The following is a 55,256-nucleotide window of genomic DNA, read 5'->3' on the forward strand; positions in this document are numbered from 1 at the left end:
CACACCACCCCCGCGACGATGCCCCCGGCCAGGTGCAGACGGCCGTCCTTCAACCGGAACCCGCGCCGGGTGTAGTTGAGGGACGGCAGTGCCTCTCGTCTGGTCTTCCACTTCGGCATCCCCGCCCGGCGCGCCATGGGCAGGCGTTCACGGATGTCCTTGTGCGCCTTGGCACGGGAGCGACCGAAGTCACGGATGACCTGCTGCTGCGGAACCGACGAGCCCTCACGCAACCACGGCGTACAGGCACGGGCCTCGGTCAGCATCCTGTCGAGGTGCGCCGGACCGCACGTCTGGCCTTCCCCGGTCGCCTTGTTGTGCAGATGCACGGCCCTGGACTTCGCAACACATTCGTTCCACACCCAGCGGCACCGGTCCCACTCCGCCGCCAGCGCAGTACGAGCGGTGGACGACACACGCAGGCGGTACGTGTAGCGGGCATGCCCGCCCTCCGCAGCCACCCCCACCTGCGCCATCTCGCTCCCTCGCCGCCCCGGCCGGGACACCGTGCCGTCCCGAACCCTGCGAAAGACCGTATGTACGACAGCCGCACAAACACATCCCAATCCCATGGCCACCACCCAAACCAGCGACCACAGGCACACGCGTTCGCATCACCTCGGCGATACCGACAGCGATACGGGCGCTCCGCGCCCTGAACCGAATGCGGCGACACTCCGCGTCGCGACACCCGGATGCGATCCCTCCCCAGCGTGAACACCGGGGCCTCCTTGCAAGCACCAGGTGAGGCGTGCGGGTGCTCCTGACGGGCTGGTTCAGGCGGTCGGCAGTTCGTAGGCGTCCGCGATGAGTTCGTAGGAGCGCAGGCGTACGTCGCCGCTGTGGGCGTTGCCCGTGATCATCAGCTCGTCGGCGCCGGTGCGTTTGTGGAGGTCGTCGAGGCCGGAGCGGACCTCGTCGGGGGTGCCGTGGATGACGTTGGCGTTCCAGGAGTCGACGAACTCGCGCTCCATCGGGCTGAACGCGTAGGCCTCGGCTTCTTCGGGAGTGGGGACGAGTCCGGGGCGGCCGGTGCGCAGCCGCACCATGTTCAGGGCGGCGGCCAGGACCTGTCGGCGGGCCTCCTTCTCGTCCTCGGTGGCGAGGGCGGAGACGCCGATGAGGGCGTACGGCTGGTCCAGGACGGCGGACGGCTGGAAGGACTCGCGGTACAGGTCCAGGGCCGGGACGGTGTTCTGGGCCGAGAAGTGGTGCGCGAAGGCGAAGGGCAGGCCGAGCTCGCCGGCCAGGCGGGCGCTGAAGCCGGAGGAGCCGAGGAGCCAGACGGGCGGGCGGTGCGGGGACTGGACGCCGCCCGGGGAGGTCGCCTGGACGGGGCCGGGGACGGCGTGGATACGGCGGTAGCGGTGGCCGTCCGGGAAGTCGTCGTCGAGGAAGCGGATGAGCTCGGCGAGCTGCTGGGGGAAGTCGTCGGCGCCTTCGTTGAGCCGGTCGGTGCGGCGCAGGGCGGCGGCGGTGGCGCCGTCCGTGCCCGGGGCGCGGCCGAGGCCGAGGTCCACACGGCCGGGGGCCATCGCCTCCAGGGTGCCGAACTGTTCCGCGATCACCAGCGGGGCGTGGTTGGGGAGCATCACTCCGCCCGAGCCGAGGCGGATGCGGGTGGTGTGGGCGGCGAGGTGGGCGAGGATCACGGCGGGGGAACTGGACGCCACGCCCGGCATGGAGTGGTGTTCGGCGACCCAGTAGCGGTGGAAGTGGCGGGACTCCGCGAGCTTGGCTATCTCGACGCTGGTGCGGAGGGCGTCGGTGGCGGTGCGGCCGGCGCCGACGGTGACCAGGTCCAGGACGGAGAGGGGGGTGGGGGCGGTGCCGTGTGGGGTTCCCCGGGTCTCGTCTGGGGTTGTGGTCACGGGGGTGCCTCCTGGGTGAGCCGGTGCGGGGTCCTCCGGAGGTAACAGGTGGGGGGCCTCGGTAATTCCGGGGTCTGAGGCTCCGCCCCAGACCCCGGGGGAGTCGCCCACCCACACTCCGCCCGTCTCGGTTGCTCAAGAAGCGGGCGTCGAAAAGACCGGGCTCCCCCGGCCCGGCCCTACGCCTGGACGATCGGTTCCCGCGTGAACAGGGCTCCCATGGACGGGGCGTTCACCCTGCGGTCTGCCAGCCTGAGGGCTTCCCAGACAGTGACCTGGTTGGCTGTGAGGACGGGTTTGCCCAGGTCCTTCTCCAGGGCGGGGATGTGGGCGGCCGTGTGCAGGGCCGTGTCGGGGAGGAGGACGGCCTCGGCGTCCGGGGTGTCGGCCTCGCGGGCCAGGGCGAACACCTCGTCCTCGCCCCACGTCCCGACCTCCGCGGCCGTGATGATTCCGGAGCCGCGGACCCCGGCAACCTCCACGCCGGCCGCGCGCAGGAACTGGGCGAAGAGGTCCGCCACGTCGTCCGGATAGGTCGCGCCGACGGCGACCCGGCTCACGCCGAGCTCCCGCACCGCGTGCACGAAGGCGAAGGAGGTGGACGAGGCCGGCATGCCGGCGGTGTGGGCGAGGGCGCGTACCTGCTCGTGGGCGCCCTCCCAGCCGTGGACGAAGCTGCCGCTGGTGCAGGCCCACACCACCGACTCGGCGCCGCCCATGCGCAGCTGCTCCACGCCCGCCGCGAGCCGGTCGGCGGACCCCATTTCGAGCAGGGCGTCGACCCGGTGGGCGTCCTCGCCGATGTCGGTGTGCACCAGGTCCAGGCGGACGTCACTGCCGAGCAACTGTTCGATGCGCGGGTAGTCGTCCTCGGCGGAGTGGCCCGGATAGAGGAATCCCAGTGCTGTCATGTCCAGCCTTCCTGCTGCTGTTCTTCGTCCGGCAGTCGCGGTACGTCCGGTAGCACCGGCACGTCCGGTAGCACCGGCACGTCCGGTAGCCCCGGCACGTCCGGCAGTACGGGGCCGAGCCTGGCCGCCGGATCGATCAGCGCCTGGTACGGTCCCACGGCTCGGGTACCCAGATGGCGTAGTGCTGCCCACATCGTCACCTGGTTGGCTGAGATCACCGGGATCCGCAGCTCCGCCTCCAGCTGGGGGATCACGTCGTAGGTCGGGAGATTGGTGCAGCTGATGAACAGCGCCTCGGCCCCGCCGAGCCCGGCGCCGCGCGCCATGTCGGCCACCTCCCGGTACGGAACCTTCCAGATGTGCCTGGTCAGGCCCATGTACGCGCAGCTGGTGACGGTGACGCCCGCCTCGGCCACGTACGCCTCCAGTGCGCGGGTGACCGACACGGTGTAGGGGGTGACCAGCGCGACCCGGCGTACCCCGAGTTCCACCAGGGCCTCCAGCAGCGCCCCGGACGTCGTCACCGAGGGCACCGCGCCCGCCCGGGTCATCGCCTCGCACATCGCGCGTTCCCCGGCGATCCCGTCGACGAAGCTGCCGGACGTGCAGGCGTAGGCCACGACCTCGGGCGCGACGGCGGTCAGTGTGCGCACCGCCTCGTGCAGGGTCTCGTGCTCGCTGATCAGGCGGGCGAGGTCGAGGCTCACCTCGACGGGGACGTAGGGCGTTCGGGTCAGATGCAGGGAGACCTCGTCGGGCACCCAGCGCCACAGCTCACGGTCGAGAGCGAAATCGAACGGGGCGACGACCCCGACACCGCGCTGGGGGACTGGGCCCCCCAGAAACGAAACGTCCATGGCAGAAACCGGCCTCACACTGAGGGACCACAGGACAACGGACCGTGTGCACGCCCGTGTTGACGAAGGTAGGTTCGGGTGCGAGCGTGGTCAATCCGCCCCCCGTGACCGACCCGTGCACCTCGGCCACCCGCCGGTGTCCGCGCACGTCAGACGGCCGTCGCCTCGTGAGAATCGGTACCCCGAATGGCTTCTTCCGCATGACCGGGCCCCGCTCCGGTCCGCCGTCCGGTCCCCCGTCCGTCCCCACCGTCCTGGTCCTGGACGCCGACCCGCCGCCCCGCCTCGGCAGCCTCACCGGCCGGGCCCGCGTCGAGCACGCGGACGAGTCGACCCTCGCCGAACGGTTGCCGTCGGCCGATGTCCTGCTGGTGTGGGACTTCACCTCGCACGCGGTCCGCGCGGCCTGGCCCGGCGGCGGCCCGCGGCCACGCTGGGTGCACACGGCGAGCGCGGGCGTGGACCACCTGATGTGTCCCGAACTCGCCGCATCCGACACGGTGGTGACGAACGCCCGGGGCGTCTTCGACCAGCCGATCGCCGAGTACGTGGCCGCGCTGGTGCTGGCAATGGCCAAGGACCTGCCGCGGACCTGGGAGCTGCAGCGGCACGGGACCTGGCGGCACCGCGAGTCGCAGCGGGTGACCGGCACCCGCGCGTGCGTCGTCGGGGCCGGGCCCATCGGGCGGGCGATCGTCGCCACCCTCACGGCGCTCGGCGTCACGGCCGCCCTGGTCGGCCGCACGGCGCGCACCGGCGTCCACGGCCCCGAGGACCTGGACCGGCTGATGGCCCGCGCGGACTGGGTGATCGCGGCGGCGCCGCTCACGGAGCAGACGCACGGCATGTTCGACGCCCGCCGCTTCGGCCTGATGCAGCCCTCGGCCCGGTTCGTCAACATCGGCCGGGGGCCGCTGGTCGTCGAGGACGCACTGGTCGAGGCGCTGTCCAAGCACTGGATCGCGGGCGCCGCGCTGGACGTCTTCGAGCACGAACCCCTGCCTCCCGACAGCCCGTTGTGGCAGGTCCCGAACCTGATCGTGTCCCCGCACATGAGCGGCGACACGGTCGGCTGGCGGGACGACCTGGGCGCGCAGTTCGTGGAGATGTACGGGCTGTGGGAGGCGGGCGGAGCGCTGCCGAACGTGGTCGACAAGCAGCGGGGGTACGTACCCGGACACTGACGTCCTACGGAGGGGCCGGATGACAGAGCTCATCGAACTGACCGCGGTACAACTCGTCGACGGCTATCGCAAGGGCGACTTCAGCCCCGTGGAGGTGACCCGTGCGGCCCTGGAGCGTGCGGAGGCGATCCAGCCCGAGGTGAACGCCTTCACGCGGCTGACCGCGGGCGAGGCGCTCGGACAGGCGGAGGCGTCGGCCGAGCGGTGGCGGCGCGGTGAGCCGGCCGGGCTGGTGGACGGCGTCCCGGTCACCGTGAAGGACATCCTGCTGTTGCGCGGGGCGCCGACCCTGAAGGGTTCCAAGGCGCTCTCGGAGCAGGGGCGTTGGGACGAGGACGCGCCGTCCGTGGCCCGCCTGCGTGAGCACGGCGCGGTCTTCCTCGGCAAGACCACCACCCCGGAGTTCGGCTGGAAGGGCGTCACGGACTCCCCGCTGACCGGCGTGACCCGCAACCCGCACGATCCGACCCGCACCGCGGGCGGCTCCAGCGGCGGCGCGGCAGCGGCGGTGGCCCGGGGTGCGGGCCCCCTCGCGCTGGGCACCGACGGCGGCGGCAGCGTCCGTATCCCGGCCGCGTTCTGCGGGATCTTCGCCCTGAAGCCGACGTACGGGCGGGTGCCGCTGTATCCGGCCAGCGCCTTCGGCACCCTCGCCCATGTCGGCCCGATGACCCGGGACGCGGCGGACGCGGCGCTGCTCCTCGACGTGATCGGGGGCGCCGACTCCCGCGACTGGTCGGCGCTCGCCCCGGCTCCGGGCCCCTTCTCGGCGGGACTGGCGGGCGGGGTGCGGGGGCTGCGGGTCGCCTACTCGCCGTCCCTCGGCGGTCAGGTCTCCGTGCAGCCGGCCGTCGCGGCGGCCGTACGGCGGGGTGTGGAGCGGCTCGCGGAGCTCGGCGCGTACGTCACCGAGGCCGACCCCGACTTCACCGACCCGGTCGCCGCCTTCCACACCCTGTGGTTCAGCGGCGCGGCCCGGGTGACCCAGTACTTCGGGCCGCGGCAGCGAGAGTTGCTCGACCCGGGCCTGCGGGAGATCTGCGACCAGGGCGCCCGTTACAGCGCGCTCGACTACCTGGCCGCGGTGGACGTCCGCATGGAACTCGGGCGCCGCATGGGCCGTTTCCACGACTCCTACGACCTGCTGGTCACCCCGACCCTGCCGATCACCGCGTTCGAGGCGGGCGTCGAGGTGCCGAAGGGTTCCGGTCACCGGCGCTGGACGAGCTGGACCCCGTTCACGTACCCCTTCAACATGACCCAACAGCCCGCCGCGTCCGTCCCGGTGGGAACGGACGGCGACGGGCTGCCCGTCGGGCTCCAGCTGGTGGCCGCCCGCCACCGCGACGACCTCGTCCTGCGGGCGGCGCACGCCTTGTACGAGACGGGCGCCGCGTCGTACGTCAGTTGAGCCTCACGCCCGCCGGAAGCTGAGGGTCTCCCCCGCCGCGCCGGTCCGCCACAGGTCGTTGCAGGCGTCCGCCAACTCGGGCAGGCCCTCGGTGATCTGGCCCCAGACGATGCCCGGGACCCAGCCGACGTCTCCGTTGAGGAGCAGGTTGTTGCGCTCGTAGAAGAGGGCCAGGTCGACGACCGTGGTGCCGGGGCGGACCTCGCGGTCGTAGCCGTAGGCCTGGGTCCCGAGTTCCGCTCCGGCGAAGGAGAAATAGCACAGATCGCCCGGAATGGGGGTCACGGTCGGGTTCTCCAGCGGTGGTTCCGATGTCGCGAAAGGCGGGAACAGGGCGTAGATCTCGTTCCGGGCGTATTTGGCATGGTAGACGTCTCCGGCGAGCGGAAGGGAATCCCAGACGGCCGCGCAGGTGATCGGCGCACGATCGTCGAGCAGCTTTGCCGTGGCGGTGATTCCGCGCTTGACCAGCGAGACTTCGATGTATCGGTCAGCCATGCGTCCCATGGTCCACCCGCGGTCAAGGGTGCCTGGGTCATGACCGGGGCCGAAAGTGATCGGCATAACTCGAATGAAGTCGGGTAGCCGCGCGCCCATGGCTCGACCACACGCAAACCGATCAGGAACCGACAACGGATCCGACAGATGGATCAGCCGCCGCTCCATGCTCGCCGGAGCTGTGTCGCTGGGCGCGGCGGGAAGTCTCGGGATGGTCGGCTGCAGCCGCGTCCCCGGTGAAGGGAAGGTGCTGGGCGGCAGCCTGTTGGACACCCTGCGCGACCAGGGGTCCGTGAAGATCGGTATCGCCAGCGAGCCGCCCTTCGGTTACGTGGGAGACGACGGACAGGCCACCGGGGAAGCGCCGGCGATCGCGCGGGTGATCTTCAAGAAGCTCGGCATCGACGAGGTCAAGCCGGTTCCGGTGGACTTCGGCGCCCTCATACCCGGGCTGAAGGCCCGGCAGTTCGACGTGGTGTCCGCCGGGATGTACATCAATCCCCTCCGGTGCGAACAGGTGATGTTCGCCGACCCTGACTACCTCATGCTGGACGCCTTCATCGTCAAGAAGGGCAACCCGCACGGCATCAAGACGTACGCGGACGTCAAGAAGAAGGGCCTGAAGCTCGCCTCCGGCAAGGCCTACGCCCAGATCGACTACGCCAAGGCCGCGGGCATCAGCGACGTTCTGGTCCTGCCGGACCAGGTGGCCGGCCTCGACGCGGTGGCCCAGGGACGGGTGGACGCCTTCGCGGGCACCCGCATCACCGTCAAGTCGGCGGTGCAGGGGTCCACAAGCGTGTCGGCGACCGAGCCGTTCCAGCCCGTGATGGACGGCAAGCCCGCGTACGGCGCCGGCGGCTTCGCCTTCCGGCTGTCCGAGAAGAACTTCCGGGACGCCTTCAACGAGGAACTCCTGAAGCTCAAGGAGAACGACTACCGGGAACTCCTCAGGATCGTCGGCCCGTTCGGCTTCTCCAAGGCCGACATGACGGACCTCACGGCGAAGGAGCTGTGCGGCTGATGATGAGTTCGGAGTTCTTCACCACCTGGTTCCTGCCGGGCATCTGGGTCACCGTCCAGGTGACGGTGTACGCCGCGGCGCTCGGCGCGGCCATCTCGTTCGGGATCGGTCTCGCCCGCGGTTCGCAGTACTGGATCGTCCGCTTCGTCGCCGGGGCCTACTTCGAGGTCTTCCGCGGCATGTCGGCGCTGGTGCTGATGTTCTGGATGTTCTTCGCGCTGCCCCTCTTCGGCTGGCAGCTGGTGCCCATGTGGGCCGGTGTCAGCGCGCTCGGCCTGACCTACGGCGCCTACGGCTCCGAGATCGTCCGCGGTTCCCTGGCGGCCGTCACCCCGGCGCAGAAGGAGGCGGGCATCGCGCTCAACTTCACCCGCTGGCAGCGGCTGCGTCTGATCGAACTGCCGCAGGCGTGGCCCGAGATGGTGCCGCCCTTCAACAACCTGCTGATCGAGCTGCTGAAGGGCACCGCCCTGGTCTCGGTCATCACGGTCGCCGACATGACCTTCGCCGGCAATCTGCTGCGGCTCGGCACCAACGAGACCACCCCGGTCTACACCCTGCTGCTGGTCCTCTACTTCGTGCTCGCCTTCCTCATCACCCGCGGTATGCGGCTGCTGGAACGCCGGGCGAAGGCCGGGATCGGACAGCAGCCGCAGAAGACCGACAAGGTCACCAGGAAGCTCGGTGCCCGCGGCGAGAGCCTGCAGGCCGGTTCGCAGTCCGCGGGAGGTATGGGATGAACTGGGACTGGAACGTCGTGGACGACTTCATGCCGCGGTTCTGGGACGGCGTACTCGTCACCCTGCAAGCCCTGGCCATCGGCACCCTGATCGCCTTCGCGCTGGGTCTGGTGTGGGCGCTGGCGCAGCGGTCCGCGCAGGCCTGGGTGCGCTGGCCGGTCGTCGCGGTGACGGAGTTCATCCGCAACACACCGCTGCTGGTGCAGCTCTTCTTCCTCTTCTACGTGGTGCCCAACTTCGGCCCGTCGATGTCGCCGCTGACCACCGGCATCGTCGGCCTCGGGCTGCACTACTCCACCTACACCGCCGAGGTGTACCGCGCGGGCATCGACGGCGTCCCCGCCGGCCAGTGGGAGGCGGCCACGGCGCTGAGCCTGTCCAGGGGTCGCACCTGGCGGGCGGTGATCCTTCCGCAGGCGATCCGCCGGGTGGTCCCGCCGCTGGGCAACTACGTCGTCGCCATGCTCAAGGACTCCCCGATGATCGCGACCATCGGCGCCTTCGACATGCTCGGCGAGGCCCAGGCCTTCAGCAACGAGACCTTCACCACGGAGGCGCTCACCATCGTGGGCGTGGCGTTCATCGTCATCGCCTACCCCGCCTCCCTCCTGATCCGAGCCCTGGAGCGACGCCTTGTCCGCTGACACCAATCCCGCAGAGCACGCCGACACCCTCGCCAATCCGCCGGTGGACGGCAGCGAACTGATCCGCTTCGACAAGGTCACCAAGCGCTTCGGCGACAACACCGTCCTCGACCGGCTCGACTTCTCCGTCGACTCCGGCAAGCACGTGACGCTGATCGGCCCGTCGGGCTCCGGCAAGACGACGATCCTGCGGCTGCTGATGACGCTGGCCAAGCCCGACGAGGGCACGATCAAGGTGGGCGGCGACTATCTGACCCACGAGGAGCGGGGCGGCAAGCTGGTCCGGGCCGGCGAGAAGCACATCCGCGAGGTCCGCAAGAACATCGGGATGGTGTTCCAGCAGTTCAACCTGTTCCCGAACATGACGGCCCTCAGGAACATCATGGAGGCCCCGGTCACCGTGCTGGGCCTGTCCAAGGACGAGGCGGAGGAGCGGGCCCGCGGGCTGCTCGACCTGGTGGGCCTGGCCGACAAGTGCGACGCCCGGCCGACCCAGCTGTCCGGCGGCCAGCAGCAGCGGGTGGCGATCGCCCGGGCGCTGGCCATGCGGCCGCAGGTGCTGCTCCTGGACGAGGTGACCTCGGCGCTGGACCCGGAGCTGGTGGCCGGCGTCCTGGACGTGCTGCGGGACATCGCCCGCACCACCGACATCACGATGCTCTGCGTGACCCACGAGATGAACTTCGCCCGGGACATCTCCGACCAGGTCCTGATGTTCGACTCCGGTCGCGTCATCGAGTCGGGTTCGCCGGAGAAGATGTTCAGCGATCCGGAGCAGGAGCGGACCCGGGAGTTCCTCAGCGCGGTGCTGTGACCCACCGAAGGTGAGCACGGCTCAACACCCGAGGTCCAGGCCTCGGGTCGTGCCGCTGGCATATGCCAGAGTGCCAGCGGCCCAGCTGAGAGCCGTGCCGGTCGACCAAATCTCGTCAACAACCGCTCGCCGCAACCCCTTTGCCCCTTATCGTGGAAGGGATTCGCTGTCCGGATTACGGCCCAGTATTACGGTCCAGCTGTAGAGCGACCGAGCGAGCGCAGGGGGAACACCGTGGCGCTGAAGCACGAGCCGACCGCGCCGTACCACTCGACCCAGGACGCCCTGCGCGTCCTGGAGACCGTGGCACGGCACACCACCGGAGTCACCGACAGCCGACTCGCCCGCCTGACCGGCCTCAGCCCGGAGCGCCTGACCACGCTCCTGCGGATGCTGCGCCGCGAGGGCTACGTCGAGCAGGTCACCGACGGGGCGTACGTCACCGGCGCCGCCCTCACCCGCCTCGGCTCCGCCCAGGACCGCGACCGGGCCCTGCGCGAGAGGATCCAGCGCGCACTGGAGCGGCTGCGTGACTCGGTCGGCGCCGCCGTCTACATCAGCCGGTACGTCGACGGCGAGATCAACGTCACGCAGTACGCCGCCGGCCCCGCCACTCCCGCGGTGCACGAGTGGGTCGACTTCCGCCACTCCGCCCACGCCACCGCGATCGGCAAGAGCCTCCTCGGCCAACTCGACCACAACGGCCGCCGCGACCATCTCTCCCGGTACAAGATGGCCCGCCTCACCTCGCGCACCATCACCAGCGACAAGCTGCTGCTCTCCCGTCTGGAGTCCCAGCCGCCGACGGTGCCCCACCTCGACCTCCAGGAGTACGCCGTCGGCACGGTGTGCGCGGCCGTCCCGATCACGGCCGGTTCCTCGGTCGGCTGCCTGGCCCTCTCCCTGCCGGTCGAGCACGCCCACCGCCTCCGCCAGGCCGCGGACCGGCTGAACCGCGGGGCGGCTCCGGTGCTGCTGTCCCTGGCGATCTAGAGGGCCCCTCGGAAACGTGGTCGGAAGCACCCCCGCGGACCAGGTAGTATTTTTCTGTCGCCAGCCGCCAGGAGCGGTCAGGCGAGAGTCATGCGCCGCTAGCTCAGTTGGTTAGAGCAGCTGACTCTTAATCAGCGGGTCCGGGGTTCGAGTCCCTGGCGGCGCACGATGTCGATGGCGAGGCGTGTTCGCGGAAAGCGCGAACCGGCCTCGCCATCGCTGTTTTTGCGCGGCTTCGCCGCGCGTTGTGGAGGCTTCGCCACCCACACCCCCACCCCCCTGGCTCTCCGTGGCCCCGGTTTCCAGTGCCTCTGCGCCTCCCCTGCCTCCGAGGGACTCTCCGCGTCCCCGGTTTCCAGCTCCCCTGCTGCCTGCTGCCTGCTCCGCGTGCGCTACCCGCTGAGCAGCCCCTCCCGCCCGTGCTCCCGGTACTCGGCGACCAGCCCACCCCGGTCCTCCCCGGTCAGCCTCCGGTACCCGTCCTCGCCCGGTGGCCGCCACCACACGGGGTCCGCGCAGGCGAAGCCCTCTCTCCGCAGCGCCGCGCGGTGGATCTTGTTCGTGGCGGTGACCGGCATGTCCCGCACGACCCGGACGAACCGGGGCGCCATCTTCGTCCCGAGGTCCGGCTGGGCGTGCAGGAACGCGGCGAAGGCCCGCGGTTCGAAGTCCCCGGCGACCGCCGCCATCACCTGGTCCCCGGTCACCGGGTCCGGGACCGCGTACACGGCGACGGCGACCGCGCCCTCGTACCGGGCGAGGATGTTCTCGATCATCGCGGCGGCCAGGTTCTCGCCGTCGACGCGCAGCCGGTCGTCGGCCCGGCCGGCGAAGTAGAGGAAGCCGTCGGCGTCCCGGTAGAAGAGGTCGCCGGTCCAGTACCCGCCGTCGTGCCGCCGCTCCGCCTCCGCCGCCGGGTTGCGCCAGTAGCCCTCGAAGGGGCTCGGCCCCCGGTTGACCAGCTCCCCGATGGCCTCGTCACCGTTCAGCAGCCGTCCACTCAGGTCGAGGACGGCCGGCGGGCACTCCTCGTGCGTCCGGGGGTGCAGAACCACCAGCCCGGGTGTCGCCGGACCGACCGCGCCGTGCGGGGTGCCGGGCCGCCACTGGATCGCCGCGCCGCCCTCCGAGGAGCCGTAGCCCTCCACCAGCCGCACCCCGAACCGCCGCTCGAAGGCCGCCGCGTCCACCGCGCCCGCCTCCGTGCCGAAGCCCAGCCGCAGCGGATTGTCCCGGTCGTCCGGCCGCTCCTCGGTGGCCAGGACGTACTGCACGGCACGCCCCACATACGTGAAGTACGTCGCCCCGTACCGCCGTACGTCCGCCAGGAACCGCGACGCCGAGAACCGCGGCCGCAGCGCCACGCCCGCCCCGGCGGCGAGGGCGGGAGCCCAGTCGGCGATCACCGCGTTGCCGTGGAACATCGGCATGCACACGTAGTGCACGTCGTCCGGGCGTACGGCGAACTGGTCCGCCAGGGTGCGGCCGGCCGCGGCCAGGCGGCCCTGGGAGCAGAGCGCGGCCTTGGGAGCGCCGGTGGAACCCGAGGTGAAGTAGAGGAGGAGACGGTCGGCGGGCTCGGCGCGCGACGGGTCCGGGCGGGCGCCCGCGTAGGGGGCGAGCAGGTCGTCGTACTCCGGCGAGTCCGTCACCAGCAGGCACAGTCCGCCATGCTCGACCGAGCTCGCGCGGCGGGACCCCCAGGGCAGCCCCAGGCCCGTCAGCAGGGGCAGGTGGGCGCGTTCGGTGACCAGGATCCGGCACTCGGTGTGCAGGATGTCGCGGGCCAGTTCGGGGCCCCGGCGGGTCGGGTTGACGCCGACGACGGCCACCCGAGCCAGGGCTGCGGCGCTCAGCCACATCGGGAACTCGGGGGTGTTGTCGAGCAGCACCCCGATGTGCGCCCCGGTCGGCAGCAGGTCGGCCAGCAACTCGGCCCGCGCCGCCGCGCCCGCCGCCACCTCGTGATGCGTGAGCACCCGCTCCCCGCACCAGAGGCCGGGACGGTGGTCGTCCCAGCGCTCGGCGACCAGGTCCGCGATCGTGGTCCGGTTACTGGACTCCATGGGAGCGCACGGTAGTTGACGCTCCGTCAGATGTGGAGGCTAGGGCGTGAATCCGTCCGCGGCGTCGAACATCGTGTGGGCCACGACCATGAAGCCGAGGCAGAACGCGATGATCACCCCGAAGATCGCCAGCAGACAGCCCGTACCGGCCGCCAGCCTCCCGGGCGCGGGCGCCTTGGCCGTGGCTCGTTCCGGACGGTCCGCCACGTAGTGCACCGTGACGATGTCGCCCTCGACGGTCGTCCCCGGTCCGCCCGTCTCGTCGAACCGGACCATGCGGCCCTCTCGCGTGGCGAACTCGTAGACGTGGTGCAGCGTGGTGTGCACGGACGTCTCGCCGCCGCCGCCGCTGGTCGTCGTGTACGTCCGCAGACAGCGCGCCTGGGCTGTCAGGCCGCTGTTCCAGGCGCTGCTGACGTCCCGGGCGCGGCGGATCACCGTGTACGCGGCGAAGGACACGAGCCCGATCATGAGCAACGGCACGACGTAGAAGAACGCTTCCATGATGTCCCCCGATGTCCGTCCGCCGTCACGTCGGACGGCGTACGGGGAACGTACCCGCAGGGGATGCCGGACCGCCTCAAGTAAGGCTCAGAGTTCCGGCATCCCCGTGCCTGTGGGGTCAGAACGTGACGTCCGAGCAGGCGTAGAACGCGTTCGTCGTGTCCGCGACGGTCCAGACCGCGACGATGACGTGGTGGCCACTCAGCCCGGAGGGCAGTGTGCCGCTGTGGGAGAGCGTGGACGGGGGGCGCTGGCCGCCGTAGGGGACGGTCAGGAACGGGGTGAGGTTGAGGTCGGAGCGGGCCAGGTTGTGGTTCTGGTTCCAGCCCGGCTTGGTGACGTAGTACCTGAAGTCGGTGGTGGCGTGCATGGCCGTGAACTGCCAGCGGAACGTGTACCGCTGGCCGGCCGTCACCTTGGTGGTGGGCCAGGCGCCGCCCGACGGGGTCTTGGGGCTGTCGAGCTGGGCGAAGCGAGTGTTGCCTGCGGAGCAGATCCGGCCGTCGGCCGGTCCCGCGCCGGGGAAGCCCTTGAGGCCCTCGACGCTCTGCGGCTCCCACTGGATGTCGCCGCAGTTGGTCACGGAGCCGTTCTGGCAAAGCTTCTGACGGCTGACGGGGAGGTCGGTGTAGCCGTGGCCGCTCGCGCCCTGGGACGAGAGCACCAGGGCTCCGGTCGTCGCGAGGCCGAGTGTGGCGGCGTACCACTTGGTCTTTTTGCGCATGCTGCCGCTCCTGGAGAACGTGGGGGAGGTTCAGTGAGCTGTGCAGGTAGGTCTAGACCAAGTCCCAATTTATTGCGGCCGCTTGAACATGTCCATACCAATCACGGGGTCAAGGCGCGGGGCGAGCCGGGGGTCGGCGGGAGGGCCGCTCGCCGGGGGTCAGCCGACGGCCCCCGCCTCTCCGCGCCCCGCGCAGAAGGCCACCGTCAGCTCCTTGACCAGCGCCCTGCGTTCGCCGTCGTCCAGTTCCACCAGCCCCCGCATGGTCAGCCGGGTCACCGTGTCCTCCACCGATTCCACCACCGACGTGAGCACGGTCGCCCGGTGCTGGGCGTCCAACGCGGCGATCCGGCGGCGGTCCATCGCGGCGGCGACCTCGGGGGCGTACTCCACCCGCGACGGCCGCACCGAGAACACCTCGATCCCGACCGGTGTCGCGTCCTCGGCCACCAGCCGGGTCAGCCTCTCCGCGGCCGCGTCGACGGACCCCCGGCCGGGCGTCTCCACCGGCACCCGGGCCAGCGCCGCCTCCACGCACTCACGCAGATACCTCTCGTGGTCCTCCACGCCCAGCGTGGCCCGCGCGGTGTCCCGCACCCGCCACACCACCAGGACCACCACCCGCAGCGCGACCCCGCTCGCGTCGGCCGCGGGCATCTCCTCGCTGCGCCAGTGCCGCAGCCGTACGTCCACCCGGCGGCGCAGCAGCAGCGGGTTGACCCACATCAGTCCGGTGCGCCGGACCGTACCCCGGTAGTGGCCGAACAGGCCGAGCACCCAGGCCCGCCCGGTCCGGCCCCGGGCCAGCCCGCCGAAGCCGAACAGTCCGAGCACGCCCGCCCCCGCGTACACCGCCCACTGGGCGGGCCCGAGACCGGCGTCCGGGTACGACGGCAGCCCGAGCGCCCGCATGACGAGCGGCGGCAGCACCCCCGCCCACCACGTGGTGGCCAGACCCCCCGCCACGGCGCAGGCTCCGGTGACCACGCCCACCACCCCCGGCAGCACCCGCGCGGGCCGCTCCGTCAGCGCGGGGTCGACCTGGGGGGCGTGGCACGCCTTCGCGGGAGCCGGCCGGCGCAGCCGCGGCTGCTCCCCCGTCCCCTCCCGGCGCCCCACGACGGCGGGCCGCAGCGGCACCGGTTCGGGTTCGTCGCGGAACAGCAGGTGGACGGGGATCTCGGTGGTCGCCTCGTTCTGGATGAGCCGGACGGGCCGCGGCGGCCCCTCGGACTCGGGGGTGTGTGACGTGGTCGTACTCATGCGTGCCTCCAGCCTCCGCGCCAGATACGCCATGACGGTGCGTGGGTCGTCCCATGCCGGAGCGTGGGGTTACGAGAAGAGCCGCCGCCAGGTCTCCGGCCCCGGGTAGCCGTCCGCCGCGCCGCCCCGCCATCCCTGCGCGCGCTGGAAGGCCTCGACGCCGCGCCGGTCCGCCTCGCCCCAGCGGGGTCCCGGCCCGGACGGGTAGAACCTGCCGAATCCTTCCTTCACCAGTTGTCGGCCCAACCGGGTGACGTACTCGTTGTCCGCGCCCGGCCGGAACATCGCCCGCCCCGGGTAACCGGGCACACCGTGCGAGGCCGGCGAGGAAGGCCGGGCGGGTGACGCGGGTGCGGGCGGGTCCGCCGCCCCGGTCGTGACGTCCCGGCCCGCACCCCTCACCCGGTGGGCGGCCGGGTGCGGGCGGACCGTGGACCGGGGCGGCAGCACTCGCCGCCAGTGGACGCACGCCAGGCAGTCGCAGGCGCTCGCGGGATCGAATTCCTCGAAGACCGGAGCCGCCATACGATTCCCCTCACACCTCGGGTGGAAATGTCCCTGCTTGTGCTCGTTCGTCAGTTTCTCAACTGTCTTCGGGACGCGCATGTTGACGGTCCGAATGATGTACGGCGGCCCGGTCACCGGATGCCGGACGAGCACTCCGGGGCGGCGACAGGGCGGTCCGGAGCACCTCACCGCATCCGGTAAAGTTGTGCAGGTCAGCGCGCGCCGCTAGCTCAGTTGGTTAGAGCAGCTGACTCTTAATCAGCGGGTCCGGGGTTCGAGTCCCTGGCGGCGCACGATGCCGATGGCGAGGCGTGTTCGCGGAAACGCGGACCGGCCTCGCCATCGTCGTTTCCGGGCGCGGCCGTCGTAGCCGCCACCTCGTTGAACCGGACGGACTCGCCGACCGTATGGAACGGGAGGCCGGCGAGGGAGCCGGTCTCGCCGAGACGGACCGCGCGTTTCACGCCATCCGCCACCGGCGGCCGCACACCGTAGCTCCGGGCGAGCCACGGGAGACGTGCCGTGCGGCCTTCCGTCGCGCACGTCCGGACGGTGAGTGCACAGGGAAGCGCTTCGGCAGCATCCGCACCCCCCTGTCCACAACGACTCCACAAGGCCCCCACACGGACCACAATGAACGCGTATGACCGGTAAACGCAGCGTTTGGCACTTGCGATCATGATGAACACCGTAGAACCCTGGTTTTCAAGATGCTGCGGATTCGCGGCAGTTGGGGGCAGGAAGCCGGTTGCCGGCACCACGGGGAGAGGGGCTCCGTTCAAGATGTGATGCCGAGGGGGGCATTATGCAACCGGAAGGTCGCAGTTCTGTGTCCTGGATGTGGACGATGTGGTGACTGTGGCCCACCGCTGATACGACTGTGAAGGTCTAGGGGGACCGAAGCAGCCGTAAAGAAAGAAACGACTGACACGTGTGACTCACGTGTGGGGGGATGACTCATGACGTCGACGCCGACGGGCGCCCGGCAGAACCACGACCAGTCCCAGACCACCCAGTTCAGGGTGCCTTCACACCGGACCGGCGCGTTCCGCCGGATAAAGAAGACGCTTCCGAAGTACGACTACGAGCACTACAGCCGACTGGCGGGTCCCCTCACCCAGCCCGACCCGACCAAGCCGTACAGAGTGCAGTACCGCTCCTTGATCTCGCAGGAGCCGCACCGCATCAGGGTCGCGCTGATGCTGGCCGCGGCGCCGCTGCTCTCGCTGGTGCTGCTGGTCTGGCTGTTGCAGCCCGAGCACTGGACCGAGCGTGACTACCCGGCCTTCTCCTGGCTGCCGGCGCTCGACGTCGTGATGCTGGTCTCGATCGGGTTGATCGAGTTCTTCCGCTGCATGAACGTGCTGTCCAACGCGCACGCCACCCTGGTCGCCCGCGACCCGGTCCCGGTGGTGCCCGAGGCCGGCACCAGAGTCGCCTTCCTCACCTCCTTCGTGCCCGGCAAGGAGCCGCTGGAGATGGTGACGAAGACCTTGGAAGCCGCGGTGCGGATCCGGCACCGCGGCCTCATGCATGTCTGGCTGCTCGACGAGGGCGACGACCCCGCCGTCAAGGCCGTGTGCGAGCGCCTGGGCGTGCACCACTTCTCCCGCAAGGGCGTCGCCCGGTGGAACCAGGCCAGCGGCCCGCACCGCGCCAAGACCAAGCACGGCAACTACAACGCCTGGCTGGACGCGCACGGCGACCAGTACGACTTCTTCGCCTCGGTCGACACCGACCATGTGCCGCTGCCCAACTACCTGGAGCGGATGCTCGGTTTCTTCCGCGACCCGAACATCGGCTTCGTCATCGGCCCGCAGGTCTACGGCAACTACGACAACTTCATCACCAAGGCCGCCGAGTCGCAGCAGTTCCTCTTCCACGCGCTGATCCAGCGCGCCGGCAACCGCTACGGCTCGCCGATGTTCGTGGGCACCTCCAACGCCGTGCGCATCAAGGCGCTGAAGCAGATCGGCGGTCTGTACGACTCGATCACCGAGGACATGGCCACCGGCTTCGAGATCCACCGGCACACGAACCCCGCGACGGGCAAGAAGTGGCGCTCGGTCTACACCCCGGACGTGCTCGCGGTCGGTGAGGGCCCCAGCGCCTGGACGGACTTCTTCACGCAGCAGATGCGCTGGTCCCGCGGCACGTACGAGACGATCCTCAAGCAGTACTGGAAGGGCTGGTACTCGCTGCCGCCGAGCAAGCTCTTCAACTACACGATGATGATCATCTTCTACCCGATGTCGGCCCTCAACTGGATCCTCGCGGCGCTGAGTTGCGCGCTGTTCCTGGGCCTGGGCGCCTCGGGTGTGAACATCGACCCGACCGTGTGGCTGATGCTCTACGGCAACGCCTCCGCGCTGCAGATCGGCCTGTACATCTGGAACCGCCGGCACAACGTCTCCCCGCACGAGCCGGAGGGGTCCGGCGGTGTGGCCGGCATGGCCATGTCCGCGCTGTCCGCGCCGCTCTACGCGAAGGCTCTGATCGACTCCGTCCTGCGCCGCAAGAGCAAGTTCGTGGTCACGCCCAAGGGCGATTCCGCGAGCCCCGACCGCTGGTTCGCGACCTTCCGGTACCACTGGTACTTCATCCTGATCTTCGGCGCGTCGATCACCGCCGGTTTCGTCTTCGGGCACTCGCACCCCGCGATGATCATCTGGGCGACCTTCGCCACGCTGGTCACCGCCACGCCGATCTTCGCCTGGCGCCATCAGCTGCGGCAGGCGAGGAAGAAGCCCGCCGTGCCCGAACAGGAGCCGCAGGACGCGGTTCCCGTCGCCCAGCCCGCGGCTGCCGCGGGCACCCACGAGTCGCAGTCGCTGCCCGCGCAGCGCACCGGGCCCCAGCAAGCACCGCACGCACCGCATGTCCCGCATGCCCCGCGGCAGAAGCCGAGTTGGGCCGCCTCGAACGAAACGGGCGACCAGACCATGCAGATCGCCCTTGGTGGACTTGGGGGACGTAAGGAATGAACGACCGAGCAGGCCGCCGCCGCGCCCGTCGACTCGCGATCGGCACGGCGGTGGTGCTCGCGCTGGCCGGGATGAACGGGCCGTGGCTTTACCGCTTCAGCACCGAGAAATACCACCAGTACCAGATCGACAGACCGGAGTACAAAGCCGAGAACGGCAAGTGGGACATCATCGAGTTCCCCGAGGAGTACCGGCAGAACACCATCCACGCGGCGCTGCTGCGCACCGGGAAGGTGCTGCTGGTCGCCGGGTCGGGCAACAACCAGGAGAACTTCGACGACAAGAAGTTCGACACCCGGGTCTGGGACCCCGTCAAGGGCACCATCAAGAAGGTGCCGACGCCCAAGGACCTGTTCTGCACCGGTCACACCCAGCTCGCCAACGGCAATCTGCTGATCGCGGGCGGCACCAAGCGGTACGAGAAGCTGAAGGGTGACGTCACCAAGGCCGGCGGCCTGATGATCGTCCACAACGAGAACCCGGACAAGCCGATCACGCTGCCCGCGGGCACCAAGTTCGTGGGCAAGAAGAACGGCAAGGCCTTCGTGTCGAAGGACCCGGTCGTGGTCGAGCGGGCGACGAAGAACTTCGACAAGAGGACCGGCAAATTCCTCGGCAATACGCCGGGGCTGGGGCGCATCTACGTCGAGGCGCAGAAGAGCGGCGCCAGGTACGAGACGGGCACCCAGGACAACTACCGGATCCAGGGCCTGTCGGGCGCGGATGCCAAGAACACGTACGGCATCGCGCAGAAGCTGGCGCTCGACAAGAAGGACTTCCAGGGCATCCGTGACGCCTTCGAGTTCGACCCGATAGCCGAGAAGTACATCAAGGTCGATCCGATGAAGGAGGCCCGCTGGTACCCGACGCTCACCACCCTGAGCGACGGGAAGATCCTCAGCGTCTCCGGCCTCGACGACATCGGCCAGCTGGTCCCGGGCAAGAACGAGGTCTTCGACCCGAAGACCAAGAAGTGGACCTACCTGCCGAAGACCAAGCAGTTCCCGACGTACCCGGCGCTGTTCCTGCTGCAGAACGGCAAGGTCCTGTACTCGGGCTCGAACGCGGGTTACGGGCCGGACAACGTGGGCCGCGACCCCGGGGTGTGGGACGTGGACACCAACAAGTTCACCAAGATCCCCGGGCTGAGCGACCCGGACAAGATGGAGACGTCCGGGACCGTGCTGCTGCCGCCGGCCCAGGACGAGAAGTACATGGTGATCGGCGGCGGTGGGGTCGGCGAGTCCAAGCTGTCCAGCAACCGGACCCGGATCGTCGACATGAAGGCGGACAGCCCGAAGTTCGTGGACGGGCCCACGCTGGAGAAGGGCACCCGTTATCCGCAGGCCTCGGTGCTGCCGGACGACTCCGTGCTGGTGTCGGGCGGTTCGGAGGACTACCGAGGGCGCGGCGACTCCAACATCCTCCAGGCCCGGCTGTACCACCCGGACCGGAACACGTTCGACAAGGTCGCCGATCCGCTGGTGGGGCGCAACTACCACTCCGGGTCGCTGCTGTTGCCGGACGGGCGGGTGATGTTCTTCGGGTCGGACTCCCTGTACGGCGACGCGGCGAACACGAAGCCCGGCACGTTCGAGCAGCGGATCGAGATCTACACGCCGCCGTATCTGTACCGGGACTCACGGCCGTCGCTGTCGGGTGGCCCGCAGACGATCGAGCGGGGCGCGTCGGGGACGTTCACCTCCCAGCACGCCTCGTCGATCAAGAAGGTGCGGTTGATCCGGCCCAGCGCGTCGACGCATGTGACCGATGTCGATCAGCGGTCCATCGCGTTGGACTTCAAGGCGTCCGGGGACAAGATCACGGTGACGGTGCCGAAGAACAAGAACGTCGTCCAGTCGGGCTGGTACATGGTCTTCGTGGACGACGACCAGGGGACGCCGTCGAAGGCGCAGTGGGTGAAGGTGCCGTAGGTCGAGGGGCCGTGGCGCTCCCGCAGGTCCACGTTTTGCCGCGGGATCCCTGTGGGCGGTCGTGTCCGCGGGGGCGGTGCGGGGTTCGACCGCCCTCGCGGACACGACCGGCCGTCCAGTGCTCTGACCGCGTAGGTTCGCCGGGTTCTTGGTCGTGGCGGTTGGATGTGCGGTGTGACACTGGCGACCTCGCGTATTCGGCTACGTGACACGGATGTCATGCAGCGGGCGGAGGCGCGACAGCTGGTGGGTTGAGGCGGGCGAAGCCTTCCTGGCGCTGGTAAGGGAAGTACGGGTAGGGCGCTGTCTTGCCGCTCGCCGCATCGAGTTTCGCCATCTGCTCGGGCGTGAGCGTCCAGCCGACGGCACCGAGGTTCTGGCGAAGCTGGTTCTCGTCGCGGGCGCCGATGATGACGGAGGAGACGGTCGGCCGCTGCAGCAGCCAGTTGATGGCGATCTGCGGAATGCTTCTGCCGGTCTCCTGCACGATCTCGTCGAGGACGTCGACCACGCGGTAGACGTGTTCCTCCTCGACCGGCGGGCCGTAGTCCGCGGTGTGGTGCAGTCGGCTGTTGGTCGGTAGCGGCTGGCCGCGGCGGACTTTGCCGGTGAGCCGGCCCCAGCCGAGGGGGCTCCAGACGAGGGCTCCGAGGCCCTGATCGAGCCCGAGGGGCATCAGCTCCCATTCGTAGTCGCGGCCGATGAGGGAGTAGTAGACCTGATGTGCGACATAGCGCGGGTGGCCGTATCTCTCCGCGATCGAGAGGGACTTCATCGCCTGCCAGCCGGAGAAGTTGGAGACGCCGAGGTAGCGGACCTTCCCCGCTCGTACTAGATCGTCGAGTGTGGACAGGACTTCCTCGATCGGCGTGCCGGCGTCGAAGGCGTGCAGCTGGAACAGGTCGATGTAGTCGGTGCCGAGCCGGCGCAGGGCGTCCTCGCATGCGGTGATCAGGCGCGAACGAGAGGAGCCCGCATCGCCTGGGCCTTCGCCCATCGGCAGGCTGGTCTTGGTGGACACGATCACCTGGTCCCTGCGGCCTTTGATCGCTTCGCCCAGCACCTCCTCGGAGGCCCCGCTGGAGTAGACGTCGGCGGTGTCGAACATCGTGATCCCGGCGTCGAGGCAGATGTCCACGAGACGGCGGGCTTCTTGTGCGTCGGTGTTGCCCCAGGCACCGAACAGCGGCCCTTGGCCGCCGAAGGTGCCGGCGCCGAAACTCAGTGCGGGGACCTTGAGGCCGGATGTGCCCAGCCGCCTGTATTCCATGGCTGTTCCTCTCTCGCCGCCCGCCCTCAACTAATGGGCTTGGAGTTCCGTTAGTGTGGAGCCTCAACGTAGCAGGCGAAACTGATTAACGAAACTGGAGTCCCGTTATGGAGTCTGAGGGTGCGGATCCGGGGACCGTCCGTCCTGGAGGGCGCACGGCGCGGGTGCGGGCGTCGGTGCTTCGAGCGGCTGGGGACGCCTTGGCGGAGCATGGGTTTGCCCATCTGGACCTCGCCGACATCGCGCGCCGGGCCGGGGTGGGCAAGACCACCGTCTACCGTCGCTGGGGAACGGTGACCAGCCTGGTGGCCGATTTGCTGGTGGACATGGCCGAACAGTCACTGCCGCGTACCGAGACCGGCTCGCTGCTCGGTGATCTCAAGGCCAACGCCCGGCTCGTGCAGCGCACCTTGGCCGACCCGCGGCAAGGAGCGCTGTTCAAGGCAGTGATCGCCGCCGCCACCTGCGAGGCGAAGACAGCCGAGGCCCTGCACCGCTTCTACGACATCCGCGTCAAGGAGTGGGCACCCTGCGTTCAACAGGCCGTCGACCGGGGCGAGGTGCCCGAGGGCACCGATGTCCACGCAGTGATCCGTGCTGTCTCCGCCCCCCTCTACTACCGCCTGCTGACCAGCAGCGACCGCCTCGACGAAGCCGCCGCGGACCAGGCCGCCGGAGCCGCAGCGGCTGCAGCGCGTGCGGGCGCGTACCTGCGGGGCGATGAAGCTCGTGCGTGACCGGCTTCCCGTATCCGTCTCCAACGACGGGTCACCGTGCGTGATCTTCCGGGCATAGCGTTTCCAGGTTTCTCCGGCCACTTCGGCGAGCCAGGTGGGGTGGGCGTCGTTGTAGCCGAGCATCCGGGCGATCACCGGAGCCGGGGCTTGGAGGATCCGAATACGCGGCGAACGCCCGCACCTTTCGCTCGCGGTCGTTGATGGTCGACAGCGCGAGGTTCCGGGCCGGCTGCTGGTTGCGCCGGCCGTCCAGCATCGCTTCGAAGACCTGGCCCTGCGGCCGCAGCAGCGGCACCCCGTCGGCCAGGTGGCGCCTGCTTCACCAACGCGACGCAGGACGCCGCCAGTTCGCATCGGATGCGATACACGCCGGTTCCGAGCTACGCGTCAAAGGGGCAACGAGATGATCTTGAGAGCCCTCGCCGTATTTCAGAGAGGTACCCGGGGTGTTCTGCCAGCGGCAGAACACCGGCCGGGCCGGGGTCGACGATCACTACATTCCAGTCTCATGGCGACGATTACGACGCGTACGGTCGAGTATCCGGCCGACGGTTTGACGATGATCGGGCACCTCGCGCTCCCGGCCGGTGTCGACCGCCGGCCCGCGGTGCTGCTCGGACCAGAGGGCATGGGGCTCAGCGACGTCGAGCGCCGCCGGGCCGATGCTCTCGCCGAACTGGGATATGTAGCGCTGGCCTTCGACCTTCACGGCGGGCGCTATGTGGGCGACCCCGAGGAGATGCTGGCCCGTTGCCTGCCGCTGCTGGCTGATCCCGAGCGGATGCGGGGCATCGGCCATGCGGCGCTCGACGTGTTGCGCACCGAACCGCGGACCGACCCCGACCGGATCGCCGCCGTCGGCTACGGCACCGGAGGCGCCGTCGGACTGGAACTCGGGCGCGACGGCGTCAGCCTGCGCGCGATCGGGACAGTCAACGCACTGACCACGGGCCGACCGGGCGAAGCGGCGCACATTCGCTGCCCGGTGTGGGCCGGAGTCGGATCGGAAGACCCGATCATGCCGGCCGCGCAACGGAACGCGTTCACCGCCGAGATGCAGGCCGCGGGCATCGACTGGCGCCTCACGGTCTACGGGGGCGCCCTGCACGCCTTCCACCACCCACCGGTGGACCACCCCACGGTCCCCGGCGTCGGCTATCACCCACAGCACGCACAGCGAGCCTGGCGCGACGTCCTCGACCTGCTCGCCGAGTGCCTGCCGGTGACGGAGAACCTGGAGGCATGACCCAGGCAAACATGCTGGCGCCAGGTGCTCAGCCGCGACGGGCAGCCACAGGGTGCAGGCAGCGAGTGCCGCCTCGGCGAGCTGCCCGAGGTCGTCGGTGACGCTCGCTGCGGTGGGCGTGACGCCGCCGAGTGGCCGTCCAGGTGGTGGTACGGCCGCGGGGATGCCGGGCGGGGTGAGGAATGCGGCCGAGGCGAGGACGAGGCGGTCGGCCTCCCCTGCGTCAGTTGCCAGTTCGTGCAGCCGTCGTCGCACCTCGGTGACCTCCGCGGGATCGGCGCCGGTGCCGTACCAGCCGTCGCCGAACCGCAGCACGCGGCGTAGGGCGACGTCGCTGTGGTCACCGACCCATCGGCGGGCCGCCGGGGGTGATTCGGTTGCCGACCGCGACGTGGTCGAAGCCCAAGTCCTCGGCACGGCGCGCAGCACGGAGCGCACTGCCTCCGTCGTCGAGCGGCCAGCGCGGCTGGAGGGAGACGCCGAGACGCAGCAGGGGCATGGGGTGACCTTTCGGCGGCGGTCCGGTGGCGGCGACAGGACGATCACCCGACAGCCCCGTCGCGACATCCCAACTCCCGCACCGCCTCGATTCATCCCACTTGGAGGCAGCGGCCGCCCATCGGGCGTCCGCGGGGTCCGAGCCTCACGGCAGCTGCAGCGTGCACACAACCCCGTGAACCTTCCCGGTCAGAGCACTAGGCCCCGTCTGACGCCTGGGCCAGTTCCAGGGCGTAGTCCGGCCACCACTGGCCCGCCTTCGGGCCGCCCTTGCACTCGCCGTCCGACTCCCCCGGGCGCTTGACCCAGATGTACGCGTCGACCAGCGGGTCGGCCGTTTCGGTGGTCGGCCTCTCGCCCAGGGCCCGGCCGGGCGGATTGCACCAGCGCTTGTTCGGGTCGCCGCCGTCGTAGGGCCCGTTGCCGTTGCGGCTGGTGTCGATGACGAACGGCTTGCCGCCCACCTTCGAGGAGAGTTCCTTGCCGTAGGTGATGGACTGCTCGGTGGCGTAGTAGTTGGAGACGTTGACCGCGAAGCCGTCGGCCTGGTCGATGCCGGCGCGCTTGAGGGGTCCGAAGATCTCGTCGGGCTTGCCCCAGCCGGCGTTGCCCGCGTCCAGGTAGACCCTGGTGCTCTTCAGCGCTGTGAGCTTCTCGACGGCGCCCTTGAGGAGGTTGTAGCGCTCCTCGTGGAACTGCTGGGGCGTGCAGTTGTCCACCATGTGCAGCACCGCGTCCGGCTCCAGGATCACCGTCGCGGGGCGGTCGCCGATGCCCGCGGCCACCTTGTCGAGGAACGACCGGTACGCGTCGCCGTCGGCGGCACCGCCCGACGAGAACTGGCCGCAGTCACGGTGCGGGATGTTGTAGACGACCAGCAGTGCGTCGCGGTCCGCCTTCACCGCGGCCTCCGTGAAGCCCCGGGCCTGTTCCTCGGGGTTCTCCGGGCTGATCCACTCGGCGGTCGGCTGCTCGGCGAGCTTGCGGATCTGCTGGGCCTCGGCCGTCTTGCCCGCCTGCTCGTACTCCTTCACCTGCCGCGCGGCGTTGCTGTCCGGGTTGACCCAGAAGGGGTCCTTCTCCTTGGGCTGTTGGGAGATGCCGGTGCCGTCGTCCTGCTGGTCCCCTCCATCGCCTCCGTCGCCCGAGGAACAGCCTGCGAGCAGCAGTGCCGCCCCCAGCACCGCCGCGGCAGCCCGCGTTCCGGTTCCCCTGCTGACGTACATCCAACTCCCCCTTGGGTGCACCGTTACAAGCCTCAATCGTGACACATCAGGGGGGTCCGCCACGGGAACGCGCGAGCGTTGTCCGGTGCTGTCGCAGCCCCGACGGCAAGGGGGGCGCACGCCGGTACGGGACGCACCAACTGCCCGCACACCACGTCGAACTCCTGTCCGCACCCTCACCGTCCCGTGCTGCCCGTGAGGTACGCCGAGACGATCACGTTCGCCGAGTAGCTGCGGCTGACCCGGTCGAAGGCGCCGCCGCAGGTGATCAGCCGCAGCTCGGAGCGCCCGGTCCGCCGGGGGCCGTAGACCTGCTGGGCGTCGAAGCGGTCGCGGTTGACGACCTGGACGTCCTCGACGGTGAACTCGGCGACCTTGCCGTCGTCGCGGAACACCCTGACCGTCTGGCCGGGCTTCATCGCACTGATCCTGTAGAAGACGGCGGGCCGGGTCTCGGTGTCGACGTGACCCACCATCAGGGCGGTCCCGGCCGCCCCTGGCTTCACCCCGGCCGCGTACCAGCCGACGACGCCCGCCTGGTCGTAGGGCGGCGGATCGATCGCGCCCTGCCCGTTCAGGCCGCGGGCCACGACCGGTGCCTGGACCCCTAGGTCGGGGATGTCGACGCGCTGCGGGAGCGCGCCCCCGAGCGGCCGGGACGAGGGCGGGAGCCGCACGTCCGGGGGACGGCCGACCGCCGCCATGTCGCCGGTGGCCGACGCTGACCCGCCGTGCCGTACGTCGGTCACCTCGCGTCCCCACATCCACAGCCCGAGCAGCAGGAGCGCCCAGGTCACGCCGGTGAGCAGGCGGCCGGTGCCGCTGGTGTGTTCTCGGTCGGACATCGCCCATCAACCCGTCCTGCGGCTCCGGCGGCTGCCGAGCAGCGCGACGGCGACCGCGGCGACCCCGACGAGGACCAGTCCGGTCACTCCTTGTGCCGTACCGGGACCCGCCGCCCTGGCGTCTTGCGACGCGGACAGAGTGGCGGTGCCTCCGCCGCCCGCGGGGACCGGGGCGACCGGGGAGGCGTGCGCGGGCGGGGCGGCCTGGGCGGACGGGGAGGCCTGGGCGGACGACCCCGCCGAGCCGCTGTGACCGACGGTGATCCTGTCCTTCACCTGGAGGTCGGCGCAGCTGATCCGCACGTCGTACGAGCCCGCCCTGATCGAGGTGCGGACGCGGGTCTCCCCGGCGAGGGTGCCGCCGGAGCCGGTGAGGCGGGCGTCGGTCACGAACGCCGCCGAGGTCGCGGTGGCCGACTTCACGGCGCAGCCATTCACCCGCAGCGCCACGTCGGCGCCCGGGGCCGGGGAGGACGGGGTCACCGTGACGCTGTCGCCGTCGGTCGCGTGCGCGGCCGGAGTGAGAGCGGCGACAGCCAGGACGGTGGAACAGAGAGTGAGACGTAGTGAACCCATCGTGAACCTCCAGACATCTGGAGCCTCCCCCCGGGCCCCCCTCCCCGCATCCTCGGTGGGGACCCCATTACTCCGTGCGGGTCGTGAATTTGGTCCGGGTGGTTTCAGATCCGGTCGACGAGGTCCGCGATCGAATCAACGACCGTGGACGGCCGGTAGGGGAAGTTGTCGACCTGCTCCGGCCTGGTCAGTCCGGTGAGCACCAGGAAGGTCTGCATCCCGGCCTCCATGCCGGCCAGGACGTCGGTGTCCATACGGTCGCCGATCATGGCGCTGGTCTCGGAGTGGGCGCCGATGGCGTTGAGGCCGGTCCGCATCATCAGCGGGTTCGGCTTGCCCGCGAAGTACGGCTTCCGGCCCGTCGCCTTGGTGATCAGCGCGGCCACGGCACCGGTCGCGGGCAGCGGTCCCTCGGTCGAGGGGCCGGTCTCGTCGGGGTTGGTGGCGATGAACCGGGCGCCGCCCTCGATGAGCCGTACGGCTTTGGTCATGGCCTCGAAGGAGTAGGTCCGCGTCTCGCCGAGGACGACGTAGTCCGGCTCGTGGTCGGTGAGGATGTAGCCGATGTCGTGCAGCGCGGTGGTCAGGCCCGCCTCGCCGATCACGTACGCCGATCCGCCCGGCCGCTGGTCGTCCAGGAACTGGGCGGTGGCCAGCGCCGAGGTCCAGATGGACTCGACCGGCACGTCCAGGCCCAGGCGGCGCAGGCGGGCGTGCAGGTCGCGCGGGGTGTATATCGAGTTGTTGGTGAGGACCAGGAAGGGCCTGCCGGACTCGCGGAGCCTCTTGAGGAAGGCGTCGGCGCCGGGGATCGGTACGCCCTCGTGGATGAGCACACCGTCCATGTCGGTGAGCCACGACTCGATGGGCCTGCGGTCTGCCATGTGCGGGATCTCCTGCCGTACGCATGTTCGCGGTGCTGCGTGCGCACAGCCTAGACAGAGGCCGGATCTTGAGGGAATGGCCAGTTTTCGGAGGTGGCGGCGGGAGCGGGTTCAGGGTCGCTTGCGGGCGACCAGCAGGGCGCCGACGACGATGAGCAGCAGGGCGGTGGTCGCGAGGGCGACGGTCCGGCCACGGCCGCTGCGGGCGAGTTCGTCGGCGAAGGGGAGGTGGCCGGCGGCCGGTGCGGTGGCGTCGGCGGCGGGTGCGGTGGCGTCCGCGCCGGGGCTCGGCGAGGGGTGATCGGCGGTGGCTTCTTCGGTTGCGGCTTCATTGGCTGTGGCTTCATCGGCTGTGGCTTCGGTGGAGATGGCGAACCGGTAGTCGTTCGACTGCCCGACCCACTCACCGTCGTCCTGGTCGTCTTCCTTCCGCTGTACGACGGCCGCGCCGGCGGTGACCTCGTTCGGCCCGGCATCCGAGGTGACCGCGAGCCGCACCTTCACGGTGAAGGTCTCGCCGGGGGCGACGGTGAAACCGGGGAAGGGGTCGCGCTCGCCCTCCTTCCCCTTCCGCTCTCCCTCCTTCTTGGTTTCCTCGTCTCCCTTCTCCTCGCCGTCGAAGACTCCGACCAGTTCGTCGGCGTCGGTCCGCTCGAACCGCACGGGGTGCGGGCGCGCGGGGTCCCCTGCGTAGAACTCCAGGTGGGTCTGGCGGGGGCGCAGAACACGGCGCTGGTCGACGAGGATGACGACGGGGTGGATGTTTCCGCAGGTCCGGCGGGTGGCGTTGGTGAGGTCGAGATACCAGACGCCGTATCCCCCACCGGATTCGTAGGAGTCGGGCCCGCCGTGGATCCGGGTCCTCACCGGGAAATCCCTCCCCTCGGTCCCGGCCTCACAGGAGTCGGCGTACGCCGGGGGCGCGAGCGGGAGATGAACGGCGGCGGCCGTCGCGAGGCAGAGCAGAGCGGACGAAGACAGTCGCATGAACACATGACCCTGCCGGGTGGGCGGGGCCGACGGGCGACGCCATTCCGCCGGGGGCGCCGAATGGGCGTGCGATGCCGCCCGATTGGCGCCACCGTGGGCCGGGCGCCGGTACCTGCACTCGCACCTGCGCCTGACTGCGTGACGCCTACCCGTCCCCCCGCCCGAACAACGGTGCCAACAACAACTGCGCCGCCCCCTCCGCGACCCCCCGCACCCCGCCGGAGGCGACCCGTACCGGCACCCCCTCCCGTCCTCCCGCACGCCGGGCCCGCGCGTCCAGAACGGCCGCCACTCCCCGTACGAAGGACGACGGATCGGCGGCCACCGTACGGCCGCCCAGCAGCACCAGGTCGATGTCGAGCAGCCCCACCAGATTCGCGGCGCCCTCCCCCAGCACCCGCGCCGCCTCCGCCAACTCTCCTCGCGCCACCGCCCCCAGACACAGCACCTCCACGCACCCGCGGTTCCCGCACCCGCACACCGGCCCGTCCAGCTGGATGACCTGATGGCCGAACTCCCCCGCCCCGGTCCGCGCCCCCCGGTGCACGCTTCCGCCGATCACCAGCCCCGCCCCGAGCCCCGTACCGAGGTGCAGGTAGGCGAAGGACCCGCGCTCGCCCCGGACCGCGAGACCCAGCGCGGCCGCGTTGGTGTCCTTGTCGACGACGACCGGCACACCCACCCGGCGTGCCAGGGCGTCCCGCAGCGAGAACCCGTCCCACTCGGGAAACCCGGTGACCCGGTGCAGCACCCCCCGGGTGTGGTCGAGCGGGCCGGGCAGCGCGACACCGAGCCCCAGGAGGGTGTCGGCCTCGGCGAGCGACCCGGCGGCGGCCGGGTGGAGCGCGTCGGTGACGGCCGGGTCGAGCGCGTCGGGGGCTGGGCCGAGCGCGTCGGGGCCGGTTGGGCCCAGCCGCGCGGCGGCGGCCGGGCCGAGCATGTCGGTGACCAGGGCCGTGGTCTCCCGTGTCACCGCGGTCAGCACGGCGTCCGCGCCCGCGCCCAGGTCCAGCGGGGCGCGCCGCTCCCCCACCACGGTCCCGGTGAGGTCGACGAGCACGGTCCGCAGTTCGTCCCGGTCCAGGTGTACGCCGGCCGCGTGCCCGGCCTCCGGCACCAGACGCAGGACCGTGCGCGGCTTGCCGCCCGTGGACGCCCGGCGCCCCGCCTCGGCGGCCAGCCCGTCCTCCCGCAGCCGTGCCGTGATCTTGCTGACGGCCTGCGGGGTGAGCCCGGTGCGGTCGGCGAGCTCGAGCCGGCTGATACCCCGGGCGCCCGCCGTGCGCAGCAGGTCGAGGACGAGTGCCGTGTTGTGGCTGCGCAGCGCGAACAGGTTCACACCGGCCACACCGGCCGCCGAACCCCTCGATCCCCTTGATCCACTCGATCCTGGGGATCCTGCGGATCCTGTCGTCGGCCCCACCGCTCCGGTCGTTCCCCTGAAGCCTCCGGCACCCCTGCCCGTACCGTCCGTACCCGCGCCGCCGCTGTTCGTCCCGTTCACTCCATCATTGTCCCCGGCGCTTGCACTTTGGCAACAGCGTTGCCAAAGTGGGAGCCATGACAGGCAAGACAGCTCCGTCCGGTACAGCTGGTACGGCCGATGCGGCCGATACCCCCCTTCGTGTGGGCCTGGTCGGCTACGGCCTCGCGGGTTCCGTCTTCCACGCCCCGCTGATCGCCGCCACCGAGAGTCTGGTCCTCGACACGGTGGCCACCTCGAACCCCGAGCGGCAGCAGCAGGCCCGCGCCGAGTTCCCGGACGTGCGCACGGTCGCCGGACCGGACGAGCTGTTCGACCGGGCCGACGATCTGGACCTGATCGTCATCGCGTCCCCGAACAAGACGCACGTCCCGCTCGCCACCACCGCCCTGAAGGCCGGCCTGCCCGTGGTCGTGGACAAGCCCGTCGCCGGTACGGCCGCCGAGGCGCGTGAGCTGGCGGCTCTCGCCGAGGAACGCGGCCTGTTGCTCTCCGTCTTCCAGAACCGCCGCTGGGACAACGACTTCCTGACGCTGCGCAAGCTCCTCGCCGACGGCGAGCTGGGCGACGTATGGCGCTTCGAGTCCCGCTTCGAGCGCTGGCGGCCGCAGCCGAAGGGCGGCTGGCGGGAGTCCGGCGATCCGGCAGAGATCGGAGGTCTGTTGTACGACCTCGGCAGTCATGTCGTCGACCAGGCGCTGGTCCTCTTCGGCCCGGCCGTCTCTGTGTACGCCGAGTCGGACGTCCGCCGCCCGGGCGCGGAGGCCGACGACGACACCTTCATCGCCATCACGCATGCGAACGGCGTCCGCTCCCACCTGTACGCCTCCGCGACGACCGCCCAACTCGGCCCCCGCTTCCGGGTGCTGGGCTCGAAGGCGGGCTATGTGAAGTACGGCCTCGATCCGCAGGAGGCGGCGCTGCGCGAGGGCGAGCGTCCCGGTGCGGGAACCGACTGGGGTCTGGAACCCGAGTCGCTGTGGGGCCGCGTCGGCGCCGGGGAGTCCCCGCTGACCGGCGGTGGCCGACCCGAACCGACCCTGCCCGGCGACTACCCGGCCTACTATGCGGCCGTGGCCAGGGCCCTGACCGACGGCGGTCCCAACCCGGTGACCGCCCTGGAGGCGGCTGCCGCCCTCGACGTACTGGAGGCGGCACGCCGTTCGGCCCGTGACGCGGTGGCGGTGACGCTGTGACGCACAACCAGGAGATCGGCCCGAAGTTCCACCCGGAACTGGCTCCGCCGCTGGAGGAACTGGAGGCGCAGGAACGCCGCCTGGTCTTCCAGCAGTTCACCTACGAGGACGCGTGGGCGCTGGGCACCCTGCTGGTGGAGCTGGCCCAGGAACGGCAGGCGCCCCTCGCCGTCGACATCCACCGCGCCGGCCAGCAGCTCTTCCACGCCGCCCTGCCCGGCTCCACCCCCGACAACGACGCCTGGATCGCCCGCAAGCGCCGGGTCGTGGAGCGCTACGGCTCCGCCTCCTACCTGGTCGGCGCCCGGTTCCGCGCCAAGGGCACCACGTTCGAGGAGGCCTCCCGCCTCGACCCGGACGAGTACGCGGCCCACGGCGGCTCCTTCCCGATCACCGTCGAGGGAGTGGGTGTGATCGGAGCGGTGACCGTGTCGGGGCTGCCGCAGCTCCAGGACCACCGGTTCGTCGTGGCGGCCCTGGAGCAGTACCTGGACCGTGGCTGACGCGATACCTGGAGCGTGGCTGACGCGATACCTGGACCGTGACTGACGGGGAAAATTCGCTGCCGGGAAGATACCGGCGCCCCCTCCGGTTGGCACCGCTGTGGCGCCGTGGCTCAGCGATGCGGCGCACACCTGTACGACGCACCGACCGGAGGGACCCCGACCCATGAGTGACGCCTTGAAGGAAACCGTCGGACGGTACGGCATCTGGAGTGTCGGCCTGCGCTCCGAGGACCCGTCCCGACGCGGCGAACTGACCGAGGCGGCAGCCGAGTTGGAGGAACTGGGCTACGGCACCGTCTGGCTGGGCGGCAGCAGCGCCGTACGCAACGCCGTACCGCTCGTCGAGGCCACCTCGCGCATCACCTACGGCACCAGCATCCAGAGCATCTGGCAGCACGAGGCCGAGGACACGGCGGCGGACCTGGCCGAGCTGGAGGCCACGCACCCCGGCCGTTTCGCCCTCGGTCTCGGTGTCGCCCACGCCAGGAACACCGAGCAGTACCGTCGCCCCTACTCGGCCCTGGTCACCTACCTCGACGCCCTGGACAAGGCGGGCGTACCCGCGGACCGCCGCCTGCTGGCCGCCCTCGGCCCGAAGTCCCTGGAGCTGACCCGAGACCGGGCCGCCGGCGCCATCCCGTATCTGGTCACCCCCGAACACACCGCGTACGCCCGCGAGATCCTCGGCCAGGCCCCGCTCCTCGCACCCGAGCTGGCGGTCGTCCTGGAGACGGACCCGACCCGGGCCCGCGCCCTGGCCCGCGCGTTCCTGGCCCGCTACCTGCCCCTGCCGAACTACACCAACAACTTCCTGCGCCACGGCTTCACCGAGGACGACCTGACCGACGGCGGCAGCGACCGCCTGGTCGACGCGCTGTTCGCCTGGGGCGACGAGGACAGCATCCGGAAGCGGATCAGCGCCTTCCAGGAGGCGGGTGCGGACCACCTTGCCTTGCAGGTGGTGAACGACGCTTCGATGGAGTCCCTGCCGAGGGACGAATGGCGCAGGCTGGCCGCCCTGCTGGCCTGAGCGCAGACACCTGAGGGGCGAGGGACCGTGGTCCCTCGCCCCTCAGCCCTCTAGCCCCTCAGCCCCTCAGGCGTCCTTGAACTCCTGCCGCTGCCGCCCGAGCCCCGAGATCTCCAGCTCCACCACGTCCCCGGCCCGCAGGAACGGCTTGGGCTCGGGCGCGCCCAGCGCGACCCCCGCCGGCGTGCCGGTGTTGATGACGTCACCCGGGTACAGCGTCATGAACTGGCTGACGTACCGCACGACCTCCCCCACCGGGAAGATCTGCTCGGCGGTCGTCCCGTCCTGCTTGAGCTCCCCGTTGACCCACAGCCGCAGCGACAGCGTCTGCGGATCGGGTACCTCGTCGGCCGTCACCAGCCACGGTCCCAGGGGGTTGAACGTCTCGCAGTTCTTCCCCTTGTCCCAGGTCCCGCCCCGCTCGATCTGGAACTCCCGCTCGGACACGTCGTGCGCCACCGCGTACCCGGCGACATGCGCGAGCCCCTCCTCGGCGGATTCCAGGTAGCGGGCCGTACGCCCGATGACGACGGCCAGCTCGACCTCCCAGTCCGTCTTCACGGACTGGCGGGGGACAAGCACCGTGTCGTACGGCCCGACGACCGTGTCCGCGGCCTTGAAGAAGATCACCGGCTCGGGCGGCGGCTCGGCCCCCGTCTCGCGGGCGTGGTCGTGGTAGTTGAGCCCGATGCACACGATCTTGCCGATACGAGCGACGGGCGGCCCGACCCTCAGGCCCGCCTGGTCCAGAGCGGGCAGCGTGCCCCCGTCGACGGCGGCGCGGATGCGGCCCAGGGCCTCGTCGTCGGAGAGCAGCGGTCCGTCGATGTCCGGCACGACACCGGACAGGTCCCGCAGCGTCCCCTCGGTGTCGAGCAGCGCGGGACGCTCGGCCCCCGCCGTACCGACTCGCAGCAACTTCATGATTCACAATCTCCCTCGATCGCGGCACTGTCGACCGACGGGTGCAGCCATCGGATGACTGGTCGATCCTCCAAGCTCGGCGTCCGGTCCGCAATACCCGGTTCACGGACTGGACCGCCGAACCCGGTCGTCACCGGTACAGCACGGCTCGCTCGACCGCGCTCCACGTCGTGCTGGTCACCACGTACAGCGCGGCGGCGAGCGGCACCACCGCCACCGTGAACAGAGTGAAGAAGGACATGAGAGGCGTGACCTTGTTCATCGCGCCCATCCCGGGCAACGCCCGGCCCTCCCCCACCGGCACCGTCACAGCCGCGGCCATCATCGACTTCGTACGGCGGTAGTTGAACGCGGCGACCGTGGCGACCAGCGCGAACAGGCCGACGTACACGAGACCCGCGCCCCCGAACATCCCGCCCTCGGCCAGCGCGTCCGTCCACCGCTCGCCGAGGGGCGCGGCGAACAATTGGTGCGTGAGCAGCTCGTTCGTGCCGCCGCCGATCGTCGTGTTCGAGAACAGGTGGTAGAGCAGGAAGAACGCGGGCAGCTGGAGCAGGCTCGGCAGGCAGCCGGACAGCGGCGACACCTTCTCCTCGGCGTGCAGTTCCAGGACGGCCTTCTGCAGCTTCTCGGGGTTCTTCGCGTGCCGCTTCCGCAGCTCGGCGATCTTCGGTTGCAGCGCGGTCCGCGCCTTCTGTCCACGGGCCGCCGCCCGGGACAGGGGATGCACGAGAAGCCGTACGAGTGCCGTGAACAGGACGATCGCGGCGGCGGCCGCGGCGGCGCCGAACAGCGGTTGGAGCAGGTCGGCCAGGTTCTGGACCAGGTCGGCGAAGACGGACATGGGTGAGCCCTCCGGGGGTCTTGTCTGCCGGGAAAGGTGGGAGACGGCATGACGACCCGCGCGAAGACACGGACGTACGAGGGAAAGCTGGTGCGGCCGGTGCCCTACACGACGGTCGTCGGGAGGGCGTGTCCGGGCGCCCGGGGGCGGGTGCGCCCCCTGGCGTCGGGATCCCGCTGGGGCAGGAACGCGGTACGGCGGGCCCGGTCCCGGATGGCCGTACGCACCCGGGTGGGCGGCACGGCGGGCGCGGCACGCGAGGCGAGCAGCGAGCAGACGGCGAGCGCGGACCCGGCCGCGGCGGTCGCGGCGAGCGCGACGGCGGCCGCGGAGAGGCTGCCGACATCGAGTAGCGCGACGTCGAGGAGCAGGATCAGCAGTACGACGGCGGGGCGCGAGCTGGCCCAGCGGCTGATCATGAGCGACCCCTCCCTTCGTACGACGGTATGTCCATCCTCGGTTATACCTGATCGACCCGGAGCGCGCCGGTGCCTCTCCCCCGCCTAACGCGGGCGCATGGAGACGAGCTTGGCCCACACCACCAGGCGGTATCTGGACGTGTACTCCGGGGTGCAGGTGGTGAGGGTGAGGTAGTAGCCGGGGTCGGTGTAGCCGTGGCGTGGGTGGACGGTGGAACGCGGGATCCGGTGGATCACGGTCGCGTCGCGGGCCGAGGTCTGCGGCAGGGTCCGGTCGACGGCGTACGTGTAGACCGCGCCCCTGGTCTCGACCTCGACGGTGTCCTTCGCCCGCAGCCGGTTGAGGTACCGGAAGGGCTCGCCGTGGGTGTTGCGGTGCCCGGCGAGAGCGAAGTTCCCGGCCTGGCCCGGCTGTTGGGTGCCGGGGTAGTGGCCGACGTACCCCTTGTTGAGGACGTCGCGCTTGCTGACCCCTTCGGCGACGGGGACGCGGAGGTTCAGGCGCGGGATGGTGAGGACGGCGTAGGCCTGGGAGCGGCGGGGGGCCGAGGACCGGTCGCCGGCGGCCGGCGGGTCCGCAGGGTTTCGGGCGGCCCGTTCCCCGCGAGACGTGGACGGGTCCGACGTACCGGAATCGCCTTCGCCGGTGCCGCTGCCACCACCGGTTCCGCCGCTTCCGTCGCTGCCCCCGCCATCGCTCCCGGCGCCGCTCCCGCCGCCGTCGTCCCACGTCCGCTCCAGCGCCTCCACCTTCCGGTCGGCGCCCCGTCGGGCCTCCCGGTTGGTCCACCACAGTTGGTGCACGACCAGAAGCAGCACCAGGACCCCGACGGTGACGAGGACTTCGGCGCCGCTCCACAGTGCGCGTCGGCGCAGGGAGCGTTGTCGCCGTATGCCGTGGTGCACGACGTGAAGCCGCATGCGTACGCCTCCTCGACCGGGGTCGCGCCGTCCGCCGCCCGCACGATAAGGGCGGGGCCTCGAAGTCACCAGGCCCGACGCCGCCCGGGGCAGCCCGGCGTTCGACGCACCGCACTTCCTCCATAGGTTTGAGAAAGGGATGTCAGAACGCTCGACAACCTCACACGTCACACCCGATGCTTCGTTCGTCCTGGCATGAGCGGGACAACTCACGTCGCCGGTTCAGGTATCGACGCGAATCGACGCGGATCGACGACGATCGAATCGGACTTCGGAGTAGCCATGATCCGACGCAGAACGCTGCTCACGGCCGCGGGGGGCTCGCTCCTCGGCAGCGCCCTGGCGACCGGCACCGCACACGCGGACGCCACGATCGCCGTCAACCCCGGTACGTCGTACGGCACATGGGAGGGCTGGGGCACCTCGCTGGCCTGGTGGGCCAATGTGTTCGGCGCCCGGGACGACTTCGCCGACATCTTCTTCACCACCAAGTCGGTGTCGTACAACGGCACGACGCTGCCCGGCCTCGGCCTGAACATCGCCCGCTACAACCTGGGCGCGTGCAGCTGGAACAGCGTGTCGGGCACCACGATGGCCGTGTCGCCGAACATCCCCGCCTTCAAGCAGATCGAGGGCTTCTGGCAGGACTGGAACAACGAGGACCCGGCGTCCTCCGCGTGGGACTGGACCGCGGACGCCAACCAGCGCGCGATGCTGGTGAAGGCGGTGAACCGGGGCGCGACGACCGAGCTGTTCGCGAACTCCCCGATGTGGTGGATGTGCTCCAACCACAACCCCTCGGGCGCCTCGGACGGCGGCAACAACCTCCAGACCTGGAACTACCGCCAGCACGCCTCCCACCTGGCCGCGGTGGCCCTGCGCGCGAAGAACGCCTGGGGCGTGAACTTCGCGACGGTCGACCCCTTCAACGAGCCCAGCTCCAGCTGGTGGACGGCGACCGGCACCCAGGAGGGCTGCCACATGGACGCCACCGTCCAGTCGGCCGTACTCCCGTACATGCGCAGCGAGTTGGACAAGCGCGGCCTGACCGCCACGAAGATCTCGGCGTCCGACGAGACGAGCTACGACCTCGCGCGCACGACGTGGGGTTCCTTCAGCTCCTCGACGAAGGCCCTGGTGAACCGGGTGAACGTACACGGCTACCAGGGCTCGGGCGGCCGTAGGGACGGCCTCTACACGGACGTCGTCACGAACTCCGGCAAGGCCCTGTGGAACTCGGAGACGGGCGACAGCGACGGCACCGGCGCCACCATGGCGAGCAACCTGCTCTACGACTTCCGCTGGCTCCACCCGACGGCCTGGGTCTACTGGCAGGTCATGGACCCGTCCACGGGCTGGGCGATGATCGCGTACGACCAGGGCACCCTCCAGCCGACGACCGTCCAGACGAAGTACTACGTAATGGCGCAGTTCAGCCGTCACATCCGCCCGGGGATGAGGATCCTCGACACGGGCGTCAGCTACGCGGCGGCGGCCTACGACGCGAGCGCGAAGCGCCTGGTCATCGTCGCGCTGAACACCTCCACGGCCGCCCAGACCCTGACCTTCGACCTGTCCCGCTTCACCACGGTCAGCGGCGGCTCGGGCGGCCTGGTCCCGCGCTGGAACACGGTCACCACGGGCGGCGACAAGTACGCGGCGTACTCCGACACCCGCCTGAGCGGCAAAACGGTGGCGGTCCCGTTCGCGGCGAAGGCGGTGCAGACGCTGCAGATCGACGGCGTGACGATCTAGTTGTGCTGTCCGGACGGCACTACATACCCGTTCCTCCAGCAGGGCGCGACGAGTCACGTACACGGCCGTCAGACCAGCGCAGATTGTCCGTGCCGAGTTGCTGGCCGTGATGGCGCAGGTTGAGCGCCACGGCATGGCGGATGACACCAGCCACGCCCGAAGGGAAGTCGTCCACGATATCCGTCAACACTCGATCGGGGTGGGCGCCGTTGCGCACGGCGAGGATCCCAAGGCTTCGCACGCGTCCGCGGGGTCCTCGCCCTGGGCAATCCTGCCCGCAGGCCCAGGGCGCAACGACTCTCTCACCCGGCGCACAGCACCGCGTCGGTGAGCTCGAAGACGAAGGGGAAGCGGACGCTGCCTCACCAGATGCCGTCAATGACCTCTTCAAACGCGAGATTCCACTGGGAGTCCTCGTCTTCGAACGGCAGTGGATCGAACTCGGTGATCTCGATGCGCAGGGCGTCTACGCGTTCCTCGGTGTCGTCAGCGTCGCTCTCCTCAAGCTCTTGCCGGAGAGTCTGAAACTTGGACAGGGCATAGACGAGGGATTCGACGTCGCGGTGAATCTGTGTGTACACCAGCCCGGTCTCGCCGTCGCCCAGCGCGTACACCGCTCCGGTGTCCGGGGCGAGCGCGAGTGTGGTGTAGGCGAAGAGACCCAGCACGAGCCAGTCCTGGCACTCCTTGGGCACCGTTCCCTGGCTGCCGTACCACTCGCTGACGTTGATGGAGTCGCTTGCCTTGAGGCTGGCCTTGGACATGAACCACTCGGTGTCCGGCAGCCCAACACCGCTGAGGAAGAGAGCACTGCGATCGCTCACCCGGTTGTGTGCTGCGCTGTAGCGGGGGAAGTAGGTGACACCGGACAGTCCGAAGGCGGTGCGTACCTCGTCGGGCGTCACGGCGAAGTTCATGTCGAGACCTTTGCGTTGCTGGATGGCGAGGGGCGACGGCCGGGCCGGCCATATGAGAGGGGACGGGTTAGCGCGGGGGTCGCGCAGGCCGAAGACCCTCGGCCCCCACAGCTGCCCTCCTCGCACCTCGGGGTCGAGGACACCCCAGAGAACTTTCCCGGATCCCTGTCACACCTGTGCGCGCCGATCCGTCAGTGCTGTGAAGAGGCCAACCAGGCCGAAGCGAAGGAGAGCAGCCATGACGAACACCTCCATCTCCCGGATGCCGAACCCGGCCGAGTTCGTGCCCGAGCTGAACGACATCAGCGCGGCTCTCTTCCGGGCCACGGGCAACCGTTCGGTGCCGCGCACCACGATGAGCCTCGTCCACCTGCGCGCCGGGCAGATCGTCGGCAACACCTACCTGACGATCCTGAACACCGGTTTCCTGCGCAAGGCCGGGGAGTCCGAGGAGCGCATCACCGCCGTCTCCTCCTGGCAGGACGCCCCGTACTTCACCGACGCCGAGCGCGCCGCCCTGGCCTTGGTGGAGGCCACCCTCCAGCCCGCCCCGCACGGCAAGGAGCGCGTCTCCGACGAGCTGTACGCCGAGGCGGCGAAGCACTACGACGAGAAGGCGCTGGCCACCCTGACCATCGCGATCGGCCAGATCAACTTCTTCATCGCACTGGCCGTCATCGGCAAGCCGCAGCCCGTCAGCTCCCTCGCGGACGAGCAGTGGGACTGACGCAGTCATCCAGGGCCTCCCAGCGCCGGCGGGAGCTCCCGTCAGGACCCTCCCACCGTCGCTGGCCTGCACCTCTCTCCATCTTCTTCTCTTCTTTGTCACCGCTCGGCAGTACGGTGTCCCCCATGCGCCCCGACACGCCCGCCGAGAACGTCGACCACACCGCCGAAGCGGCACGCCTGGAGCGGACCGCCGGCCTGCATCCCGAGGACGCCGAGGCCCTGCTGCTGCGCGCCTCCGCCCACCTGGAACTGTCCGGCGACCGCCCCGCCGCGACCGCCCTCTACGACCGCCTGCTGTCGTCCCCCGACAGCCTGGAGAACCCGCTTCTGGTCCGGGCCCTCAAGGCCTCGAACCTCTGGGAGTACGGCCATGAGGCGGAGGCCAGAGCGATCATCGAGGGCGTCCGTGCGGCGTCCCCCCGCGACCCGGCCCCCTGGGTGATCGTGGCGGAGGCGCTGGAGTCCCACGACGAGCTGGAGGCCGCGCAGGAGACGTTCACGGAGGGGGTGGAGCTGCTCCTTGCGGCCGTCCCGGAGCCGCCTCCGTACGCCACGCATCCGCTGCTGTTCGGCCGCCACCGGGTGCGCCGCATGCTGGGCATGGGACACGACGACTGGGACGTCCTGGCCGACACCCTGCACTCCTCCCCCGTGTCCCTGGACGAGCTCCACGACCCCAAGCGCGTCTGGTCCCTGGGCTCGGACAACCCGGCGGAACTGGCCGCGGAGATCTCCCGCCTGCGAGCGGAACTCGGCACCTACCGGGAGGCGTTGTCCCGCCCGTTCCCCGTGGCGGTCCTGCACTGGACGGCCGAGGAACTGACGGAGCTGCTGGACGCGTATCCGTCCCTCGCCGCCGAGTACCCCTCCCACGAGGAGCACCTCGCGACCATAGAAACGTCACTGCGCGAACTCTCCGCGTCCGGCACCCCGAACCTTGGCATCGTCACGGGCACGGTCCCCTCCTACGAGGCGTTCGCGGCGTCGGAGGCCTCGTCACCGGAGGACGTCTCCCTGCTCCCGCAGTACGCGACGACGCTCGCGGCGAGGGGGCGTGCGGTGGCCTGGCCTCCGCAGCGAGGGGCGCTGTGCTGGTGCGGGTCGGGCCAGCCGTACCAGGGGTGCCACGGGGCCCGCTGACCCTCGGCCCGCGGGCGACGGTCCTCTCACGCGTCGCGGTACTCAGGCGTCGCGGGCTTCGGCCGGACCGTCGGCCGGGCGTTCGCCGGGAGGGGCGGACGGCGGGGACGTGGTCCCACGTGGGATCAGGTGCGTGGGCAGCACGACGTGCCGGCCGCGACCCGCCTCGGGGTCGTCGATGAGGTCAAATGCCAGTTCGGCGGCGGCCCGGCCGATGTCCGAGGGGGACTGGGCCACGGTGGACAGGTCGAGCCACTCCGCCATCAACTGGTCGTCGAAACCGAGAACGGAGATCCGTTCGGGCACCTCGATCCGCACCGTGCGCAGGGTCGAGAGGATGAGGATGGCCAGTTCGTCGTGCTCGGCGAAGATCGCGGTGGGCGGCTCCCGCAGGCTCAGCAGGTTCCCCACCGCCCGCCTGGTGCCAACCTTGTCCCGGGGCGGCGTGGTGACGATCAGTTCGTCGTCCACCGGCATGCCCGCCTCGGTGAGCGCCTGCCGGTAGCCGAGGAGACGCTCACCCGAACTGAAGCTGAAGCCGCGTACGCCGGAGGTGTGCGCGAAGGCGATCCGACGGTGTCCGAGGTTGATCAGGTGGCGGGTGGCCTTGCAGGCGCCGGCGACATCGTCGACGTAGACGCTGGGGCGGCCCTCGACGTGCTGGCTGACGTAGATGACCGGCATGCCGAGGTCGTCCAGCCGGGCGGTCTCCTCGTCGGTGAGGTCGAAGCAGAAGACCAGCAGCGCGTCGGCGTTGCGCCGGGCCGGGAGGCGCTCGAAGAAAGCGGCGCGCTCGGCCAGGTCGCCGACCATGTAGACGTTCAGTTCCATGCCGGCCGCCCGCAGCACAGGGGCCAGGCTGGACAGGGCGGATCCCATGAACCACGAACTGAGCGTGGGCACGAGCACCGCCATGGTCCCGGTCCTGCCCGTGACAAGGCTTGCAGCCTGCCGCGACACGGCGAAGTTCAGTTCCCGCGCGGCCTCCTCGACGCGGTCGCGCACCGCCGGTGAGACGGTGGAAAGACCGCGCAAGGTCCGCGAGACGGTGGAAGTTGAGACCCCGGCCCGTTCTGCTACGTCAGCCATCGTGGGGTGCCGCTGAGCTGGTGGCATGAGCGGAAGGTAGCACAGCCAGCCCTCCGATCGCGGCCGGAATGACATCGCTTTCAGCACGGACATAGACCGCCAAAACGCCCAATAAGACGCGCGATTACTTCCCACATCCCCCTCTGCTACCGCGAAGTACGCATTGACTCCGGCAAAACACACCCCTACCGTGCAAGCGTTGCCACAGTGGAGTCGCAGCAATCCTGATCGAGCCGACATTCAGCACTTTGACCTGCGGTGTTGATCCACAACGCGTAGTGGCAACGCGGTCTCAGCACAGCCCACCTCAACGTCACGTCGGCAGCGGCTCCCGCACCCGGGAAAACAGCCGTGACGTCGGTTCAGCACGACCAGGAGCGACAGTGAAGACCAGGATCAGCAGAGCGTGTCAGTGTTCGGCCGTGTTCGCCGCCGCCGGGCTACTCCTCTCCGCCTGCGGCTCGTCCGGCACCGACGGTTCCGGGCAGACCGGGACGAGTTCGTTCGAGGGCCGCGGCCCCATCACGTTCGTGTCCGGCAAGGACACCACCGGCACCCGCCAGCCGTTGATCGACCGCTGGAACAAGCTGCACCCGACCGAGAAGGTCACCTTCATCCAGCTCCCGTCGGACGCCGACACCCAGCGCCAGCAGATGATCCAGAACGCGGAGACGAAGTCCGACGCCTACACGGTGCTCTACCTCGACGTCGTGTGGACCTCGGAGTTCGCCGCCCACCGGTGGATCGAACCGCTGCCCGCCAAGCAGTTCCCGCTGGACAAGATGCTGAAGCCGGTGGTGGAGACCGCGAAGTACCGCGACGGCCTGTACGCGGTCCCGTCCGCGTCGGACGGCGGACTGCTCTACTACCGCACCGATCTACTGAAGAAGGCCGGCGTCACCCAACCCCCCACCACCTGGGCTGAGATGAAGTCCGACTGTGCCGAGGTGAAGAAGCTGCCCGAGGCCAAGGGCATGTCGTGCTACGCCGGGCAGTTCCAGAAGTACGAGGGCCTGACGGTGAACTTCTCCGAGGCCGTGAACTCCGCGGGCGGCACCGTCACCGACAGCAACGGCAAGCCGGACGTCGACACGCCCGCGGCGAAGAAGGGCCTGGACTTCCTCGTCGACTCCTTCAAGGACGGGACGATCCCCAAGGAGGCCGCCACCTACCAGGAGGAGGAAAGCCGTCAGGCGTTCCAGGCCGGCAAGCTGATCTTCCTGCGCAACTGGCCGTACGTGTACTCCCTGGCCTCGAAGAGCGACATCGCCGGGAAGTTCGCGGTCGCGCCGCTGCCCGGCCTGGACGGGCCCGGCTCCTCCAGCCTGGGCGGCCACAACCTGGCCCTGTCGTCCTTCGCCAAGAACAAGGCCACGGCCCTGGACTTCATGAAGTTCTACAGCAGCGAGGAGACGTCGAAGTACTTCCTCAAGGGCGCGGCCCAGGCCTCGCCGTACGCCGCCTACTACGACGACAAGGCGCTGGTCGCGCAGTACCCGTACCTGCCGGTGCTGAAGCAGTCCATCCTGCGTGCGGTGCCTCGCCCGCGGGTCGTGCAGTACGGCGACGTGACCTCGGCGATCCAGCAGGAGGCGTACGCCGCCGTGACCGGCAGGAAGAGCAGCGCGCAGGCGCTGCAGGACCTGCAGAAGGAACTGCGGCAGAAGTCCGCGGCGCAGTGAGGAGCGCAGTCATGGCGGTCACGAGGACCTCGCCCGAAACCGCCGCAGGCCACGCGGTCGGCGGCAGGCGCGGGCCACTGGAGCGCCGGCGCACCCGCAAGCAGCGGGCCCGGGCCACCGCGGGCTCGGGCCGGATGGCGGCGTTGCTGGTGTCCCCGACGCTGCTGGTGCTGACGATCGTCGTGCTCTACCCGACGCTGATGGCGCTGAACGGGTCGCTGTACGGGGTCAAGGGCCTGGACCCGAAGACCGGTTTCATCAGCGACACCGAACCCTTCGTCGGGCTGCGGAACTACGCCGACATCTTCGGCCAGGCCGGGGACCGGTTCTGGAACGCCTTCTGGAACACCACCTTCTTCACCGTCGTCACGGTGGGCCTGGAGACGCTGATCGGTGTGGCGATGGCGTTGATCATGCATGAGGCGTTCCGGGGCCGTGGCCTGGTGAGGGCGGGCATCCTGGTGCCCTGGGCGGTGCCCACCGCGATCTCCGGCCTGCTGTGGCGGTGGATCTTCAACAGTGACGGCATCGCCAACGCCCTGATCGGCCGCCAGGTCCTGTGGACCACCGACGGCTTCCAGGCGAAGGTCGCGGTCATCGTCGCCGAGGTGTGGAAGACCGCTCCCTTCATCGGGCTGCTGGTTCTGGCCGGACTGCAGGTGATCCCGAAGGAGGTCTACGAGGCGGCCCGCATCGACGGGGCGAGCGCGCGGCGCCGGTTCTGGCACATCACCCTGCCTCTGGTGAAGCCCGCGCTGCTGGTGGCGGTGCTGTTCCGCTGCATGGACGCGCTGCGGATGTTCGACCTGCCGTACATCCTCATCGGTGCGCAGAAGCAGTCGGTGGAGACCCTGTCGATGCTCGCGCAGAACGAGGCATCCAACGTCCGCTTCGGACCGGCGTCCGCGTACTCGGTGCTCCTCTTCCTCTACGTCTTCCTCGTCGCCCTGGCCTTCGTACGGCTGCTCGGGGCCGACCTGATCGGCGACGCCGGCGCGGACACCCGTAAGCGCAAGGGCAGACGCCTGCGGATCCCGGTACCGCGGCGCGCGGAGGTGACGGCATGATCCTCACAGCGAAGTGGCGCGCCGGGCTGCTGTACGCGGGTGTCGTCGCGGTGGTGGCCTACTGCCTGGCCCCGTTCTACTGGATGCTGGTCTCCAGTCTGCGGCGCGCCTCGGACATCTTCGACACCTCGCTGCTGCCCACCTCGGTGTCGTTCGAGAACTACCGGGCGGTGTTCGACACGGCGCAGGGGTTCGGGCGCGCGCTGCTCAACAGCCTGATCGTGGCCGGTTCCACCACCGTCCTGGCGCTGCTGGTGGCCACGTTCACCGCGTATGCCATGGCGCGGCTGGAGTTCCGGTTCAAGCGACTGATCCTGACCCTCGTCATCGCGACTTCGATGTTCCCGGTGGTGTCGATCGTGGTGCCGCTGCTGAAGCTGTTCACCGACATCGGCTGGATCAACACCTACCAGGCCATGATCGTGCCGAGCATGTCGTTCGCGCTGCCGCTGGCGGTGTGGAACCTGACCATGTTCTTCCGGCAGATGCCGGACGAACTGGAGCACGCCGCCATGGTCGACGGCTGCACCCGCGGCCAGGCGTTCCGCAGGGTCATCATCCCGCTCGCCGCGCCGGGCATCTTCACCACCGCGATCATCACCTTCATCGCGGCCTGGAACGAGTTCCTCATCGCGCTGTCGATGACCAACAAGCCCGCCATGCAGACCGCTCCGGTCGCCATCTCGAAGTTCACCGGCGCCACGACGTACGAGACCCCGTTCGGCAGTCAGATGGCCGCGGGCGTCCTCGTCACGATCCCGCTGGTGGTCATGGTGCTGCTGTTCCAGCGCCGCATCGTCGCCGGACTCACCGCCGGCGCGGCGAAGTAGCACCGGGCGCCCCGTCGCCCTTCACCCTGCCCTTCACCTCCGACGTGCAAGGAGAACCGCACCCCCATGTCCCCCACCGCAGCACCGTGGTGGCGCAGCGCCGTCATCTACCAGGTCTACATCCGCAGCTTCGCCGACGGCAACGGCGACGGCGTCGGCGACATCGCGGGCATCCGCTCCCGCCTGCCCCACCTCAAGGCGCTCGGTGTCGACGCCCTCTGGATCAACCCGTGGTACAAGTCGCCGATGGCGGACCACGGTTACGACGTCGCCGACTTCCGTGCCATCGACCCGCTGTTCGGCACCGTGGCAGAGGCCGAACAGCTCATCGAGGAAGCCCACCGGCACGGGCTCCGTGTCATCCCCGACATCGTGCCCAACCACACCTCCGACCAGCACGTCTGGTTCCAGGCGGCGCTGGCCGCCGGTCCCGGCAGCCCGGAACGCGAACGCTATGTCTTCCGCCCCGGCCGCGGCACCGACGGCGTCGAAGCCCCCAACAACTGGGTCTCCTCCTTCGGCGGACCCGCCTGGACCCGGCTGCCCGACGGCGAGTGGTACCTCCACCTGTTCGCCCCCGAACAGCCGGACCTCAACTGGGAACACCCCGAGGTGCGCGCGGAGTTCGAGTCGATCCTGCGCTTCTGGTTCAGCCGTGGCGTCGACGGGTTCCGCATCGACGTGGCCCACGGACTGGTCAAGCACCCGGACCTCCCCGACCTGCCACCCCGCCAGGACCCGGACGACGGGCAGCCACGTCAACACGTCGACCACCCGCACTGGGACCGCGACGAGGTCCACGACATCTTCCGCGCCTGGCGCAAGGTGGCCGACGAGTTCCCCGGCGACCGGTGCTTCGTCGCCGAAGCGTGGGCGGACACCCCCGAGCGACTGGCCGCCTACGTCCGCCCGGACGGCCTGCACACCGCGTTCAACTTCGACTTCCTCATGTCCACCTGGGACCCGGAGGACCTGCGCACGGTCATCGACAACTCCCTCTCCATGCTCGGCGCGGTCGGCGCGCCCGCCACCTGGGTCCTGTCCAACCACGACGTCATGCGCCACCCCAGCCGCTACGCCCGTAAGACCGCCAAACGCTGGGTGGCGGGCCAGCGCTTCCAACCCGAAGGCCCCGTCGACCTGGAACTCGGCACCCGCCGCGCCCGCGCGGCGGCCCTGCTGATGCTCGCCCTCCCCGGCGGCGCCTACGTCTACCAGGGCGAGGAACTCGGCCTGCCCGAAGTCGAGGACCTCCCCGGGTCCGTCCTCCAGGACCCCATCTGGGAACGCTCCGGCCACACCAGCCGAGGCCGCGACGGCTGCCGGGTCCCCCTCCCCTGGTCAGGACAGACCCCACCGTTCGGCTTCAGCCCCGAGGACTCCCCCGCCGAACCCTGGCTGCCACAGCCCCCGACCTGGGGCGAGCGCACGGTGCGGGCCCAGACCGGCGACGAGACCTCCATGCTGGAGCTGTACCGCACCGCCCTGCGCCTACGCCACGACCACCCCGCCCTCGGCGACGGCACCCTGACCTGGCTGGACACCCCCACCGACGTCCTCGCCTTCACCCGCGCCCCGGGTTTCACCTGCGTCGTCAACCTCTCCAACAAGCCGCACCCGCTCCCCGCCCACACCTCGCTCCTACTGTCCAGCGGGCCTGTCGAGAACGGGCTACTGGGCCCGGACGGGGCGGCGTGGCTGGAGGCCTAGCCGTACGGTCCCGATAGCTCCGCTTGCTTGGAGGTGGGCCGGGTGCAGGGGGCCGGCCGAGCCTCCGCATGTGCAAGGACGACGGCTACGCGGTCGACGCTACGTACATAAAAAACCGGACGAGGTTGACCCGAAGAGCGGAAATCTCAACCCGAGGCCGCTCAACCGCCCCGGGCGTGCCCGCATGCCGCTCTCACGCCCGGGGCCCCGGCCAGCCCCTCAACGCCGAAGGCGACGCGGAACGCAGCGCAGCGGAGTGGAGCGCCCGTGAGGCTGGGCGCGGAGGGACGACATGGGCTGGGAAGCGGGTGGCCCGACGGCGCCCGGCCAGCCCGTCCGGCCGGTGTCTGCCTCTTGGCTCCTTATACGCCACCCGACCTGCGCCGGCAGAATTGTCCTGTGTCCGATGCGCTCCCCTCCTCCCCCGCCGTTTCCGCCCGCATGAGCCGACAGGTCAGCAAGGACACGGCCTGCGAGCTGGCCGTCCGACGCCTGCTCCACGCGGCCGGCCTGCGCTATCGCGTCGAGTACCCGGTTCCCGGGATGGCCCGCCGCCGCATCGACGTGGCCTTCACCTCGGTCAAGGTGGCCGTCCTGATCGACGGCTGCTTTTGGCACGGCTGCCCGGAACATGCCACACATCCGAAGGCGAACGCCCAGTGGTGGCGGCAGAAGTTGGACCGCAACATGGCGCGTGACATTGAGACGACCGAACACCTCACGGCCGCCGGGTGGGAGGTGTTGCGCTTCTGGGAGCATGAGGTACCGGAGGATGTGGCGTTGTGCGTCGCGGCGGCGGTGGAGCGGCGGAAGGCCCGACAAGGGCGGGAGAGGAATCGTTGAGCGGACTGACCTTTGTCGACGTGTGCTCGGGGGCCGGTGGGCTCGCTTTGGGACTGGAGCGTGCGGGCTTCGAGCCGACGCTGCTGCTCGACGAGGACGACGACGCCTGCCGGACACTCCGAACCAACCGGCCGCAGTGGAACGTGCTGCAAACGGATCTCTTGGACTTCGATCCGAGCGAGCACCCCCACAGCTACGACGTGGATCTGCTGTCCGCGGGACTGCCCCGGGTCAAGTCCAACGCGACGGCCGTTCGGACGGAGTCCGGGAACGAGGAGCGGCTGCTGAAGGCCGCCATATACCTCGCCCACGCGATCGGACCTCGGGCGCTGCTCGTCGAGAACGTGCCCACCCTGGCCCACAGCGACAGGTTCCGAGACTTCCGGGAGTTCGCCCGCGCAGAACTGGACCATCTCGGTTACCAGTTCAGCTGGTTCGTCCTGAACGCCGCCGACTTCGGAGTGCCGCAGGACCGGCAGCAGGGGGCACTCGTGGCGATCAAGAGGCAGTGGTTCCCGGCGTTTCGCCCGCCCGCCCCCACCGTGGCTGACCATGTGTCGGTCGGCGAGGCCCTGGAATCCTCCATGCGATCGCGTGGCTGGAATGACGCCGACCGGTGGGCGGCCCAGGCAACCACCCTGGCTCCCACACTGGTCGGTGGTTCGAAAAACCGCGGGGGCGCGGACCTGGGTCCGGCCGGCAGCAAGCGGAAATGGGAGAAACTCGGGGTGAATGCCCACTCCCTGGGCGATGAGCTCCCGGGGCCGGACTTCGTCTGGTCGCCCGATCTGGGCAGAGAGGGCCTGGTGCGGCTCACGGTGGACCAGACGGCCCTGCTCCAGGGCTTCCCCTCGGACTGGGAGATCACCGGCAGGAAGACCGCTCGATATCGGCAGATCGGTCACGCCTCCCCCCCGCCGGTGGGCGAGGCGCTCGGCAGAGCGATCGCCGAGGCGCTGCGGTCCTGAACGAAGAATTTTCGCAGCGCCACGGCCGGCTACACTTCCACCTCATGACCCCAGCACCTCATCCGGACGCAAACCAGGACACCCCTGTAATCGTGGACCTCTTCGCAGGTCCGGGGGGACTGGACATTGCGGCTGAAGTGCTCGGGCTGCCGACCATCGGGGTGGAATGGGAGGAATCGACCCGTGCCACCCGCAAGGCCGCAGGGCTGCGTACCACCGAGATCCGCGACGTGGCGCAGGTGAACCCGCTGGACCCCGAGGTGACTTCGGCCCGGGTCCTGACTGGCGGTCCGCCGTGCCAGACGTACTCGGTGGCGGGCAACCGCGAGGGCCACAAGGCCCTCGACGAGGTGATGATCCTTGCCGAGATGGTGGGACGGAGCCAGACCGTCGAGGATCTGGCGAGCGCCTGGGCCGAGGTGAATCGTCGAGCCGAGGAATTGTCGTGGACGGACGAGCGGACGGGCCTCGTCCTCCAGCCGCTGCATTGGATCGTCGAGAAGAAGCTCAAGGCCGAGCCGTACGAGGTGGTCGTACTCGAGCAGGTGCCCACGGTTCTGCCGGTCTGGCAGAGGTACCGCGACATCCTTCGCACCCTTGGATATGACGCGGACTGCCACATCCTGCACACCGAGGAGTACGGAGTACCGCAGACCCGCCGCCGAGCGGTGCTGATCGCCCGTCATCGGGGAGCCCCAGGCCAGGGCGTGGAGTTCCCGACGGCGACGCATCAGCGCTACCGCAAGGGCGTGGAGCGCCTCCCCCTCCTCCAGGAGCCGGAGACGCGGAGCCGCACGGTCGAGCAGAGCTCGCTCTTCGACACTCCGTCCCAGCATCGCGGGCCGAAGCCATGGGCCTCGATGGGTGATGCCCTCAAGGAAACCCGCTCCACGGAATTCGTCGTCCGCTCCAACTACGGATCGGGAGGCGACCCGAAGAAGCGAGGACTCCGCACCTCACACATGCCGGCCGCCACGGTCACCGGCAAGGTGCGTCGGAACAAGGTGTTCGACCTCAAGGGCGTCGACGCGAACGGTGACCCTGAACTGGGCCCGGAGCAGGAGCGTTTCACGCTTCGTGAGGCCGGCCTGCTTCAGACCTTCCCGGCTGCCTATCCCTGGCGCGGCACCGACGTCGCTCAGCAGATCGGTAACGCGATCCCGCCGCTCCTCGCCGTCCACGTTCTCTGCACTGCGCTGGGGCTGGACGAAGGGCGGAAGCGGCACGCCATCCAAGCACTCGAGAACTGGCGACCACCTCACACAGACGGACACGCTGAAATCTGAGTGAGTCACCATAAAAGGCACAACCCTTGAAAATTTGACAGTGCCTTGAATGTCAAATCTCATTTGATGTGCATTTTGCCGCCACCCTTCCGACCTGCATCTTTACAATCGGATCAACCTGTTCCGATGTTTCTTATGGCTTGCAATGCAGGTTCTCGAAACTTAGGATCCAAGCTCAGTTGACGTTGTGGCGTCACTAATTGCCGCAGCATAAGTGCTCGCGCTTCAGAACGAAGGCCCGGCACGGACTGGCATCCGCACCGGGCCATGTTCGGAGCGTTCTACGTCAGGTGGGTTCGGCCGTTCAGCAACCGGTCGCACTCACTTGGCGAGCACTACGGCCGAGCACCGGCCCACTAGCGGGCAGCTACCTGACTCACGCATCCTGCGACTGCCGTAATCGTCGACAGGACCGCGAGTAGAACCGGAATCCACCAGTCGGGATCCCGCCCCTGCCTCTTGCGCCCCTTGCGACTACTGCTCATCGCGGCTCAACTCCTTACCCGGGTTGATGCCAACCCGCCTGCCGGCGGGCCGACGCCTCGGTACCCAGCCGAGACGAGCGGGGCCGGGGGTAGTTGAGTTGGGCTACACCCTACAGTCCTTGATCCAGCCCGCAGAACCCTTTCTCCTCCATACCGGTGAGTAGTGGCGAAGTGCGCGGTGAGATAAGCCACTTGACGGCACAGCAGAGACGGATCCTGAAGTCGTCGCCGCCCAACTCCCCTACGAACGCGGCCCGTACGGGCTGCCGGTTCGGATGTGCCCGTAGGTCAGTTGAGCGAGGACCCGGCAGCCCGTCGCGTCGGTGAAAGCGCGCGAGCACGGACAAGGTGAGGGGCGCCCACCGGCCCCCCCTCACCGGCAGATGAGCCCTTCCGTTCAGGCCTGGAGTACCCGGCCCCTGACCGGGGCGGTCTCGAAGAGTTCCGTGAAGTAAGTGGTGAGAGCGGCCACCGATGTCTCTGGGACCGGCTCCTCGTCGGGTCCGGTCGGCAGCTGGTGCCGCGGCACCGGGGGCGCCGACTCAGCCTCCGAGATCCAGTGGCGCAGCACCTCGGGGTCACGTGGCTCGTCCGGAGCGAGCGCGTCGTAGACCAGGGTGGCACCGGCGGTGTTGATCGCCGCCATCAGGCCGTTGATCTCGCGGCCGGTGCTTGCCACCCCTCGCTCCAGGATCCGCACGAGTGCCTGGGCTGTCGGGCGGTGGTCGATCAGGTCCATGCGCAGCGCGTTGTGGATGAGGTCCTGGTTGGAACAGGCGGTCACCACGGGTGCGTAGTCCTCGCCATTGCGGAACATCTCCGCCGCCCACCACAGGCGCGAGAAGCACTGACGGTCCGATGCGCCCTTGAACCGGGCCGGGTTGATGCGAGGTTCGCTCCGCCCGGGCGCGGGTGCGGGGGTATGTCGCCACGCCACGTAGTCCGGTGCGACTGCGAGCGCGAGGTGGTTCCAGATCCTCTTGTCCGCGGCCTCCCTACGGGAGAGGCGGAGCGCCGCGTGCAGCCGAGGCGCCAACCAGCCGTCGGCATCCGTCCGATTGTCCTGGAACTGGTGCAACGCGTCGTCCACAAGGTCCCTGAGCGGTTCAGCGGCCCAGCGGGCATCGTCTTCCGGCAGCGGTTCGACAACCTTGGCCAGGTCGACGCCTCCGTGTCCCTGGACCCCTTTGAGAAGGTCCTCGGTGAGGAAGGGGTCGGCGGCCGTCGCCGAGAGCAGGCCCAGCCGCTCGGGAAGGTGATGCGGCTTCTCGATCACGCGCTGTCCTCTCGGTTCATCTGCTGTAGTGCACGCAGGACGTTGGCGAGCGCCTTGCTCGCACCGGCGCGACGAACGGCGGCGTAGTGGACGCGAGTCTGCAGCTCCACCCATCCCGCGTCGCCGGTCCGACGACGGTGGACCTGACGGAGCGCCTCCTCGACACGAAGGCCCGGCACAACGTCGGGGAGCAGTTCCCGCAACACTTCCCCGCGCCAGTCGGTGGGGAAGACCGGCGTTCCGTCGGGTTCGATCTCCAGGTCTCCCACGGCGCTGTGGAACACCGCGGTCCACACATCGGTGGCCATCTGGGAGATCAACAGCTCGTGGACCTTGTTCTCGGTCCCTCCGCTCTCACCGCCGAGGAGGTCGGAGAACCCCTCGATGTCGGTGTTGATCATCACCAGCGGCAGCCGGCCCGAGGCGTCGACGACCCAGGGCACGTCGGCGTAGGGGCGCAGCCATTCCCGCGCGCTCTTGGAGAAACTCGCTTGTTTCACGTCGAGGCGTAGTCCACCGAGCGGCTCCTCGGCGGACACGTCGACGGTCCAGTCCCCGTCGGTTTCGGTGATCGAGCGGCCGGGCACGTCGTCGATGGTTGCGACGGCGTAGGCGGCGAGTGCGGCGCGCCCCACGTGGTCGTCGCGGAACACCTCGATCTCCCCGGACCACTCCTTGCTGTCAGGAGCGTCCTGCCGCAGGTCGACGGTGGTGCGCACATTGGTGTCGCCGTCGGTGAGCACCGCCAGGACCCGCAGATCGTTCCACGGACCGTCGGGATCGGTGGCGCCGGGAGGCAGCGTGGCGGACAGGCCGATCCTGGCCGACACCCAGTCCTCGTGCTGTGCGACACCCAGGGCCACCGTCCGCTGGGGGATGGAGTACGCCGAGGTGTCCAGGTGATCGCGCGTGCCGTCGGGCAGCTTGAGGGAGGCCGAGATCACCCGCAAGGTGATCGGACGGTTGAGTCGTTTGTACGGATAGAACTTCATGCCTCACTCCCCTGTACCGGCACGGAGTTCGAGAACGAGCCGAGTGAGTTCGGTACGGACCGGGTGGCCGGTCGCGTCGGTGGACCCCCGGAAGACGGCCCGTCGGGCGCGCGGCGTGAAACGGAGCACCCCGCCCTCGACCTCACAGCCTTCCACGGCGACGAGTTCTGCCCAGTCGAGCCTCGGTCGGCTACCCGATCGGACATCGAGGAGGACCACCGGTGTCATGGCGGGCAGTTCCTCGGCACGTGGCAGTTTCACCTCAGCGGTGATCCGCCATTCCCCGCCGGCGCCGATCTCGGCGTCCAGTCCGTCCAGCTCCGGCAAACCCGGGCCGGAGGCGCGCTTGTTCGGCGCAGTGCCTTTGCGCGGAACCGTGAGCTTCTTGCGCAGCTTGGCGCTCTCCTGTGACCCGGAACTCTTCGGGCGGACGACCAGTTCCTTCACGGCGGCGTTGACCTCGGTGGTCAGCCTGGCGATGCGGTTGTGGGCGCTGTGCGACCAACGGAGTGTCAGCTCCTCGGTCTGCCCCCAACGGTCGTGTTCGGGCGGTTCTGCGGCGCGCAGGAACTCCTCGGCCTCCTCGGCGAAGGGCGCCGACTCTCCGGCTGCGCGCCCCACCAGGAGAACTGCTTGGAACGGATTGACGCCCAACGGCAGTCCGGAGACGCTGGACTTCTTGATGGTCATCCTGTTGCCGCGCAGGGAGTGGACCTGGTTGTGCACGCCGTCGTCGTCCTCTGCCTCCGTGACCAGGAGCACTCCCTGGTGCGTACCCAGCGTGCCGGGACGTCCGGACAGGGGCAATCGCAACGGGACCGTGCGGAGCGCCACTTGACCGGCTTCGGTGAGCCGGTCCACGGTCGTCCCCTCGTAGAAGGCTCGCAGTGCCCGGGTGCGCGAGGGCTGTTTGTCGGTGGGGTCGACCTTCTCCTCCTCGATGACGACCTCGCCGTTGCGCAGAGTGCGGACCGAGGTCTCCAGCAGCGGGAGCTTGCTGCCGCCTCCGGTCATGGCCGCCCAGAAGTCCCGACTCAGCGCGTCAACCAGGCGTCGGTGCATGGCACTGATGTCGCGGGTGCCGTCGTCGCTCCCGTTCTCGTCATCGGCGGAGTCCGGCTTGCCTTGTTCGAGGCTCGCCACGTCATGGGCGCCGACGATGAGGAAGGACGTGCCCGGCTCCTCACTGTCACGGGTGAGGTGAAGGCGCTGGATCGTCTCCTCGTCCGCCCACCATGAGCGGACCACCTCCGCGCCGGCCGTCTCGGGGTCGGGACGGCCCAGCCAGGCCGGGCCCGCGTACGGGGTGCCGTCGACGGAACGCCACGGCAACTCCAGTCGCCCAATGACTCGGCGCTCGGTGCGACCCTCATGAGGAACGGAGAGGGTGGAGTTGATCAGCACCATCCCGAGCGCGCTGGTGGCCCAGAGAGTCGCCTTGCCCAGCCCGTACGAACCACCCGCGCCCCGACCCGACTTGAGGCTCTCGAGCTGTCGACGGACGACGGCCGCGAACTTGCCGTCCTCGTAGTCGTCGCCAGTTAGCCCGGAGGCGTTGTAGTCGTCGATCCTGAGGAGGATCAGGCGGCTCTTCTCGAACATGTCGCGCACGCCGGCGTCCACGACACGTCCGACCTTCTGATGGGCGGCGGATTCCGAGACCGCCGAGTAGTGGGGCTGGAGTTCGTCCCAGAGGACGGCGGCACGGAACGCGTCCAGCTTCTCGCCGGTGAGCTCGTGGATCGTGTACCGCACACGAACCGGACGGCCGTTCTCAACGATGCGCTCGTCGAGACTGTTCTGACAGGTCTCCCGCGCGAGTACCTGGACGTCCGCGTCGAAGGCGAAGGCTGCGGCGTTCCCACCGTCACGCCCGCCGTCCTGGTAGCCGGGCCGGTGGTACCAGGTGACGGGGAGACCGACCTGCGTGTCGGTGGTGCGGGTGTGCACCGTACCCAGATCC

General features: G+C 69.7%; 51 protein-coding genes, 2 tRNA genes and 2 pseudogenes (1 of these 55 running past the window's edge). 27 read left to right on the forward strand and 28 right to left on the reverse strand.

The window, feature by feature from the left end; all coding sequences use genetic code 11:
* From ABZ027_RS32485 to ABZ027_RS32500, 4 genes and pseudogenes are all read right to left on the reverse strand, one after another.
* A pseudogene (locus ABZ027_RS32485) lies at nt 1-476 on the reverse strand (RNA-guided endonuclease TnpB family protein); the annotation flags it as partial.
* A 300-nt stretch (nt 477-776) separates the two neighbouring features.
* Nucleotides 777-1,871, reverse strand: a complete 1,095-nt coding sequence (locus ABZ027_RS32490; RefSeq protein WP_356774585.1) for an LLM class flavin-dependent oxidoreductase — start codon at nt 1,869-1,871, stop codon at nt 777-779.
* Nucleotides 1,872-2,050: 179 nt separating this feature from the next.
* Nucleotides 2,051-2,782, reverse strand: coding sequence for a decarboxylase (locus ABZ027_RS32495; RefSeq protein ID WP_356774587.1), 732 nt, complete (start codon nt 2,780-2,782; stop codon nt 2,051-2,053).
* Nucleotides 2,779-3,639 (reverse strand): decarboxylase, encoded by an 861-nt coding sequence (locus ABZ027_RS32500; protein WP_356774589.1) that lies wholly within the window; start codon nt 3,637-3,639, stop codon nt 2,779-2,781. Before ABZ027_RS32500 ends, ABZ027_RS32495 begins: the two co-directional genes overlap by 4 nt.
* 200 nt (nt 3,640-3,839) lie before the next feature.
* Between ABZ027_RS32500 and ABZ027_RS32505 the strand changes: the two genes are divergently transcribed.
* Both ABZ027_RS32505 and ABZ027_RS32510 read left to right on the forward strand, forming a co-directional pair.
* Entirely contained in the window at nt 3,840-4,823 is a 984-nt protein-coding gene (locus ABZ027_RS32505) for a D-2-hydroxyacid dehydrogenase (RefSeq protein ID WP_356774591.1), read from the forward strand.
* A gap of 19 nt (nt 4,824-4,842) precedes the next feature.
* Entirely contained in the window at nt 4,843-6,234 is a 1,392-nt protein-coding gene (locus tag ABZ027_RS32510) for an amidase (RefSeq protein WP_356774593.1), read from the forward strand.
* Between the two features lie 3 nt (nt 6,235-6,237).
* On the opposite strand, the gene ABZ027_RS32515 is transcribed toward ABZ027_RS32510, so the two are convergent.
* Nucleotides 6,238-6,732, reverse strand: coding sequence for a DUF3830 family protein (locus ABZ027_RS32515; RefSeq protein WP_356774595.1), 495 nt, complete (start codon nt 6,730-6,732; stop codon nt 6,238-6,240).
* Between the two features lie 97 nt (nt 6,733-6,829).
* On the opposite strand from ABZ027_RS32515, the gene ehuB reads away from it, so the two are divergent.
* From ehuB to ABZ027_RS32545, 6 genes are all read left to right on the forward strand, one after another.
* Entirely contained in the window at nt 6,830-7,756 is a 927-nt protein-coding gene (ehuB, locus tag ABZ027_RS32520; RefSeq protein WP_356774597.1) for an ectoine/hydroxyectoine ABC transporter substrate-binding protein EhuB, read from the forward strand.
* Between the two features lie 2 nt (nt 7,757-7,758).
* The gene (gene ehuC / locus ABZ027_RS32525; RefSeq protein ID WP_356774714.1) at nt 7,759-8,496 is read left to right on the forward strand and encodes an ectoine/hydroxyectoine ABC transporter permease subunit EhuC; all 738 of its coding nucleotides are present in this window, start codon (nt 7,759-7,761) and stop codon (nt 8,494-8,496) included.
* Nucleotides 8,493-9,140: an ectoine/hydroxyectoine ABC transporter permease subunit EhuD gene (gene ehuD, locus ABZ027_RS32530; protein ID WP_356774599.1), complete on the forward strand. Its 648-nt coding sequence runs from the start codon at nt 8,493-8,495 to the stop codon at nt 9,138-9,140. The genes ehuC and ehuD overlap by 4 nt, the downstream gene beginning before the upstream one ends.
* On the forward strand, nt 9,130-9,954 hold the full coding sequence (gene ehuA / locus ABZ027_RS32535) for an ectoine/hydroxyectoine ABC transporter ATP-binding protein EhuA (protein WP_356774601.1): 825 nt from the start codon (nt 9,130-9,132) through the stop codon (nt 9,952-9,954). Before ehuD ends, ehuA begins: the two co-directional genes overlap by 11 nt.
* Before the next feature lie 234 nt (nt 9,955-10,188).
* Nucleotides 10,189-10,947 carry an IclR family transcriptional regulator C-terminal domain-containing protein gene (locus ABZ027_RS32540; protein ID WP_356774603.1) on the forward strand — a complete coding sequence of 253 codons (759 nt, stop codon included), beginning with the start codon at nt 10,189-10,191 and terminating at the stop codon, nt 10,945-10,947.
* A 92-nt stretch (nt 10,948-11,039) separates the two neighbouring features.
* Nucleotides 11,040-11,113, forward strand: a tRNA-Lys gene (locus ABZ027_RS32545).
* A 226-nt stretch (nt 11,114-11,339) separates the two neighbouring features.
* On the opposite strand, the gene ABZ027_RS32550 is transcribed toward ABZ027_RS32545, so the two are convergent.
* The 5 genes and pseudogenes from ABZ027_RS32550 to ABZ027_RS32570 form a co-directional block, all read right to left on the reverse strand.
* Nucleotides 11,340-13,013, reverse strand: a complete 1,674-nt coding sequence (locus ABZ027_RS32550; RefSeq protein WP_356774605.1) for an AMP-binding protein — start codon at nt 13,011-13,013, stop codon at nt 11,340-11,342.
* A 39-nt stretch (nt 13,014-13,052) separates the two neighbouring features.
* On the reverse strand, nt 13,053-13,517 hold the full coding sequence (locus tag ABZ027_RS32555) for a DUF3592 domain-containing protein (protein ID WP_356774607.1): 465 nt from the start codon (nt 13,515-13,517) through the stop codon (nt 13,053-13,055).
* Nucleotides 13,518-13,635: 118 nt separating this feature from the next.
* Complete coding sequence (locus ABZ027_RS32560; protein WP_356774609.1) at nt 13,636-14,241, reverse strand: lytic polysaccharide monooxygenase; 606 nt, start codon at nt 14,239-14,241, stop codon at nt 13,636-13,638.
* A 159-nt stretch (nt 14,242-14,400) separates the two neighbouring features.
* On the reverse strand, nt 14,401-15,504 hold the full coding sequence (locus tag ABZ027_RS32565; protein ID WP_356774611.1) for an SPFH domain-containing protein: 1,104 nt from the start codon (nt 15,502-15,504) through the stop codon (nt 14,401-14,403).
* 69 nt (nt 15,505-15,573) lie between these two features.
* Nucleotides 15,574-15,834 (reverse strand): annotated as a pseudogene (locus ABZ027_RS32570) (peptidoglycan-binding protein); the annotation flags it as partial.
* Nucleotides 15,835-16,230: 396 nt separating this feature from the next.
* Between ABZ027_RS32570 and ABZ027_RS32575 the strand changes: the two are divergent.
* From ABZ027_RS32575 to ABZ027_RS32585, 3 genes are all read left to right on the forward strand, one after another.
* Nucleotides 16,231-16,304: transfer RNA gene (locus ABZ027_RS32575), tRNA-Lys, on the forward strand.
* A 666-nt stretch (nt 16,305-16,970) separates the two neighbouring features.
* Nucleotides 16,971-18,995, forward strand: a complete 2,025-nt coding sequence (locus ABZ027_RS32580; protein ID WP_356774613.1) for a glycosyltransferase family 2 protein — start codon at nt 16,971-16,973, stop codon at nt 18,993-18,995.
* Nucleotides 18,992-20,929 carry a kelch motif-containing protein gene (locus ABZ027_RS32585; protein WP_356774614.1) on the forward strand — a complete coding sequence of 646 codons (1,938 nt, stop codon included), beginning with the start codon at nt 18,992-18,994 and terminating at the stop codon, nt 20,927-20,929. The genes ABZ027_RS32580 and ABZ027_RS32585 overlap by 4 nt, the downstream gene beginning before the upstream one ends.
* Nucleotides 20,930-21,146: 217 nt before the next feature.
* On the opposite strand, the gene ABZ027_RS32590 is transcribed toward ABZ027_RS32585, so the two are convergent.
* Nucleotides 21,147-22,199 (reverse strand): aldo/keto reductase, encoded by a 1,053-nt coding sequence (locus ABZ027_RS32590; protein WP_356774615.1) that lies wholly within the window; start codon nt 22,197-22,199, stop codon nt 21,147-21,149.
* 107 nt (nt 22,200-22,306) lie between these two features.
* On the opposite strand from ABZ027_RS32590, the gene ABZ027_RS32595 reads away from it, so the two are divergent.
* The 3 genes from ABZ027_RS32595 to ABZ027_RS32605 all read left to right on the forward strand — a co-directional run bounded on the left by ABZ027_RS32595 (nt 22,307) and on the right by ABZ027_RS32605 (nt 24,506).
* The gene (locus ABZ027_RS32595) at nt 22,307-22,936 is read left to right on the forward strand and encodes a TetR/AcrR family transcriptional regulator (protein ID WP_356774617.1); all 630 of its coding nucleotides are present in this window, start codon (nt 22,307-22,309) and stop codon (nt 22,934-22,936) included.
* Between the two features lie 508 nt (nt 22,937-23,444).
* A complete protein-coding gene (locus tag ABZ027_RS32600) occupies nt 23,445-24,182 on the forward strand; it encodes a dienelactone hydrolase family protein (protein WP_356774619.1) in 738 nt (245 codons plus the stop codon).
* A gap of 24 nt (nt 24,183-24,206) precedes the next feature.
* The gene (locus tag ABZ027_RS32605; RefSeq protein ID WP_356774621.1) at nt 24,207-24,506 is read left to right on the forward strand and encodes a hypothetical protein; all 300 of its coding nucleotides are present in this window, start codon (nt 24,207-24,209) and stop codon (nt 24,504-24,506) included.
* 16 nt (nt 24,507-24,522) lie between these two features.
* Here ABZ027_RS32605 and ABZ027_RS32610 read toward each other — a convergent pair whose 3' ends face one another.
* The 7 genes from ABZ027_RS32610 to ABZ027_RS32640 all read right to left on the reverse strand — a co-directional run bounded on the left by ABZ027_RS32610 (nt 24,523) and on the right by ABZ027_RS32640 (nt 30,549).
* On the reverse strand, nt 24,523-24,681 hold the full coding sequence (locus tag ABZ027_RS32610; protein WP_356774623.1) for an LLM class flavin-dependent oxidoreductase: 159 nt from the start codon (nt 24,679-24,681) through the stop codon (nt 24,523-24,525).
* 196 nt (nt 24,682-24,877) lie between these two features.
* The gene (locus tag ABZ027_RS32615) at nt 24,878-25,906 is read right to left on the reverse strand and encodes a glycoside hydrolase family 6 protein (RefSeq protein ID WP_356774625.1); all 1,029 of its coding nucleotides are present in this window, start codon (nt 25,904-25,906) and stop codon (nt 24,878-24,880) included.
* 176 nt (nt 25,907-26,082) lie between these two features.
* The gene (locus ABZ027_RS32620; RefSeq protein ID WP_356774627.1) at nt 26,083-26,751 is read right to left on the reverse strand and encodes a class F sortase; all 669 of its coding nucleotides are present in this window, start codon (nt 26,749-26,751) and stop codon (nt 26,083-26,085) included.
* Between the two features lie 6 nt (nt 26,752-26,757).
* Nucleotides 26,758-27,327, reverse strand: coding sequence for a hypothetical protein (locus ABZ027_RS32625; protein ID WP_356774629.1), 570 nt, complete (start codon nt 27,325-27,327; stop codon nt 26,758-26,760).
* 104 nt (nt 27,328-27,431) lie between these two features.
* The gene (locus tag ABZ027_RS32630) at nt 27,432-28,211 is read right to left on the reverse strand and encodes an HAD-IIA family hydrolase (protein ID WP_356774631.1); all 780 of its coding nucleotides are present in this window, start codon (nt 28,209-28,211) and stop codon (nt 27,432-27,434) included.
* A gap of 111 nt (nt 28,212-28,322) precedes the next feature.
* Nucleotides 28,323-29,198 carry a hypothetical protein gene (locus ABZ027_RS32635; protein WP_356774633.1) on the reverse strand — a complete coding sequence of 292 codons (876 nt, stop codon included), beginning with the start codon at nt 29,196-29,198 and terminating at the stop codon, nt 28,323-28,325.
* Nucleotides 29,199-29,346: 148 nt separating this feature from the next.
* Nucleotides 29,347-30,549 carry an ROK family transcriptional regulator gene (locus ABZ027_RS32640; protein ID WP_356774635.1) on the reverse strand — a complete coding sequence of 401 codons (1,203 nt, stop codon included), beginning with the start codon at nt 30,547-30,549 and terminating at the stop codon, nt 29,347-29,349.
* A 212-nt stretch (nt 30,550-30,761) separates the two neighbouring features.
* Between ABZ027_RS32640 and ABZ027_RS32645 the strand changes: the two genes are divergently transcribed.
* The 3 genes from ABZ027_RS32645 to ABZ027_RS32655 all read left to right on the forward strand — a co-directional run bounded on the left by ABZ027_RS32645 (nt 30,762) and on the right by ABZ027_RS32655 (nt 33,416).
* Nucleotides 30,762-31,880 (forward strand): Gfo/Idh/MocA family oxidoreductase, encoded by a 1,119-nt coding sequence (locus tag ABZ027_RS32645; protein WP_356774637.1) that lies wholly within the window; start codon nt 30,762-30,764, stop codon nt 31,878-31,880.
* On the forward strand, nt 31,877-32,383 hold the full coding sequence (locus ABZ027_RS32650; protein WP_356774639.1) for a heme-degrading domain-containing protein: 507 nt from the start codon (nt 31,877-31,879) through the stop codon (nt 32,381-32,383). The genes ABZ027_RS32645 and ABZ027_RS32650 overlap by 4 nt, the downstream gene beginning before the upstream one ends.
* Nucleotides 32,384-32,549: 166 nt before the next feature.
* Nucleotides 32,550-33,416, forward strand: a complete 867-nt coding sequence (locus ABZ027_RS32655; RefSeq protein WP_356774641.1) for an LLM class F420-dependent oxidoreductase — start codon at nt 32,550-32,552, stop codon at nt 33,414-33,416.
* A 66-nt stretch (nt 33,417-33,482) separates the two neighbouring features.
* On the opposite strand, the gene ABZ027_RS32660 is transcribed toward ABZ027_RS32655, so the two are convergent.
* The 4 genes from ABZ027_RS32660 to ABZ027_RS32675 all read right to left on the reverse strand — a co-directional run bounded on the left by ABZ027_RS32660 (nt 33,483) and on the right by ABZ027_RS32675 (nt 36,524).
* Nucleotides 33,483-34,340 (reverse strand): fumarylacetoacetate hydrolase family protein, encoded by an 858-nt coding sequence (locus ABZ027_RS32660; RefSeq protein ID WP_356774643.1) that lies wholly within the window; start codon nt 34,338-34,340, stop codon nt 33,483-33,485.
* A gap of 130 nt (nt 34,341-34,470) precedes the next feature.
* Nucleotides 34,471-35,184 carry a YidC/Oxa1 family membrane protein insertase gene (locus ABZ027_RS32665; protein ID WP_356774645.1) on the reverse strand — a complete coding sequence of 238 codons (714 nt, stop codon included), beginning with the start codon at nt 35,182-35,184 and terminating at the stop codon, nt 34,471-34,473.
* A gap of 104 nt (nt 35,185-35,288) precedes the next feature.
* Entirely contained in the window at nt 35,289-35,603 is a 315-nt protein-coding gene (locus tag ABZ027_RS32670; protein ID WP_356774647.1) for a DUF6412 domain-containing protein, read from the reverse strand.
* An 84-nt stretch (nt 35,604-35,687) separates the two neighbouring features.
* Nucleotides 35,688-36,524: a class E sortase gene (locus tag ABZ027_RS32675; RefSeq protein WP_356774649.1), complete on the reverse strand. Its 837-nt coding sequence runs from the start codon at nt 36,522-36,524 to the stop codon at nt 35,688-35,690.
* A gap of 282 nt (nt 36,525-36,806) precedes the next feature.
* Between ABZ027_RS32675 and ABZ027_RS32680 the strand changes: the two genes are divergently transcribed.
* Complete coding sequence (locus tag ABZ027_RS32680) at nt 36,807-38,279, forward strand: glycoside hydrolase (protein ID WP_356774651.1); 1,473 nt, start codon at nt 36,807-36,809, stop codon at nt 38,277-38,279.
* Between the two features lie 19 nt (nt 38,280-38,298).
* Here ABZ027_RS32680 and ABZ027_RS32685 read toward each other — a convergent pair whose 3' ends face one another.
* Both ABZ027_RS32685 and ABZ027_RS32690 read right to left on the reverse strand, forming a co-directional pair.
* Nucleotides 38,299-38,496: a hypothetical protein gene (locus ABZ027_RS32685; RefSeq protein WP_356774653.1), complete on the reverse strand. Its 198-nt coding sequence runs from the start codon at nt 38,494-38,496 to the stop codon at nt 38,299-38,301.
* A 145-nt stretch (nt 38,497-38,641) separates the two neighbouring features.
* Nucleotides 38,642-39,196, reverse strand: a complete 555-nt coding sequence (locus tag ABZ027_RS32690; RefSeq protein WP_356774655.1) for an SUKH-4 family immunity protein — start codon at nt 39,194-39,196, stop codon at nt 38,642-38,644.
* A 238-nt stretch (nt 39,197-39,434) separates the two neighbouring features.
* On the opposite strand from ABZ027_RS32690, the gene ABZ027_RS32695 reads away from it, so the two are divergent.
* Nucleotides 39,435-39,923 (forward strand): carboxymuconolactone decarboxylase family protein, encoded by a 489-nt coding sequence (locus ABZ027_RS32695; protein WP_356774657.1) that lies wholly within the window; start codon nt 39,435-39,437, stop codon nt 39,921-39,923.
* A gap of 125 nt (nt 39,924-40,048) precedes the next feature.
* Entirely contained in the window at nt 40,049-41,065 is a 1,017-nt protein-coding gene (locus ABZ027_RS32700; protein WP_356774659.1) for an SEC-C domain-containing protein, read from the forward strand.
* A 42-nt stretch (nt 41,066-41,107) separates the two neighbouring features.
* Here ABZ027_RS32700 and ABZ027_RS32705 read toward each other — a convergent pair whose 3' ends face one another.
* Nucleotides 41,108-42,181, reverse strand: coding sequence for a LacI family DNA-binding transcriptional regulator (locus ABZ027_RS32705; RefSeq protein ID WP_356774661.1), 1,074 nt, complete (start codon nt 42,179-42,181; stop codon nt 41,108-41,110).
* Nucleotides 42,182-42,576: 395 nt separating this feature from the next.
* Between ABZ027_RS32705 and ABZ027_RS32710 the strand changes: the two genes are divergently transcribed.
* The 7 genes from ABZ027_RS32710 (at nt 42,577) to ABZ027_RS32740 (ending at nt 50,540) form a co-directional block, all read left to right on the forward strand.
* Nucleotides 42,577-43,836 (forward strand): ABC transporter substrate-binding protein, encoded by a 1,260-nt coding sequence (locus tag ABZ027_RS32710; RefSeq protein WP_356774663.1) that lies wholly within the window; start codon nt 42,577-42,579, stop codon nt 43,834-43,836.
* Nucleotides 43,837-43,847: 11 nt separating this feature from the next.
* Nucleotides 43,848-44,903: a sugar ABC transporter permease gene (locus tag ABZ027_RS32715; protein WP_356774665.1), complete on the forward strand. Its 1,056-nt coding sequence runs from the start codon at nt 43,848-43,850 to the stop codon at nt 44,901-44,903.
* Nucleotides 44,900-45,733 (forward strand): carbohydrate ABC transporter permease, encoded by an 834-nt coding sequence (locus ABZ027_RS32720; RefSeq protein WP_356774667.1) that lies wholly within the window; start codon nt 44,900-44,902, stop codon nt 45,731-45,733. Before ABZ027_RS32715 ends, ABZ027_RS32720 begins: the two co-directional genes overlap by 4 nt.
* Before the next feature lie 66 nt (nt 45,734-45,799).
* The gene (locus ABZ027_RS32725; RefSeq protein ID WP_356774669.1) at nt 45,800-47,443 is read left to right on the forward strand and encodes a glycoside hydrolase family 13 protein; all 1,644 of its coding nucleotides are present in this window, start codon (nt 45,800-45,802) and stop codon (nt 47,441-47,443) included.
* A 441-nt stretch (nt 47,444-47,884) separates the two neighbouring features.
* A complete protein-coding gene (locus ABZ027_RS32730; RefSeq protein WP_356774716.1) occupies nt 47,885-48,286 on the forward strand; it encodes a very short patch repair endonuclease in 402 nt (133 codons plus the stop codon).
* On the forward strand, nt 48,283-49,254 hold the full coding sequence (locus ABZ027_RS32735; RefSeq protein WP_356774671.1) for a DNA cytosine methyltransferase: 972 nt from the start codon (nt 48,283-48,285) through the stop codon (nt 49,252-49,254). Before ABZ027_RS32730 ends, ABZ027_RS32735 begins: the two co-directional genes overlap by 4 nt.
* A 44-nt stretch (nt 49,255-49,298) precedes the next feature.
* Nucleotides 49,299-50,540 (forward strand): DNA cytosine methyltransferase, encoded by a 1,242-nt coding sequence (locus tag ABZ027_RS32740; RefSeq protein WP_356774673.1) that lies wholly within the window; start codon nt 49,299-49,301, stop codon nt 50,538-50,540.
* Nucleotides 50,541-51,422: 882 nt separating this feature from the next.
* On the opposite strand, the gene ABZ027_RS32745 is transcribed toward ABZ027_RS32740, so the two are convergent.
* The 3 genes in view from ABZ027_RS32745 to ABZ027_RS32755 are tightly spaced (at most 3 nt apart) and all read right to left on the reverse strand, a layout consistent with a single transcriptional unit that may run on beyond the window.
* Nucleotides 51,423-52,301, reverse strand: coding sequence for a DUF6339 family protein (locus ABZ027_RS32745; protein WP_356774675.1), 879 nt, complete (start codon nt 52,299-52,301; stop codon nt 51,423-51,425).
* Nucleotides 52,298-53,293 carry a hypothetical protein gene (locus ABZ027_RS32750; RefSeq protein ID WP_356774677.1) on the reverse strand — a complete coding sequence of 332 codons (996 nt, stop codon included), beginning with the start codon at nt 53,291-53,293 and terminating at the stop codon, nt 52,298-52,300. Before ABZ027_RS32750 ends, ABZ027_RS32745 begins: the two co-directional genes overlap by 4 nt.
* A 3-nt stretch (nt 53,294-53,296) precedes the next feature.
* Nucleotides 53,297-55,256, reverse strand: partial view of a helix-turn-helix transcriptional regulator gene (locus ABZ027_RS32755; protein WP_356774679.1) — the 3' portion only. 179 nt of this gene lie beyond the right edge of the window; only the last 1,960 of its 2,139 coding nucleotides appear in the window; its start codon lies off the right edge, out of view; its stop codon occupies nt 53,297-53,299.

Origin of the sequence: Streptomyces sp. NPDC006332, from assembly GCF_040612855.1 — a bacterium.
Lineage (GTDB): Bacteria > Actinomycetota > Actinomycetes > Streptomycetales > Streptomycetaceae > Streptomyces.

What these genes read in the sequence shown, in the direction of transcription:
- ABZ027_RS32495 (WP_356774587.1), bottom strand. Translation starts at nt 2,782, where the DNA reads ATGACAGCACTGGGATTCCTCTATCCGGGCCACTCCGCCGAGGACGAC.
- ABZ027_RS32500 (WP_356774589.1), bottom strand. Translation starts at nt 3,639, where the DNA reads ATGGACGTTTCGTTTCTGGGGGGCCCAGTCCCCCAGCGCGGTGTCGGG.
- ABZ027_RS32505 (WP_356774591.1), top strand. Translation starts at nt 3,840, where the DNA reads ATGACCGGGCCCCGCTCCGGTCCGCCGTCCGGTCCCCCGTCCGTCCCC.
- ABZ027_RS32510 (WP_356774593.1), top strand. Translation starts at nt 4,843, where the DNA reads ATGACAGAGCTCATCGAACTGACCGCGGTACAACTCGTCGACGGCTAT.
- ABZ027_RS32515 (WP_356774595.1), bottom strand. Translation starts at nt 6,732, where the DNA reads ATGGCTGACCGATACATCGAAGTCTCGCTGGTCAAGCGCGGAATCACC.
- ehuB (WP_356774597.1), top strand. Translation starts at nt 6,830, where the DNA reads ATGGCTCGACCACACGCAAACCGATCAGGAACCGACAACGGATCCGAC.
- ehuC (WP_356774714.1), top strand. Translation starts at nt 7,759, where the DNA reads ATGAGTTCGGAGTTCTTCACCACCTGGTTCCTGCCGGGCATCTGGGTC.
- ehuD (WP_356774599.1), top strand. Translation starts at nt 8,493, where the DNA reads ATGAACTGGGACTGGAACGTCGTGGACGACTTCATGCCGCGGTTCTGG.
- ABZ027_RS32550 (WP_356774605.1), bottom strand. Translation starts at nt 13,013, where the DNA reads ATGGAGTCCAGTAACCGGACCACGATCGCGGACCTGGTCGCCGAGCGC.
- ABZ027_RS32555 (WP_356774607.1), bottom strand. Translation starts at nt 13,517, where the DNA reads ATGGAAGCGTTCTTCTACGTCGTGCCGTTGCTCATGATCGGGCTCGTG.
- ABZ027_RS32560 (WP_356774609.1), bottom strand. Translation starts at nt 14,241, where the DNA reads ATGCGCAAAAAGACCAAGTGGTACGCCGCCACACTCGGCCTCGCGACG.
- ABZ027_RS32565 (WP_356774611.1), bottom strand. Translation starts at nt 15,504, where the DNA reads ATGAGTACGACCACGTCACACACCCCCGAGTCCGAGGGGCCGCCGCGG.
- ABZ027_RS32580 (WP_356774613.1), top strand. Translation starts at nt 16,971, where the DNA reads ATGACGTCGACGCCGACGGGCGCCCGGCAGAACCACGACCAGTCCCAG.
- ABZ027_RS32585 (WP_356774614.1), top strand. Translation starts at nt 18,992, where the DNA reads ATGAACGACCGAGCAGGCCGCCGCCGCGCCCGTCGACTCGCGATCGGC.
- ABZ027_RS32590 (WP_356774615.1), bottom strand. Translation starts at nt 22,199, where the DNA reads ATGGAATACAGGCGGCTGGGCACATCCGGCCTCAAGGTCCCCGCACTG.
- ABZ027_RS32595 (WP_356774617.1), top strand. Translation starts at nt 22,307, where the DNA reads ATGGAGTCTGAGGGTGCGGATCCGGGGACCGTCCGTCCTGGAGGGCGC.
- ABZ027_RS32600 (WP_356774619.1), top strand. Translation starts at nt 23,445, where the DNA reads ATGGCGACGATTACGACGCGTACGGTCGAGTATCCGGCCGACGGTTTG.
- ABZ027_RS32610 (WP_356774623.1), bottom strand. Translation starts at nt 24,681, where the DNA reads ATGCCCCTGCTGCGTCTCGGCGTCTCCCTCCAGCCGCGCTGGCCGCTC.
- ABZ027_RS32615 (WP_356774625.1), bottom strand. Translation starts at nt 25,906, where the DNA reads ATGTACGTCAGCAGGGGAACCGGAACGCGGGCTGCCGCGGCGGTGCTG.
- ABZ027_RS32620 (WP_356774627.1), bottom strand. Translation starts at nt 26,751, where the DNA reads ATGTCCGACCGAGAACACACCAGCGGCACCGGCCGCCTGCTCACCGGC.
- ABZ027_RS32625 (WP_356774629.1), bottom strand. Translation starts at nt 27,327, where the DNA reads ATGGGTTCACTACGTCTCACTCTCTGTTCCACCGTCCTGGCTGTCGCC.
- ABZ027_RS32630 (WP_356774631.1), bottom strand. Translation starts at nt 28,211, where the DNA reads ATGGCAGACCGCAGGCCCATCGAGTCGTGGCTCACCGACATGGACGGT.
- ABZ027_RS32635 (WP_356774633.1), bottom strand. Translation starts at nt 29,198, where the DNA reads ATGCGACTGTCTTCGTCCGCTCTGCTCTGCCTCGCGACGGCCGCCGCC.
- ABZ027_RS32645 (WP_356774637.1), top strand. Translation starts at nt 30,762, where the DNA reads ATGACAGGCAAGACAGCTCCGTCCGGTACAGCTGGTACGGCCGATGCG.
- ABZ027_RS32655 (WP_356774641.1), top strand. Translation starts at nt 32,550, where the DNA reads ATGAGTGACGCCTTGAAGGAAACCGTCGGACGGTACGGCATCTGGAGT.
- ABZ027_RS32660 (WP_356774643.1), bottom strand. Translation starts at nt 34,340, where the DNA reads ATGAAGTTGCTGCGAGTCGGTACGGCGGGGGCCGAGCGTCCCGCGCTG.
- ABZ027_RS32665 (WP_356774645.1), bottom strand. Translation starts at nt 35,184, where the DNA reads ATGTCCGTCTTCGCCGACCTGGTCCAGAACCTGGCCGACCTGCTCCAA.
- ABZ027_RS32670 (WP_356774647.1), bottom strand. Translation starts at nt 35,603, where the DNA reads ATGATCAGCCGCTGGGCCAGCTCGCGCCCCGCCGTCGTACTGCTGATC.
- ABZ027_RS32675 (WP_356774649.1), bottom strand. Translation starts at nt 36,524, where the DNA reads ATGCGGCTTCACGTCGTGCACCACGGCATACGGCGACAACGCTCCCTG.
- ABZ027_RS32680 (WP_356774651.1), top strand. Translation starts at nt 36,807, where the DNA reads ATGATCCGACGCAGAACGCTGCTCACGGCCGCGGGGGGCTCGCTCCTC.
- ABZ027_RS32690 (WP_356774655.1), bottom strand. Translation starts at nt 39,196, where the DNA reads ATGAACTTCGCCGTGACGCCCGACGAGGTACGCACCGCCTTCGGACTG.
- ABZ027_RS32695 (WP_356774657.1), top strand. Translation starts at nt 39,435, where the DNA reads ATGACGAACACCTCCATCTCCCGGATGCCGAACCCGGCCGAGTTCGTG.
- ABZ027_RS32700 (WP_356774659.1), top strand. Translation starts at nt 40,049, where the DNA reads ATGCGCCCCGACACGCCCGCCGAGAACGTCGACCACACCGCCGAAGCG.
- ABZ027_RS32705 (WP_356774661.1), bottom strand. Translation starts at nt 42,181, where the DNA reads ATGCCACCAGCTCAGCGGCACCCCACGATGGCTGACGTAGCAGAACGG.
- ABZ027_RS32715 (WP_356774665.1), top strand. Translation starts at nt 43,848, where the DNA reads ATGGCGGTCACGAGGACCTCGCCCGAAACCGCCGCAGGCCACGCGGTC.
- ABZ027_RS32720 (WP_356774667.1), top strand. Translation starts at nt 44,900, where the DNA reads ATGATCCTCACAGCGAAGTGGCGCGCCGGGCTGCTGTACGCGGGTGTC.
- ABZ027_RS32725 (WP_356774669.1), top strand. Translation starts at nt 45,800, where the DNA reads ATGTCCCCCACCGCAGCACCGTGGTGGCGCAGCGCCGTCATCTACCAG.
- ABZ027_RS32730 (WP_356774716.1), top strand. Translation starts at nt 47,885, where the DNA reads ATGAGCCGACAGGTCAGCAAGGACACGGCCTGCGAGCTGGCCGTCCGA.
- ABZ027_RS32740 (WP_356774673.1), top strand. Translation starts at nt 49,299, where the DNA reads ATGACCCCAGCACCTCATCCGGACGCAAACCAGGACACCCCTGTAATC.
- ABZ027_RS32750 (WP_356774677.1), bottom strand. Translation starts at nt 53,293, where the DNA reads ATGAAGTTCTATCCGTACAAACGACTCAACCGTCCGATCACCTTGCGG.